This window comes from Devosia epidermidihirudinis, assembly GCF_000971295.1.
Taxonomy (GTDB): domain Bacteria; phylum Pseudomonadota; class Alphaproteobacteria; order Rhizobiales; family Devosiaceae; genus Devosia; species Devosia epidermidihirudinis.
This window is the reverse complement of the sequence record NZ_LANJ01000045.1, coordinates 115,344-171,113: the sequence shown is the minus strand read 5'-3', so window position 1 is coordinate 171,113 and position 55,770 is coordinate 115,344. Positions and strand designations below refer to the sequence as shown.

At 60.2% G+C, this 55,770-nt stretch carries 55 protein-coding genes, 1 other RNA gene and 1 riboswitch (2 of these 57 running past the window's edge); of the genes, 33 read left to right on the top strand and 23 right to left on the bottom strand.

Annotation, left to right across the window (positions count from 1 at the left end):
* From ftsA to WH87_RS16250, 8 genes are all read left to right on the top strand, one after another.
* Positions 1-69: the final stretch of a cell division protein FtsA gene (gene ftsA / locus WH87_RS16285; protein WP_245622451.1), read on the top strand. Its footprint begins 1,230 nt before the window's first position; 69 of the gene's 1,299 nt are visible here — the last part of the coding sequence; its start codon lies off the left edge, out of view; it ends in the stop codon at positions 67-69.
* Positions 70-455: 386 nt separating this feature from the next.
* Entirely contained in the window at positions 456-2,114 is a 1,659-nt protein-coding gene (gene ftsZ / locus WH87_RS16280) for a cell division protein FtsZ (RefSeq protein WP_046140502.1), read from the top strand.
* 113 nt (positions 2,115-2,227) lie between these two features.
* Positions 2,228-3,184, top strand: coding sequence for a UDP-3-O-acyl-N-acetylglucosamine deacetylase (gene lpxC, locus WH87_RS16275; RefSeq protein WP_046140503.1), 957 nt, complete (start codon positions 2,228-2,230; stop codon positions 3,182-3,184).
* Between the two features lie 89 nt (positions 3,185-3,273).
* On the top strand, positions 3,274-4,110 hold the full coding sequence (locus WH87_RS16270) for an outer membrane protein assembly factor BamD (protein ID WP_210165695.1): 837 nt from the start codon (positions 3,274-3,276) through the stop codon (positions 4,108-4,110).
* A gap of 218 nt (positions 4,111-4,328) precedes the next feature.
* A complete protein-coding gene (recN, locus tag WH87_RS16265) occupies positions 4,329-5,999 on the top strand; it encodes a DNA repair protein RecN (protein WP_046140505.1) in 1,671 nt (556 codons plus the stop codon).
* Between the two features lie 165 nt (positions 6,000-6,164).
* Positions 6,165-8,315, top strand: a complete 2,151-nt coding sequence (ligA, locus tag WH87_RS16260; RefSeq protein ID WP_046140646.1) for an NAD-dependent DNA ligase LigA — start codon at positions 6,165-6,167, stop codon at positions 8,313-8,315.
* An 18-nt stretch (positions 8,316-8,333) separates the two neighbouring features.
* Entirely contained in the window at positions 8,334-9,608 is a 1,275-nt protein-coding gene (locus tag WH87_RS16255; protein WP_046140506.1) for a hypothetical protein, read from the top strand.
* Between the two features lie 39 nt (positions 9,609-9,647).
* Entirely contained in the window at positions 9,648-10,106 is a 459-nt protein-coding gene (locus tag WH87_RS16250; protein ID WP_046140507.1) for a DUF3828 domain-containing protein, read from the top strand.
* A 303-nt stretch (positions 10,107-10,409) separates the two neighbouring features.
* Here WH87_RS16250 and WH87_RS16245 read toward each other — a convergent pair whose 3' ends face one another.
* The gene (locus WH87_RS16245; protein ID WP_046140508.1) at positions 10,410-12,230 is read right to left on the bottom strand and encodes an aminopeptidase P family protein; all 1,821 of its coding nucleotides are present in this window, start codon (positions 12,228-12,230) and stop codon (positions 10,410-10,412) included.
* A 110-nt stretch (positions 12,231-12,340) separates the two neighbouring features.
* On the opposite strand from WH87_RS16245, the gene WH87_RS20270 reads away from it, so the two are divergent.
* Both WH87_RS20270 and WH87_RS20265 read left to right on the top strand, forming a co-directional pair.
* Entirely contained in the window at positions 12,341-12,475 is a 135-nt protein-coding gene (locus WH87_RS20270; protein ID WP_281175325.1) for a hypothetical protein, read from the top strand.
* Between the two features lie 121 nt (positions 12,476-12,596).
* On the top strand, positions 12,597-12,728 hold the full coding sequence (locus WH87_RS20265; RefSeq protein WP_263574796.1) for a hypothetical protein: 132 nt from the start codon (positions 12,597-12,599) through the stop codon (positions 12,726-12,728).
* A gap of 191 nt (positions 12,729-12,919) precedes the next feature.
* Here the strand turns inward: WH87_RS20265 and WH87_RS16240 are convergent, their stop codons facing one another.
* The 3 genes from WH87_RS16240 to WH87_RS16230 form a co-directional block, all read right to left on the bottom strand.
* Complete coding sequence (locus tag WH87_RS16240) at positions 12,920-13,789, bottom strand: 50S ribosomal protein L11 methyltransferase (RefSeq protein ID WP_046140509.1); 870 nt, start codon at positions 13,787-13,789, stop codon at positions 12,920-12,922.
* Between the two features lie 90 nt (positions 13,790-13,879).
* Positions 13,880-15,634, bottom strand: coding sequence for a GGDEF domain-containing protein (locus WH87_RS16235; protein WP_082092747.1), 1,755 nt, complete (start codon positions 15,632-15,634; stop codon positions 13,880-13,882).
* 102 nt (positions 15,635-15,736) lie between these two features.
* Positions 15,737-16,054: a heavy metal-binding domain-containing protein gene (locus WH87_RS16230; protein ID WP_046140511.1), complete on the bottom strand. Its 318-nt coding sequence runs from the start codon at positions 16,052-16,054 to the stop codon at positions 15,737-15,739.
* Positions 16,055-16,166: 112 nt separating this feature from the next.
* On the opposite strand from WH87_RS16230, the gene WH87_RS16225 reads away from it, so the two are divergent.
* A complete protein-coding gene (locus WH87_RS16225; protein WP_046140512.1) occupies positions 16,167-16,589 on the top strand; it encodes a hypothetical protein in 423 nt (140 codons plus the stop codon).
* A 6-nt stretch (positions 16,590-16,595) separates the two neighbouring features.
* Here the strand turns inward: WH87_RS16225 and WH87_RS16220 are convergent, their stop codons facing one another.
* Positions 16,596-17,108, bottom strand: a complete 513-nt coding sequence (locus WH87_RS16220; protein ID WP_046140513.1) for a ClbS/DfsB family four-helix bundle protein — start codon at positions 17,106-17,108, stop codon at positions 16,596-16,598.
* Positions 17,109-17,115: 7 nt separating this feature from the next.
* Positions 17,116-19,461, bottom strand: a complete 2,346-nt coding sequence (locus WH87_RS16215) for an ATP-dependent helicase (protein WP_245622449.1) — start codon at positions 19,459-19,461, stop codon at positions 17,116-17,118.
* 281 nt (positions 19,462-19,742) lie between these two features.
* Here WH87_RS16215 and WH87_RS16210 point away from each other — a divergent pair, with 281 nt between their 5' ends.
* Positions 19,743-23,351, top strand: a complete 3,609-nt coding sequence (locus tag WH87_RS16210; protein ID WP_046140514.1) for an AsmA family protein — start codon at positions 19,743-19,745, stop codon at positions 23,349-23,351.
* Here WH87_RS16210 and WH87_RS16205 read toward each other — a convergent pair.
* The 5 genes from WH87_RS16205 to WH87_RS16190 form a co-directional block, all read right to left on the bottom strand.
* Entirely contained in the window at positions 23,344-23,565 is a 222-nt protein-coding gene (locus tag WH87_RS16205) for a ribbon-helix-helix domain-containing protein (RefSeq protein ID WP_046140515.1), read from the bottom strand. The two genes, WH87_RS16210 and WH87_RS16205, sit on opposite strands and share 8 nt — an antisense overlap.
* A 10-nt stretch (positions 23,566-23,575) precedes the next feature.
* A complete protein-coding gene (locus WH87_RS16200; RefSeq protein WP_046140516.1) occupies positions 23,576-24,064 on the bottom strand; it encodes an SspB family protein in 489 nt (162 codons plus the stop codon).
* 102 nt (positions 24,065-24,166) lie between these two features.
* Positions 24,167-24,502, bottom strand: a transfer-messenger RNA (tmRNA) gene (gene ssrA / locus WH87_RS19440).
* A gap of 4 nt (positions 24,503-24,506) precedes the next feature.
* Entirely contained in the window at positions 24,507-24,695 is a 189-nt protein-coding gene (locus tag WH87_RS16195) for a YdeI/OmpD-associated family protein (RefSeq protein WP_245622448.1), read from the bottom strand.
* A gap of 44 nt (positions 24,696-24,739) precedes the next feature.
* Positions 24,740-25,138, bottom strand: coding sequence for a RidA family protein (locus WH87_RS16190; RefSeq protein WP_046140518.1), 399 nt, complete (start codon positions 25,136-25,138; stop codon positions 24,740-24,742).
* 117 nt (positions 25,139-25,255) lie between these two features.
* Here WH87_RS16190 and WH87_RS16185 point away from each other — a divergent pair, with 117 nt between their 5' ends.
* From WH87_RS16185 to hflC, 7 genes are all read left to right on the top strand, one after another.
* A complete protein-coding gene (locus WH87_RS16185; RefSeq protein ID WP_046140519.1) occupies positions 25,256-25,840 on the top strand; it encodes a DUF1003 domain-containing protein in 585 nt (194 codons plus the stop codon).
* 9 nt (positions 25,841-25,849) lie between these two features.
* Positions 25,850-26,644 carry a thymidylate synthase gene (locus WH87_RS16180; RefSeq protein WP_046140520.1) on the top strand — a complete coding sequence of 265 codons (795 nt, stop codon included), beginning with the start codon at positions 25,850-25,852 and terminating at the stop codon, positions 26,642-26,644.
* Positions 26,641-26,955: a nucleoside triphosphate pyrophosphohydrolase family protein gene (locus WH87_RS16175; RefSeq protein ID WP_046140521.1), complete on the top strand. Its 315-nt coding sequence runs from the start codon at positions 26,641-26,643 to the stop codon at positions 26,953-26,955. Before WH87_RS16180 ends, WH87_RS16175 begins: the two co-directional genes overlap by 4 nt.
* Before the next feature lie 96 nt (positions 26,956-27,051).
* Entirely contained in the window at positions 27,052-28,062 is a 1,011-nt protein-coding gene (locus tag WH87_RS16170; RefSeq protein ID WP_046140522.1) for a DUF4424 family protein, read from the top strand.
* A 3-nt stretch (positions 28,063-28,065) separates the two neighbouring features.
* Complete coding sequence (locus WH87_RS16165) at positions 28,066-28,575, top strand: dihydrofolate reductase (protein WP_046140523.1); 510 nt, start codon at positions 28,066-28,068, stop codon at positions 28,573-28,575.
* A 76-nt stretch (positions 28,576-28,651) separates the two neighbouring features.
* Positions 28,652-29,761 carry an FtsH protease activity modulator HflK gene (hflK, locus tag WH87_RS16160; RefSeq protein WP_046140524.1) on the top strand — a complete coding sequence of 370 codons (1,110 nt, stop codon included), beginning with the start codon at positions 28,652-28,654 and terminating at the stop codon, positions 29,759-29,761.
* A gap of 3 nt (positions 29,762-29,764) precedes the next feature.
* Positions 29,765-30,853 (top strand): protease modulator HflC, encoded by a 1,089-nt coding sequence (gene hflC, locus WH87_RS16155; protein WP_046140525.1) that lies wholly within the window; start codon positions 29,765-29,767, stop codon positions 30,851-30,853.
* Positions 30,854-31,046: 193 nt separating this feature from the next.
* On the opposite strand, the gene serB is transcribed toward hflC, so the two are convergent.
* Positions 31,047-31,919 carry a phosphoserine phosphatase SerB gene (gene serB, locus WH87_RS16150; RefSeq protein WP_046140526.1) on the bottom strand — a complete coding sequence of 291 codons (873 nt, stop codon included), beginning with the start codon at positions 31,917-31,919 and terminating at the stop codon, positions 31,047-31,049.
* A gap of 27 nt (positions 31,920-31,946) precedes the next feature.
* On the opposite strand from serB, the gene miaA reads away from it, so the two are divergent.
* Positions 31,947-32,831: a tRNA (adenosine(37)-N6)-dimethylallyltransferase MiaA gene (gene miaA, locus WH87_RS16145; protein WP_046140648.1), complete on the top strand. Its 885-nt coding sequence runs from the start codon at positions 31,947-31,949 to the stop codon at positions 32,829-32,831.
* Here the strand turns inward: miaA and WH87_RS16140 are convergent.
* On the bottom strand, positions 32,828-34,240 hold the full coding sequence (locus tag WH87_RS16140) for an MATE family efflux transporter (RefSeq protein WP_046140527.1): 1,413 nt from the start codon (positions 34,238-34,240) through the stop codon (positions 32,828-32,830). The two genes, miaA and WH87_RS16140, sit on opposite strands and share 4 nt — an antisense overlap.
* A 78-nt stretch (positions 34,241-34,318) precedes the next feature.
* Between WH87_RS16140 and WH87_RS16135 the strand changes: the two genes are divergently transcribed.
* From WH87_RS16135 to WH87_RS16120, 4 genes are all read left to right on the top strand, one after another.
* Complete coding sequence (locus WH87_RS16135; RefSeq protein ID WP_046140528.1) at positions 34,319-34,693, top strand: DUF423 domain-containing protein; 375 nt, start codon at positions 34,319-34,321, stop codon at positions 34,691-34,693.
* Positions 34,694-34,774: 81 nt separating this feature from the next.
* Entirely contained in the window at positions 34,775-35,047 is a 273-nt protein-coding gene (locus tag WH87_RS16130; RefSeq protein WP_046140529.1) for a glycine zipper domain-containing protein, read from the top strand.
* A gap of 298 nt (positions 35,048-35,345) precedes the next feature.
* Positions 35,346-35,561, top strand: coding sequence for a cold-shock protein (locus WH87_RS16125; protein ID WP_046140530.1), 216 nt, complete (start codon positions 35,346-35,348; stop codon positions 35,559-35,561).
* Between the two features lie 138 nt (positions 35,562-35,699).
* A complete protein-coding gene (locus WH87_RS16120; RefSeq protein WP_046140531.1) occupies positions 35,700-36,158 on the top strand; it encodes an NUDIX hydrolase in 459 nt (152 codons plus the stop codon).
* Positions 36,159-36,174: 16 nt separating this feature from the next.
* On the opposite strand, the gene WH87_RS16115 is transcribed toward WH87_RS16120, so the two are convergent.
* On the bottom strand, positions 36,175-37,680 hold the full coding sequence (locus tag WH87_RS16115; RefSeq protein WP_342667187.1) for an inorganic phosphate transporter: 1,506 nt from the start codon (positions 37,678-37,680) through the stop codon (positions 36,175-36,177).
* A gap of 405 nt (positions 37,681-38,085) precedes the next feature.
* On the opposite strand from WH87_RS16115, the gene WH87_RS16110 reads away from it, so the two are divergent.
* The 3 genes from WH87_RS16110 (at position 38,086) to WH87_RS16100 (ending at position 41,253) form a co-directional block, all read left to right on the top strand.
* Positions 38,086-39,855: an acetolactate synthase 3 large subunit gene (locus WH87_RS16110; protein WP_046140532.1), complete on the top strand. Its 1,770-nt coding sequence runs from the start codon at positions 38,086-38,088 to the stop codon at positions 39,853-39,855.
* A gap of 21 nt (positions 39,856-39,876) precedes the next feature.
* Entirely contained in the window at positions 39,877-40,431 is a 555-nt protein-coding gene (gene ilvN, locus WH87_RS16105) for an acetolactate synthase small subunit (protein WP_046140533.1), read from the top strand.
* A 78-nt stretch (positions 40,432-40,509) separates the two neighbouring features.
* Positions 40,510-41,253: a pyridoxine 5'-phosphate synthase gene (locus WH87_RS16100; RefSeq protein WP_046140534.1), complete on the top strand. Its 744-nt coding sequence runs from the start codon at positions 40,510-40,512 to the stop codon at positions 41,251-41,253.
* 35 nt (positions 41,254-41,288) lie between these two features.
* Here the strand turns inward: WH87_RS16100 and WH87_RS16095 are convergent, their stop codons facing one another.
* Positions 41,289-41,591 carry a hypothetical protein gene (locus WH87_RS16095; protein WP_197410831.1) on the bottom strand — a complete coding sequence of 101 codons (303 nt, stop codon included), beginning with the start codon at positions 41,589-41,591 and terminating at the stop codon, positions 41,289-41,291.
* A 345-nt stretch (positions 41,592-41,936) separates the two neighbouring features.
* Between WH87_RS16095 and WH87_RS16090 the strand changes: the two genes are divergently transcribed.
* Complete coding sequence (locus tag WH87_RS16090; RefSeq protein WP_046140536.1) at positions 41,937-42,551, top strand: NADPH-dependent FMN reductase; 615 nt, start codon at positions 41,937-41,939, stop codon at positions 42,549-42,551.
* A gap of 155 nt (positions 42,552-42,706) precedes the next feature.
* A complete protein-coding gene (locus tag WH87_RS16085) occupies positions 42,707-44,635 on the top strand; it encodes a potassium transporter Kup (protein WP_407060052.1) in 1,929 nt (642 codons plus the stop codon).
* 75 nt (positions 44,636-44,710) lie between these two features.
* Here WH87_RS16085 and WH87_RS16080 read toward each other — a convergent pair whose 3' ends face one another.
* The 3 genes from WH87_RS16080 to WH87_RS16070 form a co-directional block, all read right to left on the bottom strand.
* Positions 44,711-45,139 carry a hypothetical protein gene (locus WH87_RS16080; RefSeq protein ID WP_046140537.1) on the bottom strand — a complete coding sequence of 143 codons (429 nt, stop codon included), beginning with the start codon at positions 45,137-45,139 and terminating at the stop codon, positions 44,711-44,713.
* An 89-nt stretch (positions 45,140-45,228) separates the two neighbouring features.
* The gene (locus tag WH87_RS16075; protein ID WP_197410830.1) at positions 45,229-46,011 is read right to left on the bottom strand and encodes a phosphatase PAP2 family protein; all 783 of its coding nucleotides are present in this window, start codon (positions 46,009-46,011) and stop codon (positions 45,229-45,231) included.
* A gap of 372 nt (positions 46,012-46,383) precedes the next feature.
* A complete protein-coding gene (locus WH87_RS16070; protein ID WP_046140538.1) occupies positions 46,384-47,514 on the bottom strand; it encodes an NADH:flavin oxidoreductase/NADH oxidase in 1,131 nt (376 codons plus the stop codon).
* A 500-nt stretch (positions 47,515-48,014) separates the two neighbouring features.
* Positions 48,015-48,231, top strand: a riboswitch (cobalamin riboswitch).
* Positions 48,232-48,331: 100 nt separating this feature from the next.
* Here WH87_RS16070 and nrdH point away from each other — a divergent pair.
* From nrdH to nrdF, 4 genes are read left to right on the top strand one after another with little or no spacing between them, the layout of a single operon-like run.
* Positions 48,332-48,553: a glutaredoxin-like protein NrdH gene (gene nrdH, locus WH87_RS16065; RefSeq protein ID WP_046140652.1), complete on the top strand. Its 222-nt coding sequence runs from the start codon at positions 48,332-48,334 to the stop codon at positions 48,551-48,553.
* Positions 48,554-48,607: 54 nt separating this feature from the next.
* Complete coding sequence (nrdI, locus tag WH87_RS16060) at positions 48,608-49,012, top strand: class Ib ribonucleoside-diphosphate reductase assembly flavoprotein NrdI (RefSeq protein ID WP_046140539.1); 405 nt, start codon at positions 48,608-48,610, stop codon at positions 49,010-49,012.
* Positions 48,994-51,168: a class 1b ribonucleoside-diphosphate reductase subunit alpha gene (gene nrdE, locus WH87_RS16055; RefSeq protein WP_046140540.1), complete on the top strand. Its 2,175-nt coding sequence runs from the start codon at positions 48,994-48,996 to the stop codon at positions 51,166-51,168. The genes nrdI and nrdE overlap by 19 nt, the downstream gene beginning before the upstream one ends.
* Before the next feature lie 19 nt (positions 51,169-51,187).
* On the top strand, positions 51,188-52,162 hold the full coding sequence (nrdF, locus tag WH87_RS16050) for a class 1b ribonucleoside-diphosphate reductase subunit beta (protein ID WP_046140653.1): 975 nt from the start codon (positions 51,188-51,190) through the stop codon (positions 52,160-52,162).
* Between the two features lie 154 nt (positions 52,163-52,316).
* Here nrdF and WH87_RS16045 read toward each other — a convergent pair whose 3' ends face one another.
* The 5 genes in view from WH87_RS16045 to WH87_RS16025 are tightly spaced (at most 9 nt apart) and all read right to left on the bottom strand, a layout consistent with a single transcriptional unit that may run on beyond the window.
* A complete protein-coding gene (locus tag WH87_RS16045) occupies positions 52,317-53,192 on the bottom strand; it encodes a DMT family transporter (protein ID WP_046140541.1) in 876 nt (291 codons plus the stop codon).
* Positions 53,192-53,614 (bottom strand): GNAT family N-acetyltransferase, encoded by a 423-nt coding sequence (locus WH87_RS16040; protein ID WP_046140542.1) that lies wholly within the window; start codon positions 53,612-53,614, stop codon positions 53,192-53,194. Before WH87_RS16040 ends, WH87_RS16045 begins: the two co-directional genes overlap by 1 nt.
* Complete coding sequence (locus tag WH87_RS16035) at positions 53,607-54,728, bottom strand: anhydro-N-acetylmuramic acid kinase (RefSeq protein ID WP_046140654.1); 1,122 nt, start codon at positions 54,726-54,728, stop codon at positions 53,607-53,609. The genes WH87_RS16040 and WH87_RS16035 overlap by 8 nt, the downstream gene beginning before the upstream one ends.
* A 9-nt stretch (positions 54,729-54,737) precedes the next feature.
* The gene (locus tag WH87_RS16030) at positions 54,738-55,730 is read right to left on the bottom strand and encodes a serine hydrolase domain-containing protein (RefSeq protein WP_046140543.1); all 993 of its coding nucleotides are present in this window, start codon (positions 55,728-55,730) and stop codon (positions 54,738-54,740) included.
* Positions 55,727-55,770: the 3' end of an ABC transporter ATP-binding protein gene (locus WH87_RS16025; RefSeq protein ID WP_046140544.1), read on the bottom strand. 1,687 nt of this gene lie beyond the right edge of the window; only the last 44 of its 1,731 coding nucleotides appear in the window; the start codon falls outside the window, past its right edge; its stop codon occupies positions 55,727-55,729. The genes WH87_RS16030 and WH87_RS16025 overlap by 4 nt, the downstream gene beginning before the upstream one ends.

Sequence of the window (55,770 nt, the reverse complement as noted above, 5' to 3'; positions counted from 1 at the left end):
AGCCGCCGCCTCACCGGCACCGACGGCTACTTCGCCCGCGTCGGCAACTGGCTCAAGACGAGCTTTTAGGGGGCTGCTGAGGCCTCCTCCCCACAATGTCATTCCGGCGCAGGCCGGAATTCATTCTGTGTTCCCTCATCCTACTCAATGGTGCTGATGGCCTTCAGCATGGATCCCGGCCTGCGCCGGGATGACTCTGCGTTTGACCGAAGACCTACCACTCCACCTCAACCTCACCCCCGCATCGTCCCGCCGCCGAGTCACACGGCCACATATTCACTGCGTCCGGCCCTCTCAATTCCACGATCCCAGCGGGTGTGGTTAACAATGGGACAATACGTAACGCCACGGTGTCGCAAATTGCGTTCACGTTAACGTCCGAATGACAATTGTTAGGGGCCGGTTAACGTTTGGGAGGGTAAATCTTTACCAACACCGCCACTACGAGGCCACACATGACCATCAACCTCACGATTCCGGACATCCAAGAGCTCAAGCCTCGCATCACCGTGTTTGGTGTCGGCGGTGGTGGCGGCAACGCCGTTAACAACATGATCGAGTCCGGTCTTGATGGCGTCGATTTCGTTGTTGCCAACACCGATGCGCAGGCGCTTGCCCTGAGCAAGGCACAGCGCATTATCCAGCTCGGCGTCGGGGTTACCGAAGGCCTTGGTGCTGGCTCTCACCCAGAAGTTGGTCGTGCGGCGGCCGAGGAAAGCTGGGACGAGATCAATGATCACCTCAGCGGTTCGCACATGGTGTTCATCACCTGCGGCATGGGTGGTGGCACTGGTACTGGCGCAGCGCCCGTCGTGGCTCGTGCTGCGCGCGAGCAGGGCATCCTGACCGTTGGTGTTGTGACCAAGCCATTCAATTTCGAAGGCAATCGCCGTACCCGTCTGGCCGACGATGGTATCGATGAGTTGCATCGCCATGTCGATACGCTGATCGTTATCCCGAATCAGAACCTGTTCCGGGTTGCCAACGAGAAGACCACCTTTGCTGACGCCTTCTCGATGGCCGATCAGGTGCTGTTCTCTGGCGTTGCCTGCATCACCGACCTGATGGTCAAAGAAGGCCTGATCAACCTCGACTTCGCCGACGTGCGCGCTGTCATGCGCGGCATGGGCAAGGCGATGATGGGCACCGGTGAAGCCTCGGGCGAAGACCGTGCACGTCACGCTGCCGAAGCTGCCATTGCCAACCCACTGCTCGACGATGTGTCGATGCAGGGTGCCCGTGGCCTGCTGATCTCCATCACCGGCGGTCCAGATCTGACCCTGTACGAAGTCGATGAAGCGGCCAGCCGTATTCGCGAAGAAGTCGATCCCGATTGCAACATCATCCTGGGCGCAACCTATGATCCGAGCCTGACCGGCACGATCCGCGTCTCCGTGGTTGCCACCGGCACCGATGCAACGATGGTGCAGGCTCTTGAGCCAGCAAAGCCACATGCGTCGCGTACCCCTTTAGAAGTCCGCCGTCACGTTCCGGTTGAACCGACGCGTGCGGCGATTGAGCGTGCAGCCGTGGTCACCGCCACGCAGGAAATCGAGCAGCAGGTGGAAACCGCTGTTGCCGAAGCCATCACCTTTCACACGCCGACCCCGAGCTATGCTCACGAAGACGACGGCGTGTTTGTAGAGCCCTACATTCCAGCCGCTGACAGCGTGCATGAAGCTGACGAACCGACCATGGTCGAAGAGCAGCCAGTGCCAAGCGTCTATGTGCCGTCCCATGCCGCTCGCCCAGACGCGCAGCGCCGCATGCCGCGCACCGAGGAGCTACCAGTTGTGGCGCGCCGGACACAGGAAGTGCAGGATCGCCACGATCCTGAGCCACGCAATGCCCGTGCACTGTTCAAGCGCCTTGCTTCCAATGTTGGTCTCAACCTCGGCCAGCAGCCGGCAGCAGAGCGCGAGCCTGCGGCATATTCGCCAGCCGACGATGCGGCTGCGCGCAGTGCAATTGAAGCAGGCGGGCCAAGGGCTTCGCGCGCTTCGCACCCTGTTGAAGGTGCTCGCGGCAACCTCGATAACCATGGTCGTCAGCCCGCTGCTGCACCGACCAAGGACAGCCTGGAAATCCCGGCTTTCCTGCGTAAGCACGGTTAAGCCGGCTTTATTGAACTTCTGACAGATTGCTCGGCGCGACTTTCGCGCCGAGTTTTTTTTCGCTATGGGTTGCCGCGACCGCTTCGGGGGCCGGGGTCGGAGTACTTTCTTGCATGCATAAAACAGCAACACGTCAGCGCACATTAGCCGCTGCGATCAGTTTTTCTGGCTATGGCGTCCATAGCGCCCTCCCGGTAACCCTCACTCTCAGTCCAGCAGCACCAGACAGCGGTTTTCTGATTTGCCGCGACCTTGGTGATGGACGCATCTCGCCACCGGCGAAGGTGCATTTCTCGCGCATCACCCGCACCACGCTGTGCACCACGCTCGATCTCGGCGACAGCCTGAGCGTCGCGACCATCGAGCATGTCACCTCTGCGCTTTCGGGCATGGGTGTCGACAATGTTCTGATCACGCTGGATGGCGCCGAATGCCCGATCCTGGATGGCAGCGCGCGTCCCTTCGCCGACGCTATCCTGCAGGTCGGCCTCGTCATTCAGCCGGCTGAACGCAAGTTCCTCAAGATCATGCGCGCCGTGACCGTGCGCAACAACGACGCCTTTGCCGCGCTTGAGCCTTACAACGGCCGCGCGCTCGATCTCGAGATCGACTTCGACAACAAGGTCATCGGTCGCCAGCGGATGATTCTCGATTGGACGCCGCGCCGTTACTACGATGACGTGTCGCGCGCCCGTACCTTTGGCTTCATGCGCGATGCCAAGATTCTGCGTCAGGCCGGTTACGCGCTTGGCTCCAGCCTCGACAATTCCATCACGCTGGAAGACGACAAGGTCCTTAATCCCGGCGGTTTGCGCTACGAAGACGAGTTCGTGCGCCATAAACTGCTCGACGCGATTGGCGATCTTTCGCTGGGCGGTCTGCCGATCTGGGGGCGTTTCCGCTCGTATAAGGGCGGTCATGCGCTCAATGCTCAGGTTTTGGCTGGTCTCTTTTCGAGCGAAGCCAATTATGAGATAGTGGGCGCTGAAGACTTGCCGCTCGAGTTCGAGGCGTTCGAAGATCAGCCTGAGGGCTTGGCGGTCAATCACTACCTGCGGGCCGTGCGCTAACCCTTTGGGGCGCCGTGTGCGGCCACAGTTTTGATCCATTTTCTAACTACCCCGCGTTGCAGCGGTATTCGTTAAAGGACGGGCAGTTCGTGACAGTTGATGTTTTTGGTGGATTCACCAGCCGAACCGTTCGGTTCCTCGCAGTTGGTTTCATGGCTGTCGCTCTTGCTGGCTGCTCCATGTTCGGCCCATCCAAGATCAAGGAAGCGCCAGTCGTTCCGGCTGCGACCCTGTATCAGAAGGCGCTGGACGATATGGATCGCCAGTATTTCCAGGCGGCCATCAAGTCGCTGGAACAGCTTGAGCGCCAGCACCCACGCGATCCGCTGACCGAAAAGGGCAAGCTGATGCAGGTGTTTGCCAACTACCGTCAGGGCAAGTTCAACGACGCCATTCTGGCTGCAGACCGCTACATGGCGCTCTATGCCAACTCCAAGGATGTGCCTTATGTGCTCTATTTGAAGGGCACGTCCTACTTCAACCAGATCAAGGACACCACGCGCGATCAGCAATTGTCGCGTGATGCCATCGACACCTACACGTTGCTGATTTCGAACTATCCGAAGTCTGACTACGCCAAGGATGCCAAGGAAAAGCTGCTGGTCGCGTTCGATCAGCTGGCGGGCAAGGAAATGTCGGTCGGCCGTTACTATCTCGGCCAGGGCCAGTACACCGCCGCCATCAACCGCTTCCGCGTCGTGGTGGAAACCTGGCAGACGTCGACCCACATCGAAGAAGCGCTCTACCGTCTGACAGAAAGCTATCTGTCGCTCGGCCTCATCAACGAGGCGACGACAGCGGCCGCAGTGTTGGGTCACAACTACCCATCAAGCTCCTGGTACAAGCAGGCGTTCGAGCTGCTCGGCAAGCAGGGCCTCGCTCCCGCTGTCAACACCGGTAGCTGGATGGCCTCGCTGCGCAAATAAGCGCCGCAAGAATTTGTTGCTAGTTTGTTCCGGGGCGCTAAGATGCGCCCCGGTTCGTTTGTTTAGGCCGGTGAGCCAAACGCGGCGTCATTCCCGCGAAAGCGGGAATCTCCCTTCTTGTGCGAAAGGGGATTCCCGCTTTCGCGGGAATGACGCAGTGATGATAAGGCTGAGGCAATGACAGCGCCTCACGGCTCGAAGTTTGGGAAGTCCCGCGCATGCTGAACGCGCTTTCGGTTCGCAATATCGTCCTCATCGACCAGCTCGATCTGGCGCTTGATGCCGGCATGACGGTTCTCACGGGTGAGACCGGCGCCGGTAAATCCATTCTTCTCGATGCCCTGACGCTGGCCCTGGGTGGTCGTGGCGACGCCTCGTTGGTCCGCACGGGGCAGGAGAGCGGGCAGGTGGTTGCCGTGCTCCAGCTCGCTGCCGATCACCCCGCGCGCGCCGCCCTGCGCGACAATGCCATTCCCGACGATGAAGACGTCATTCTGCGCCGCGTGCAGTTCGCCGATGGCCGCACCCGCGCCTTCATCAATGATCAGCCTGTCTCTGCCGCGCTGCTGCAAAAGGTCGGCAGCCAGATCGTGGAAATCCACGGTCAGCACGATGATCGCGCACTGGTCGATGTCGTCACCCACCGCGCCGCGCTCGATGCCTTCGGGGAACTCGAAGCCTCGGTCTCCAAGACGCGCGATCTCTGGCAGAACCTTGCCGACGCGCAGGAAGCCGTTGCCGCCCAGAAGGCGCTGGTTGCCGAAGCGCTCGCTGCCGAAGACTATGCCCGCCACACGGTGGAAGAGCTGGGCAAGCTCAAGCCACAGCCCGGCGAAGAAACTGAGCTTGCCGAGCGCCGCCAGCAGCTCCAGCAGATCGAACGCTCGGCCTCTGACGTCACCGAGATCGACGATATTCTCAACGGCCCCTCGGCCCCATCACCGGCCATTGCCAGCCTGATGCGTCGCCTGATGCGCAAGATCGATGGGGGCGCAACACTGTTCCAGCCCATCGTCGATACGCTCGACGGTTCGCTTGCCGCGCTTGATCGCACCTCCGACGCCCTCGAAGACCTCAAGCGCGAAATGGCCTATGACCCATCCGAGCTGGAAGGTGTTGAAGAACGCCTGTTTGCCCTGCGCGCCGCGGCCCGCAAGCACCAGACGACGCCCGATGGCCTGTCCGAAGTCCTCGCCAAATACAGTGCTGACCTTGAAACCCTGCAGGGTGGAGAGACCCGTCTTGTGGCGCTCGAAGCTGCTGAGGCCAAGGCCATGGAGGCCTATCGCAAAGCCGCCGAAACGCTGAGTGCTGGCCGGACTAAAGCCGCTGGCGCCTTAAGCAAGGCCGTTGGTGCCGAGCTGCCCGATCTCAAGCTGGGTTCGGCCAAGTTCATCGTTGATCATCAGGTCGACAAGTCCCGCATCGCGGCCTCGGGCTTCGATCAGATTGCCTTTCACGTCCAGACCAATCCCGGCACGGCGGCTGGCCCCTTGCTCAAGGTCGCCTCGGGCGGTGAGCTCAGCCGGTTCCTGCTGGCGCTCAAGGTGGTGCTGGCCGACCGTGGTTCCGCGCCCGTGCTGATCTTTGACGAAATCGACACCGGTGTCGGTGGTGCCGTGGCTGATGCCATTGGCCGTCGCCTAGCGCGGCTGGCCGGCAAGGTGCAGGTGCTGGCCGTTACCCATGCCCCGCAGGTCGCTGCCCGCGCACAGCGTCACCTGTTGATTGAGAAGCAGGCCGTCAAGGAAGGCGCTTTCATGCGCACCCATGTAAAGCCGCTTGATACTGGGGCCCGTCAGGAAGAAGTCGCCCGCATGCTGGCCGGTGCCTCGATCACCGACGAAGCCCGCGCAGCGGCGAGTAAATTGCTGAGTGAAGTGGGGTAGAGTACCCCCACCTAACCTCCCCCTGAAAAGGGGGAGGGACTTGACGGTGAGTGTGGCTCTATCGTGCCCAATACTCGATCTGTTCCTCCCCCTATCAGGGGGAGGCTAGGAGGGGGTATCCCCTCGAAAAAACTACCGCACGCGTGAGTGATCCCGATGACCGAGCTGTCCACCAAACCCGTCGATGCCCTCACCGCTGACGAGGCTGCCCTTGAGCTTGCCCGGCTCGCCGAGCTGATCGCAGCCGCCGACATCGCCTATCACCAGAACGACGCGCCGGACCTAACGGACGCCGACTACGACGCGCTGCGCCGCCGCAACCTCGCCATCGAGGAGCGCTTCCCGGCGCTGGTGCTGGCCGATGGTCCCTCGAGCGTGGTGGGTGCCCCGGTGGCCGATGGCTTTGCAAAAGTCCGCCACGGCATTCCCATGCTCAGTCTGGGCAATGCCTTTGCCGATGAGGACGTGACCGATTTCGTCAATCGCGGGCGCAAGTTCTTCGAGAAGGATCTGGCGCGCGATCCCAATCTCAAGCTGGAATTCACCGCCGAACCCAAGATCGATGGCCTTTCGGCTTCGCTGCGCTACGAGAACGGCGTGTTCGTCAAAGGGGCCACGCGCGGCGACGGATCGGTAGGCGAGGATATCACCGCTAATCTGCGCACGATTGCCGATATCCCGCAAAAGCTCAAAGGCTCGGGCTGGCCGGCCGTGATCGAAATTCGCGGCGAGGTCTATATGTCCCATGCCGATTTCAAGGCGCTGAAGGAACGTTCGGCCACCTATGGCGGGCAGGACTACGTCAATCCGCGCAATACCGCCGCGGGCTCGCTGCGCCAGAAGGACGCCAAGATCACCGCCGGCAGGAACCTGAAATTCTTCGCCTATGCCTGGGGCGAGGCCAGCGAACCGCCCGCGCCCAGCCAGCATGAGGCGGTGCAGAAGTTCAAAGAATGGGGTTTTGTCACCAATCCGCTGATGATCCGCACCGATGATCCGGCGGAGCTGCTCAAGCATTACCGCGCCATCGAGGCGCAGCGTGCCACGCTCGGCTACGACATTGATGGCGTGGTCTATAAGCTCGACCGGCTCGATCTTCAGCAGCGCTGGGGCTTTGTTGCCCGCGCGCCGCGCTGGGCCATTGCCCACAAATTCCCAGCCGAGCAAGCGACGACTATCCTTACCGGCATCGACATCCAGGTTGGCCGCACGGGCGCGCTGACGCCCGTGGCCCGCCTTGCCCCTGTCACCGTGGGTGGCGTCGTGGTCGAGAACGCTACGCTGCACAATGAGGACTATATCAGGGGCTTCGGCAATAATGGCGAGCCGATCCGCGATGGCGTTGACCTGCGCATTGGCGACACCGTCACCGTGCAGCGGGCAGGGGACGTCATCCCCCAGATCGTCAATGTGGTCGACGATGGCAAGCATGAGACGCGCGAGCGCTTCGTGTTCCCCCATATCTGCCCGGCCTGCGGCTCGGAAGCCGTGCGTGAGATCAACGAGAAAACCGGCAAGCTCGACGCGGTGCGCCGTTGCACTGGCGAGTTGATCTGCCCGGCGCAGGCGGTCGAAAACCTTCGGCACTTCGTTGCCCGCGACGCTATGGACATCGATGGGCTGGGCGAAAAGCAGATCAGCCAGTTTTACGCCGAGGGCCGCATTGCGCGCCCCGCCGATATTTTCACCCTGCGCGCCCGCGACGAACGCGCGCTCAAAAAGCTCAAGGATGCCGACGGCTTCGGCGCCACCTCGGTCAAGAAGTTGTTCGACGCCATTGATGACCGGCGCGAGCCCGAGCTCGATCGCTTCATCTATGCGCTGGGCATTCGCCACGTCGGCGAAACCACCGGGGCGCTGCTGGCCAAGACGTTCTCGACCATCGAAGCCTTCCGGGACACCGCCGTTGCCGCCACCCATCATGAGGGCGACAAGCACGCCGTTTTCCCCTCGATCAACGGCATTGGCGACGCCGTCCGCTCCTCGATCATGGCGTTCTTTGCCAATGACCGAAACATTCAGGCGCTCGATGATCTGCTCGCCGAGGTCCACCCGAAGCCCTATGTGGTCACGGTTTCAGCCGACAGCGTCGTGGCGGGAAAGACGGTGGTGTTCACCGGCTCCCTCGAAAAAATGACAAGATCTGAGGCCAAGGCTATGGCTGAACGGTTGGGTGCGAAGGTGGCGGGCTCGATTTCGGCGCAGACCGATATTCTGGTCGCCGGACCGGGCGCGGGCTCCAAGCTCAAAAAGGCCGAGGAACTGGGTATTGAGGTGATCAGCGAGGACGAGTGGTTCGAGCGCGTCGCCAAATAATCATTTGAGGGAAGCGATATGAAACGACTGGCCGGACTGGCGCTCGCCGCCACCATGCTGCCTTTGGGCGCACAGGCGGGTGAGGCTGGCGACGCCGTCGTCGCTCACCTTTATGCCGGCACGGCCAGCGCGGGGCTCAGCGCCGCCAACGAAGCCTGTTCGACAGCGGATAGCGAAGCTTGCTACGGGCTGGGCCTTTTGACGCTGGTCACGACCTATGAGGGCCTGTCGCAGGATCTCTATCGCTATGGCGCAACGGTGCCGAGCAATGCGGCGTTTGAGCTGCTGATGGGCGGCGGTGGGGGCTCCGGCCCCGCGCCGGCTAACCTGCAGCCTGAAAAACTCACCTATGACGCGCTCCGCGGGGTGTTTGACCGGTTCCTGTCCGGACTCGACGACGCGCGCGATGCGTTCGAGCGCGCTGGCGAGGCCGGTGACTATGTCATCACCATCGACCCGCTCAAGGTCCGCATCGACTTCAACGGTGACGGCAAGGTGGATGAGGGCGAAACCCTGGCGGCATTGCTCAGCCAGTTCGATGACAATACCTTCCCGCCGCCAGCGCCAACCGGCAAGACCAAGAGCAAGACGCCGGACGAGCCGCTGCTGACCACAGTCGGCTTTGATCGTGCCGATGCGCTCTGGTTCGCCGGCTACACCCAGATCGTCGCAGCGCCCATCGATCTGCTACTGGCGCACGATTTTTCTAATTTCTACAATGCGTATCTGCACCGGGTCTTCCCATTGTCCGGCCTGCCGATGGGCGAGTTCAACACGGCCGGAGACCTGTTTCTGGGCGCCGAGACAGATGCCAGTATTGCCGATCTGATCGCCGGCATTCATACGCTGAGCTTCCCCGTCACCGACCAGGCGCGCCTCGCAGGTGTTCTGGATCGTCTCAAAGCCATCACCGATCTGTCGCGCCAGAATTGGGACGCCATTCTGGCCGAGACCGATGATAATAGGGAACTGGTGCCATCGCCGCGCCAGACCTCGATCCTGCCGGGCCACAGCGTCAGCCAGCAGACTGTCGATGCATGGATGGCCACGCTGGACACGATTGACGAGGTGCTCGACGGCAAGCTCCTCGTGCCGCATTGGCGCTTTGCCAAGGGCGTTGATCTCAAAGCCTATTTCGACACGGCCAAGCAGACCGATCTGGTTTTACTCATCTCCGGTTCAGCTATATTGCCCTATCTCAAGGATGGGCCGATCGCTGACGCGCAGAGCTTTGCCAAAGCCAATGAGGCTTTCGGGGCGGACTGGCTGAATTACGTATTCTGGTTCAACTAGGGCAGGGAGCACCCGCCCGCAGATATTTCGGAGACTGCAATGCGTCTAGCAACAATCGCGACCGGCCTATTCTTCGCCTGCACCAGCTTTGCCGCAGCAGAGTCCTATCAAACGCCCCAGGCGCTGCTGGAGGCTTTTTACGAGCCCTATTTCAGCGGCGACTTCGCCGACGACGAGAGCCAGTTCCGCTCCGAGGCGCTGCAGTCGCTTTATGACAATGACGCGCAGAATACGCCAGAAGGCGAAATGGGCGCGCTGGGCTTCGACCCCTATATTGACGGTCAGGACTTCGACATCACCGATCTTGAAATCCACACCCCAGACATTTCCGGCGAGGAAGCCACGGTCGAAGTGACCTTCAAGAATTTCGACCAGCCGCGCACGCTGGTCTATGATCTGGTCAACGAAAATGGCTGGAAGATTGACGACGTCGCATCCACCAGCCCCGATAATGTCTACCGCCTGAGCGAAATTTTTGCCGAGGCTGCGGGCGAGTAAGGGCGTATTCTTCCGGGGTCATGTAGTCCCCATACATATCATATCCTCTGCGCTGCCCTCGGACTTGATCCGAGGGCCACTATCCCGCGGCACAAGCGGCCAAAGGCCCTTGGATCAAGTCCGAGGGCAGCGCAGTGGGTTTTGAGTTATCGATGGCTACAGGTCGAAGGAACATACCCCCTCCCAACCTCCCCCTGAACAGGGGGAGGAGCTAGTCTTGTGCGTAGGTTCTCGTACCACCCACCAGCTGAATTCCTCCCCCTGTTCAGGGGGAGGCTAGGTGGGGGTATCCTTTCGCTGAGCCTAGATCGCCGCCGTCGCGCCCTTCAGCCATTCCCGCGTCGATCCCGATACCAGCGGCCCGATTTCGTCCCAGACGCGCTGGTGATAGCTGTTCAGCCACACCCGCTCTGCTTCGGTCAGCAGCGTTTTGTCCACCAGTCGCGTATCGATTGGCGCCAGCGTAATCGTCTCGAATTCGAGGAAGCCCGGCGAGGCGCTTTCCACGACGACGATCAGGTTTTCGATGCGGATGCCGTATTCGCCAGCCTTGTAGTAGCCGGGCTCGTTCGAGATCACGTTGCCTAATTCGAGCGGCATGGTGTAGCGCGAAGAGATGCCGATGGGGCCCTCGTGCACGCCCAGATACGCGCCCACGCCGTGACCGGTGCCGTGGTTGTAGGTCACGCCATCCTGCCAAAGGAACTGGCGGGCCAGCACGTCGATCTGCGCGCCGCTGGTGCCCTTGGGGAACTTGGCCATGGAGATGGCGATCATGCCCTTGAGCACGCGGGTGAAGCGGTCGCGCTGTTCGGGCGTTGAGCTGCCGGTCGACATGGTGCGGGTGATGTCGGTGGTCCCGGCCAGGTACTGCGCGCCGCTATCGAGCAGCATCAGTTCGCCTGGCTGCAGTGTACGATCGGTCTTGGTGGTGACGCGATAGTGCACGATGGCGCCATTGGGGCCCGCGCCAGAGATCGTGTCAAAGCTGGCGTCAACGCAGGTCTCTTCTTCGCGGCGGAAGGCTTCGAGAGCGGTGACGAGGCCAATTTCGGTCTGGTCGCCCTTGGGCGCGGCGCTGTCGAACCAGCTGAGAAACTTGGCGAGCGCAATGCCATCGAGACGATGGGCCTCGCGCATGCCACCCAGCTCGGCGTCGTTCTTGCGCGACTTGGGCAGCAGCACGGGATCGCGCTTTTCGATCAGCTTGGCACCGGCGTTCTTGAGCGATGCCGCAATGGCTTCGGGCGCGCTGGCCGGATCGATCAGTACGGCTTTGCCGTCCTTGCCCAGGCTGGCGAGGGCAGCGGGCAGGGTGTCGCTGCTGGCGACATGGGCGATGCCGTCAAGCGACTGGCTGAGCTCGGCGGTGATCTTGGCGGCATCGAGATAAAGCGTTGGCAGGCCGGTCTGCGGCACAATGGCAAAACCAAGCACGAACGGCGTGTTGGGCACATCGCGGCCGCGCATGTTGAGCAGCCAGCAGATCGACTCTGGCAGGGTCAGCACGGTTGCGTCGGCATGGTCAGTGGCCAGCGCCGCCTGCAATTCGGCGATCTTGTCGCTGGCGTTCTTGCCCGACCGGTTGTGGCCGAGGAATTCGATTGGCGTCACTGGTGCGCCCGGGCGGTCGGCCCAGATGGTGTCGACCAGATTGGCGCTTGGCTTGAGCGTGGCGCGGCCCGCCAGCTTTTCGGCAAGGTCACGGATTTCGCCGGGCGTATGCAGCCATGGGTCATAGGCAATGATGCCGCCTTCAGGCACGTAATCGCCGATCTCGACGGAGAGGCCGCCCTGCAGCCATTCGTGGATGGTCACCGCCTTGGTGTCGGTCTGGGCGGGCGCCTGCAGCGTGTAGCGACTGTCCACAAACAGGCCTGCCTTGTCGGCCCCGACCACGGCAAACCCGGCGGAGCCGGTAAACCCGGTCATATAGGCAAGGCGCGCTTCGCCGGGCGGTACGGATTCGCCACGGTGCGCATCGGCGCGCGGCACCAGAAAGGCATCGACACCGGCCTTGGCCAGTGCGCCCCGCAGCGCGGCGAGGCGAGGGGCGACATCGCTTGGGTCCGACTTCTCATCAAAGCTCTGGAACACGGCGGGCGGAAAGGTCTGGGTGGTCATTGTTCGATCCTGTGCCGGAATGCGCTCCGGTCATGGGTGGTTTGTCCAGGTGAGCATGGCCATGCCAGTCACGGTTGACCATATAGACCACAAGAATTCGGAGAACAAAAATGAAGACGACCAGGAACTTGTTCCGGCTTACCCTTGACGCCCTCGTCGAAGGTCGTGCGCGCCAGGCCAAGCGCTTCCTTGAGCAGTATGAGCGTGACCATCCCTCGCTGGACTATAAGTTTAAGGGTCGGTAACGCGCCCTGCGAAACCAGCATGGCTGGTCTGACTCAACGGGCCTAACCAAGCGTGCCGGAATAGCCTAGATACGCTCACGACGGTGGCAATAGATCATCGTCCACGTGCATGGAGACTGAGATGACTGAGAGCAAGAACGATTTCCGCAAGGCACTGGGGTCCGTTATCGACGCCCGTGGTCGCGAATCGAGCCGCCAGGTCAGCTATCGCATGCAGCATCAGCTGATCGGCGCGTTCACCAAGCGCCCGTAAGGCCGCTGCAGTTTACTGCTGACGATCTGACGATCCCCGGAGCTCGCTTCGGGGATTTTGCTTTTTGGGCGTTCAAATGAAAAACCCTCGGGGTTGGCCCGAGGGTGTGACGCGTGTCTTGCGACACTGTCTGTTTGCGCCGCTATGCGACGCCAGATGCTAACAGTGTGCTAGCCGAACGAAGCGCTGAGCTACTTCATTTCCAGCATCAAAGTGGTCCAGTCCTTGCGCTGCAGCTTCTGTGTCAGCGTCATGCCCTGGCGGGCATAAGCGTTGATCACGCCACGCGCCTGATGCTCCAGAATGCCGGACAGGATGATGGTCGCACCCTTCTGCGCCGCCTTGCCGACTGCTGGCGCCAGCGCCATCAGTGGACCGGCCAGAATGTTGGCGACGATCAGGTCATAGGGCGCATGCTGGGCAATCGTCGGGTGGGTCAGGCCAGTCGCTTCCAGCGCGATGATCTGATTGCCAACGCCATTAAACTCAGCATTTTCAATGGTTGTCGTCACTGAAATCGGGTCGATATCGCTGGCGATCACGGGGGTGCGGGTGCGCTTGGCCAGGGCAATGGCGAGAAGGCCAGTACCTGTGCCGACGTCAATCATGCGGGTCGGCTTCTTGCGCTTGAGCAGCTTGTCGATGGCTTCAAGGCACCCTGTAGTGGTCTCGTGATGGCCGGTGCCGAAGGCCTGCGCCGCATCAATACGGATAGCGGTCACGCCATGGGGGATAGGGCCGGTTTCATGGCTGCCATAAACGTAGAACCCGCCTGCCACCACCGGCGCCAGGCCCTCCAGCGACTTGGCGACCCAATTGACCTCAGGGTCTAAGGTCGAAACGGTGAATTCTACATCCATGCCAAGGGTTTGGCGTGCCAGTTCAGAAAATGATTCAACATTGGCCGGGCTCTCGCAGGAGGCCTCGAAGTACCATTGTTCGATATCTTCGTTCTCGTGCGCGGTTGCCGTCAGCGCCAGATCGTCCCGCTCCATAACCGCATCGACCAGGGCATAAGCCTGTTCCTTGGTGAGGGGCGCGGAGAGCTGGTCGACTTGCATGGCAGGGCTTTCAGTTGGTTTCGCCCTAGTTGCGGCAGCGCCTGCAACAAGTCAATCCGCCAGCTGCCTGTGGGTCGGCGATGGGGCGAATTAGCCCACTGCTGCGATGGGGATGTCGCTATCGTGCATGCAGACCTGATTGCGTCCGCCGCGCTTGGCTGCATAGAGGCGACGGTCGGCGACAGCGACCACGGTGTCCCAGTTTTCCGGTGAGTTGGGCAAGCGCAGCGCGACGCCGAAACTGGCCGTTACGGTGAGCCCAATCTTGCGGCTGACCTGGGTTCGGCTGAGGGTGAGCCGCAGGCGCTCTGCAATGGCGAAGGCGCGCGAAGCATCTGTGTCCCTTAGCAAAATCACGAACTCCTCCCCGCCATAGCGCGCCATGATATCGTTGGAGCGCAATAGGGGCGGGAGGATCTTGCCGATTTTCTGAAGGACCATGTCACCCATGGAATGGCCGAGGGTGTCGTTGACAGACTTGAAGTGGTCCACGTCGAAAATGATAACGCCAATCGTATGCGCGTCGGTGTCGGCCTGTTCGAAGACGCTGTGGGCGAAGTCTCGCAGCGCGCGGCGGTTGGGCAGGCCGGTCAGTGTGTCGGTTTCCGACAGGGCCTTGAGCCTTTCGGTCATGCGGCGCTGCTCGGTTTCCAGGCGCAGTTTTTCGCGCTGCTGGTTACGCAGCACGGCGACGCCTTCGAGCATTTCGCGGATTTCCCGACCGATCGGGTGCCGCGGCGGCGGCTCGGACAGATCGCCGTGGGCCACGGCGGTGAGCTGGTCGTGCACGACGGCGAGCGGACGGAAGAGGATGCGCCGGAACACGACTGCCAGCGCCAGCAAGGCGAGGACGATCAGGCCGGTTAGTATTGCTGAGCGCAGCACCGAGGTGCCAGATTCCTCGCGCATACGCTGCAGCTGGGCCAGGGACTGGTTGACCAGCAGTTCGGTCACCTGCTCAGTGGAAGCGACACCCAGCAGGTATTTATTGGTGAACTCAACCGAGCCGATGGGCCCATCGCTCTCATGCAGGCGAGCCGTCATCCGGGCATAGGTCAACGAACGGCCGAAATAATCGGCATCGATCCAGGTCAGCAGTTCGGACACCTTTCCACTGTCAAAATAGGCCGTGGTGTAATTGTGCAGAATGTTGCGCATCAGGCGGAGCCTGATCTCGGTCTCGTTGACCTTGATGAGATAGCGGCGGTCCTGCTGCACGTTTGAGGCCAGCATCATCACCACATAGGCGCTCAGGCGACCCTGTTGTTCGCGCATTTCACTGGCGGCGGCCCACAGCATGATTTCGGTGGTGATCTGGGGCACGCTCAGCATGGTTTGGCGACCGATGCGGGCGCGCAGCACCGTGGCGGCATCGGTGACGGAGAACATGGCCTCGATGGCCCTTGTCACATCGGGCGCGGAGCGCCGCTCCAGGGGCTTGCTGAGGATGGTGTCGACGGCTTGGCGCGATACAGTCAGAACGAAATCGAGGCCATCAAAGCTGCGGCGCAGCTCGGCATTGGCTGCCATTTCGGCGGCATAGCTTTCTTTGACGGCCACAAGTGCCTCATCCACTGCCTGGCGCGTTGTTCTTATGTCGCCCCGGACTCCGGTCAGCTCATCGCCCTCCGCACCCATGGCGGCGGCGGCGGGGTCGCGCTCTTTGGAGAGCGCATTGGTGAGCGACAGGATTGTTTCGAAATGCGTCAGGGCCGCGACGCCAGAGCTGGCGCGCGCATAATCTGTGATGTTTGCGTACAAAGCCGAGCCGCCGAGCAACACGGCGCAGGCCGCGCAGATCACCACACCAAGCCACTGCAAGTTCTGTATTCGGATGGACGCCATCACACTTATCGACGAAACAGGTTATGCTGTTATTGCACCGATAAAGGTAAATAAATATGAAGGCGCATCTGTATTTCTACCGAGGCGTTGACTTGCTCTGTTCTAGAAGGTGACCGCGGTTCCCGAAATCGATACCATCAACATGCTTCCACCCGAGCCGACGACTTCATAATCGATGTCCACACCCACCACAGCGTCCGCTCCGCGGCTGCGAGCTTCTTCTTCAAGTTCTCGGAAGGCCGCCTGTCGCGCATCACGCAAGGTGGATTCGTAGGCGCCGGCGCGGCCACCGACGATGTCCCGCACGCTGGCAAACAGGTCCTTGAAAACGTTTGCCCCAACAATGACTTCGCCGGTGACGATGCCCAAATAGTCGACGATCTGGCGGCCTTCTACACTCGGCGTCGTGGTGATGATCATGGCGTGGTCCCTTGTTGATTGGCACTAGATATGGTGAGGCTGTATCCAAAATGAAGCTGGTCGCACTGCTGTTTCGCAGCGCAATTCCAGCACAGTTCGAGGATGATCAACAATGCTTGCAGTGACCAGTTATCCTGAAGTCCATGTCCAGTTGGCTGCCGCCAAAGTTGACGAGCAGCTTGCGGCCTTCGCCGCTCTTGCAGCAGCAGCTAAGGGAAACGCAAAGGCTGAAGCGGCGCTGGCGGCTTTTGCGCCGGGCTATTTCAACTCGATGTTGCTGGCGCTCGATCACCACTTCATGCACCGCATGCGTGGGGCAGAGGGCAAGGATGGCAACCCGCTGAACGAAGTCCGCATGCTCTCGGATTCCATCATGGAACATGACGGGGTTTTGCAGGCCAACAAGACCATCAAGTACAACGCCGAAAAGGCCGTGTCGGGGATCGCGATTGGCCAGACGATTGCCCTGGACGCGAATAATTTTGGGCGCTTAGCAGCGGCCTACATCGCCGAAATCGGCAAGCGGTTTCCCTAAGGGCCGTCAGTCCAGATCGTTGGCCTTCTTCCATGCCCGGAGCCTGCCGCGCGCATTGGCATAGGGCGAGGAAGTGTTGAACTGGATCATCCGACCCATGGTGTGCTTTTCGTACCAGGAGACGCCATAGAGCGCGATATCGCTCTGGCTCTCGACCAGATCTACAAGCTTGGTCTTGGCCGTTTCCAGACGAACCAGTAGTTCCGGCCAGGCCAGGCCTTTGTAATCGGCGTAGAATTTCTGGGCGAGCTGTCCCAGTTGGTTCCACTGGAAGCCGGTTTCGGGAAAGTCGACCACTTTGCCCGCGCGCTGCTGGGCATGCCATTTGAGCACCAGCTCATTCCAGCCGACCAGGTAGGCCACCAGGTCATGGACACTCATCGTGGTGTTTTTCATGTGGCCTTCAAGCGTTTTGGCGCGGGTCAAAGGCTCGGGAATGCTGGCCAGATCCTTGGCCAGCTTGGCGTAGTTGATGTCGATGGCAGAGAGCAGCTCTGCCTTGCTTTGCGGGACGGCCATAGTTCAATCAGCTCTTCTGTACGAAGCTTTCCAGCACCTTCTTGCGGCCGGCCTTTTCGAATTCGATGGTTAGCTTATTGCCTTCAATCGCGACGATTTCGCCGTAGCCGAATTTGAGGTGGAACACACGTTCGCCCATGGCAAAGGCCGAACGATCGTTGCCCAGATCGACCGAGCGGGCAACCAGATCACCCTCAATGGTCAGTGGACCGCCACCCCTGCGACTGGCTTGCTGGGCACGCGCGCGCTGCCAACCGGGCGTTTCATAGACGCTTTCGAACGGGTCGGCCTTGTTGAAGCGCGAAGCTGCCCCACCGCCGCCGCCATAGCCATAGCCGCCATAGGACGAGCCAGTGTCCTTGACCTCGACAGCGTCCGCGGGCAGCTCATCGAGAAAGCGGCTGGGGATCGCGGACTGCCAGAGGCCGTGAATACGGCGGTTCTGGGCGGCTGATATGCGCACGCGCTTGCGGCCACGGGTGATGCCGACATAGGCGAGGCGGCGCTCTTCCTCGAGACCCGCACGGCCGCTCTCATCCATCGAGCGCTGGCTGGGGAAAGTGCCTTCCTCCCAACCGGGCAGGAAGACCGTGTTGAATTCCAGTCCCTTGGCGCCATGCAGGGTCATGATGGTGACGGCGTCGGATGCTTCGGCGCTGTCGCGATCCATCACCAGCGCGATGTGCTCAAGGAAACCACCGAGGGTGTCGAACTCCTCCATGGAGCGGCTGAGTTCCTTGAGGTTTTCCTTGCGGCCCTCTGACTCAACCGATTTGTCGGCAGTGAGCATATCGGTATAGCCGCTCTCCTCGAGGATGCGCTCGACGAGTTCGAACGGCCGCATGGTCTGGGCGTGGAACGCCCAGTCATCAAACTGGGACACCAGACCGCGCAGGGTGGTGCGTTGCTTGGGTTTGAGCTCTTCGGTTTCCACCAGCATGCGGATGGCCGAGAGCAGGGGGACATTGGCGGCGCGAGCTGCGCTATGCAGCAGCTGCACCGTGGAGTCACCAAGGCCACGTTTTGGCGTGTTGATGATGCGGTCGAGCGCCAGATCGTCAGCCGGTTGGGCAACCAGGCGCAGATAGGCGATGGCGTCGCGGATTTCCTTGCGCTCATAAAAGCGCGGACCACCAATGACGCGGTAGTTGAGGCCAAGCGTGATGAAGCGCTCTTCGAACTCGCGCATCTGGAACGACGCGCGCACGAGTATCGCCATGGAGTTGAGCTGTTCCCCGGCAAGCTGATATTGCTCGATCTCTTCACCGACCGTGCGCGCTTCTTCCTCGCTGTCCCAAAGCTGGGTGACAGAAACGAGTTCGCCTTTTTCGCCAACATCGGTCTGCAAGGTCTTACCGAGGCGGCTTTCATTGAAAGCGATGATGTTGGAGGCGGCCTTGAGGATATTGGAGGTGGAGCGGTAATTGCGCTCGAGCTTGATCACCTTGGCGCCCGGAAAGTCTTTTTCGAAGCGCAGGATGTTGTCGACCTCGGCCCCGCGCCAGCCATAGATAGACTGGTCATCATCGCCGACGACGCAGATATTGGCTTCGCTGGCGGGCTTGCCCTGCGCCAAAAGGCGCAGCCAGAGATATTGGGCGACGTTGCTGTCCTGATATTCATCCACCAGCATGTATTTGAACTTGCGATGGAATTCGGCCAGCACGTCCGGATTTTCCTTGAACAGCCGGATGCACTCCAGCAGCAGATCGCCGAAATCGGCGGCGTTCAGGGACTTCAGCCGTGCCTGATAGTCGGCGTAAAGCTTGCCGCCCAGGCCATTGGCATAGCTGCCACTATCGGCCGGCGAGACATCTTTGGGCAGCAGGCCCTTGTTCTTCCAGCCATCCATCATCGAGGCGAACAGCTTGGCGGGCCAGCGCTTCTCGTCGATGTTTTCGGCATCGAGCAATTGCTTGATCAGGCGGATCTGATCGTCGGTATCGAGAATGGTGAAGGTGCTGGTCAGCCCCACCAGCCCGGCGTGCTGCCGCAGAATGCGTGCGCCGATGGAGTGGAACGTGCCCATCCAGGGCATGGCGTCGAGCCGCGGGACGAGCTTCTCGATACGCTCCTTCATTTCCCGGGCGGCCTTGTTGGTGAAGGTCACCGACAGAATTTGGGAGGGCCAGGCGCGGTTGGTATTGATGATGTGGGCGATGCGGGTGGTCAGCACGCGCGTCTTGCCGGTGCCCGCGCCAGCCAGCACGAGCAGAGGACCATCAATGGTCTCCACGGCATCGCGCTGTTCCTCGTTCAGACCACTCAGATAGTCCGGCGTCTGGTTGCGCTTGAACTGGCTGGTGATCGACCCGGCGGCGGGGCGGTCGAGTGGGTGGGGTTCACCGGGCATAAAGGGCCTTTCCATCGCGGCATCCGGGGCAGGGACGCTCTGCGCGGGCATTGACGAATCTTATTTTGTTCTCGTTGGCAATATAGGGATCGACAGGCCCAATGTATAGAACACGGGGCATCATGGCTTCGCGTTGGGTCGATGCCGGGCCTTCACTTTCGCGCAATCGGGCATGAGCCGTCGTATTCCCGCCCACTAAGCTGCGTACAAGGCTTGCGCGGGGTTGCGCATGGACCGCGCATGCCTACACTCTCCCCGCGAAACCGGGGCCCATACGCAATTTGCTGAATCGCATTTACATCATCGTCGGCTTGATCGCGATCCTCGCGCTGGGCAGTGCTTTTATCGTGCCGCGTTTCATCCAATGGGGTGACTATCGCGAGCGCATGGAAGAGCTGGCGAGCGGCGTTTTGGGCGCAGAGGTTACCATTCGTGGCGATATCGAGTTTTCGCTCCTCCCGCAGCCGCGCCTGACGTTTACCGACGTTCTGGTTGGGTCTCCCGATGAGCCTGCGGCGACGGTCGATGCGGTGGAAGCAGACTTCTCGCTGATGGATTTCCTGCGCGACAATTATCACGTCACCAAACTGGTGCTGCGCGAGCCGGTGGTGGACTTCACCATTGATGACAGCGGTTTCCTGACCTCGGGCATCAATGTCACGGGCGAGGGCGGTGGCGTTGCGCTGATGCAGGCCAACATAATCGACGCGACGTTCCGCATTATCGATGAGCGGTCCGGCGCCAATTATGTCGCCTCTGCCGTCGATGGCGACCTAAAGCTGGCCAGCTTCTCCGGGCCATTCCAGTTTCAGGGTTCGGGCACTTATGGCGGGGAACGCTATGGCGTCCGGTTCAACTCCGCCGCAGCCAATATCACCGGCAATGCGCGCGTAACGCTGGGGCTTCGGCCCGAAAGCGGCGCATATTCGCTCACGGCCGAGGGCCAGCTCGAAGCCGGCATGGCGCCGAAGTTTGATGGCACGCTGACCTACCGCCAGACGCCGCCCGTTGCCGCCAGCGCCAGCGATGTGCGCGGTGATCTGGTGTTTACAAGCAAGGTGACCAGCTCGACCGACCGCGTCCTGCTGTCGGGCTACACGCTCCAGCCAGATGAAAACCGCAGCGGCGCACGGCTGACGGGTTCGGCCAGCATTCAGATTGGCGCGGCGCCGAGTTTTGACGCTGTCATTTCGGGCGGGGTGATTGCCCTGCCGCCGCGCGATGCGCAGGAAGACACGTCAACGCAACCCTATGAGGTTTTGCGCTTGTTGGCCGAGTTGCCCGCGCCGCCTGTTCCGCCCATTCCCGGCAAGGTCAGTATCGACCTTGCCGAAGTGGGGCTCCGTGCTTTCTCCATCCGTAACGTGGTGGTGTCCGCGACCACCGATGCCGAGAGCTGGCAGGTCGACACATTGCAGGGTCAATTGCCCGGCAATACCCAGGTCCGCGCGACCGGCTCCCTAGACAATGAAGCAGGACGCCCGGCGTTTCGTGGCTCGGTATCGTTGAACAGTGAACGCCTCGATAGTCTGGCTGCGCTGTGGCGCAAACCGAGCGAAGACAATCCGCTGTTCAATATGCCCGGCGGTCTCGACGGCAAGGTCATGCTGGTCGGCGACGCGCTGGGGCTGACAGCGGGCCGGTTGACGCTTGATGGCAAGTCGCATGCTGTCGAACTGCGGCTGGGCTTTGGCGATGAGACACGGCTCGATGTGGTGGGTCATTTCGATGTGCTCTCGACGATCGAAAGCGCTGCCCTTGGCGCCTTGCTACCCAATATCAGCAATGATCCGGCTTTTGGCCGCAGCTTCCCGACGGGCAGTTTTTCGCTGACGGCCAATCGCGCGCGGGCCTTTGGCCAAGACGGCACGGAGCTTGTGGCCGAGGGGCGCTGGACCCAGGACAAGATCGCCTTCTCGCGTCTGTCTGCCGCGCAATGGGGCGGGGCGCGCATTAACGGTGCGCTTGAGCTCGGTGGCACACTGGCGGAGCCAGAGCTTTCGGGCACGGGGCGCGTTGCGGTATCGTCCGCCTCAGCGCCAGCGCTCGCGCTGCTCTATGGGGTTTTACAGACGCCTGAATCCTGGCGCGGTGCCTTGGCGCCGTCATTGCCCGCCGACCTCTCGATTGATCTTGAAGCGCCCAATGATCAGGGTGGGCAGATCTTGAGCGTGGGCGGCACCCTGGGTGTTTCTGACTTTAATCTACGGGCTGAACTCAGCGCCGGCATTGGCGGGCTTTTGACCGAGCCGCTGCGCCTCAATGGCGCGCTTGAATCCATGGATGTCGCCGGGCTGACGCAACAGGTTGGACTGGGTAATGCCGAACTGTTCAGCGGCGATGGCTCCATGCTGGTGAGCTTTGCGGTCGAGGGCTCGCCAACCAATAGCCTCGACAGTCACCTGAATGCCAGCCTTGGCACTGAACGCGTCGGCTTTACCGGCAACTTGCTGATGACCGCTACGGGCGAAATTCAAGGCACTGGCACGCTGGATGTGTCGTTGGGCGATGCCGGCACGATGGCCGAAGTCGTCGGCTCGCAAGGCCTCAGCCTGCCGCTGGCGGTGGGTAGTGGAACCCTGCATTTCGAGGGCGAACGTCTGGCGCGCCTGACTGATATCAAGGGCAAATCCGGCGAAGTCGGTTTTGGCGGCGAGCTGGCCCTGTCGCGCACCGGCTCAACCGCCGCTGTGTCAGGTGCCGTAACAATCGACACCGTTTCGGTTGAAGGTCTGGCCGCCACACTGTTTGGTCGCGCGGCGCTGGTCGGGGCGATCGACGTTTGGCCCGAGGGGCCAATCGATGCGGCCTCTGAGCCGCGCGTCACACGGGGCACTGTGAGTGTCACTGCGCCTGTCGTCACCGCGGGTGGTGTCGAGCGCATGCAGAACGCAACGTTCGATCTGGCGTGGGATGAGACCCGTCTACGCTTGTCGCGGTTTGAGGCAAGCGTTGGAGGTGGCAAGGCGACGTTCGACGTGGCGGTGTGCTGCGAGGGCCCGCTGGCCCAGAAGAATATTAGCGGCCGCATGAGCCTTGTTGGCGTGCCGGTCGACGCTGTCGCGACGCCCGCTGTGGCCAATGCGTTGAGTGGCGCGCTTGATGGCGGCATGCGCTTTGAGGCGTCTGGCGCCAGCATTGCCGAAGCGATGGGGAGCCTTACCGGGGAAGGCAGCTTTACGCTGAAGGACTTTGCGGTCGCAGGGCTGTCGCCGGGTGTTTATCCCACGGTTGCCGGGTTGGGTGACGTGCTCAACATGGACTCTGATGCGCTCAGGGCCATCGTCAGTCTGGCGCTGGGGCAGGGGAGTTTCTCGGCTCCGACGGCGACCGGTACATTCACCATCGCCGGTGGCGTTGCGCGTCTCGCCAACTTCATCGTTGAAGGCAATGGCGGGCGTTTGGCGGGCAATCTCAATCTGGCGCTCAAGTCGCTCGGGCTTGATGGCAGTTTCGTGCTGACGCCGCTTGGCTTCACCGATGAACGTGGCCTTGTTGGCGAAGATACCGCGCGCATTCTGACCCGTATCAAGGGCACGCTGACGGCCCCGGCCATCACGCCTGATCTGGAAGAACTGGTGGGTGCTGTGCAGGTGCGGGCCAATGAACTTGAGGTCGATCGGCTTGAGGTATTGCGCGCGGAGGATGCCGAGCGCCAGCGCGCGGCGGCTGAAGAGCGCAATAAGCTGATCGAAGAGCAGCGCCGGAAGGCCGCCGCCGAAGAGGCTGCTCGTCTGGCCATTGAAGAGGCGGCCCGCAAGGCGGCTGAGGAAGAGGCGCTGCGTCAGCAACAACAGCAGCCTGTCGCGCCACCGCAAGTGGCGCCCCCTGTGCAGCCGCTGCAACTGAACCTGGGTTATCAACCCATGGTGAACCAGCCGGTCAACTAGCGGGCGTTTCGGCTTTCTGCTGATACCATTTCAATACGGCAACGCGCGCCGCAGACGACAGGTTTGTCGTCTGGCGGGTTTCATCAATGGTGCGGATGAGGCCTGCCATTGGCTGGCCTGCTTCTGCGGCCATGCGTTCGAGTGCAGCCCAGAACTCGGGCTCCAGGGCAATCGACGTGCGATGACCGGCAATGGACAGGGATCGCTTGTCCATCAGGGCAATGTCAGGGCTTTTTGCGGAAGGCGTCGAGGCTCACGACCTTTTCGCCGCTGCTTTCGCCTTCTTCAGGTACTGCGCTGGCAACGCTTTCGACGGCTTCGTCTGCGTCCGCCTCGACAGCATCGGAGCCCGGTGCAGTGGCCGGATCAAACTGCAGGCCGAACTGGACCGACGGATCAAAGAAACCTTTGACTGCGGAGAAGGGGATGACAAGCAGCTCGGGCTGGCCGTCGAAGGACAGGCCGACTTCAAAACCGGTTTCGGTGACCTTGAGGTCCCAATACTGGTTCTGGATAACGATGGTCATTTCCTTGTCGTACTGGCCCAGCAGTTTTTCGCTGAGGCGCACGCCCGGGGCGCGTGTCACGAAGGAAATGAAGAAGTGGTGGTCGCCAGGAAGGCCGGTTTTGGCAACTTCAGCCAGCACCTTGCGCACGACGCCGCGCAGGGCTTCCTGAGCGAGAATATCGTAGCGCATGTGGTCTTCGGCCATAGTCAACCTTCCGGCAGTTTAATCGAATCCTGAACGGCTCATATCAGCCCCACGTTCCATTAGAATTCAAGGATAAAGGGAAATCTATTGGCAATTAGGGAAGGTGCAGGCTTCTGTTGCCAGGTGCCTGCGGACCCCGCCTGTCACCCGGCTAGGGGTGGAGGACTTAATTTCCCAATGCTAGCACTGCTTACGCAGCGAGAGCGACTGGAGCCTTATTGTTGTCATTTGCAACTATAAGTTTCGGACCGATAACGGTGGTACCTCACCGAGCAAAAGCACACCCTTTACGCCCTCGTCGATCCTGTTTCGCCCCCATAATGGTGGAGGCGCCGGGTACTGCCCCCGGGTCCGAAAGGTTTATTACGATGACAGTTTATCGCCATAGCTCTTGCGAGCCCCTCACATATAGGACGGTCGGGCGCGGGATGCAATATTGGGGTCAGCCGTTCCACGCCATGTTCATGTAAACACCACCATTTTCGAGCTCGTCCAGCATTTGCGCGAGGCGTTTTTGCTTGGTGTCGTCGAGCTTGGCCTTATTGATCCACAGCAGGTAATCGTTGCGCTGATAGGGCGGCCTGGCGTCGTATTGGGCACGCACACCGCGCTGTTCCAAAGCTTCGGCCACAAAGGGCTCCATGGTCTCGCGAGCGCGCAAAGGTCGCAGCGCACTCACGGCAGCACAGCTTGGGCTTCGATCTCGATCAGGAAATCGGGATTGGCTAGGCCGGCGACGCGGAAGCCGGTGACGGTGGGTGGATTGGTGCGGTCGCCCCACACGGCCATCCACGCGCCAAACGCGAACCGCAGGTCAGCGTCCTGATCGATAATGACGGTCACTTTGACGAGATCTTCCAGCCGCCCGCCGGCAGCTTCCAGCACAAGCTGGAGATTGCTGAGCGCCTTGGCGCTCTGGGCAGCGACGTCGCCCTTGCCGATGATGGATCCGTCGGCGTCGACAGCGTTCTGTCCACCGATCAGCAACAGGCGGGCGCCAGCGGGTAGAACGATACCCTGTGAAAAGACAGGGCTTTTGTACATGCCCTCGGGGTTGAGATGTTCAATGGCCATTTGCGCTCTCCTCAATGCCTGCGCTCACACCTACAATTGCTAGGCTGACAGTGTGTGTCAGCAGCATCGCTCGTCAATTCGGTGTAGGTTTGGTTCAACAAGCCAAGAGAGCCAGCCATGACTGACATCCCGACTGATAAGCTGATTTCCGCTGCCGAGCGGTTTCTGGGTAAAGGTGAGAAAGCGCTGACAAAGCACGAGCGTCTCGTGTTGGAGCAATCGATTGGCCGCAGGGCGCTCTCCCAGGATGCCAGCGTAATTTTTGATGATAAATCCACCTTTGGGCAGCGGCTGGCCGATGGCGTGGCCTCGTTCGGCGGCTCATGGACCTTTCTGATCATCTTTGGTGTCGTGCTGCTTATCTGGGTGGGGTTGAATCTTGGATTGAGCCAGTCGGCACCGGATCCCTATCCGTTCATCTTCCTCAACCTGCTGCTGTCGATGCTGGCGGCGGTGCAGGCGCCGGTCATCATGATGAGCCAGAACCGGCAGGCGGCGAAGGATCGCATGGTCACCAGTCACGACTACGAATGCAATCTCAAGGCCGAGATCGAGATCATGGCGCTGCACGACAAGGTGGACCGGATGCGTGATGGCGATCTCAAGGCATTGCTGGAAAAACAGCAGGAGCAGATCGACCTTTTGACACGGCTTTTGAAAAGCCATCTGGGAGAAGCGCCAGCGCCGGGCGAATCGTCTTAGGATGGAACCATGCAGCCCTATCTGAAGCTTTTATCCGACATCCTTGAGCATGGCGCCGACAAGGCCGACCGTACCGGTACTGGCACGCGCAGCCTGTTCGGCTACCAGATGCGTTTTGATCTGTCGCAGGGCTTTCCCCTGCTGACGACCAAGAAGCTGCATCTCAAATCCATCGTCTATGAACTGCTGTGGTTCATTCGTGGCGAGACCAATGTGCGCTGGCTTCAAGAGCGCGGCGTGAAGATCTGGGACGAATGGGCCGACGAAAATGGCGACCTTGGACCAGTCTACGGTTCGCAGTGGCGCAGCTGGCCTGCGCCGGATGGCCGCAAGATTGACCAGATCGCCAATGTGATCGAATCCATTCGCACCAAGCCGGATTCTCGCCGCCATATCGTGTCGGCCTGGAACCCGGCAGAAGTCGATGAAATGGCGCTGCCGCCATGTCATTGCCTGTTCCAGTTTTATGTGGCGAACGGCAAGCTCAGCTGCCAGCTCTATCAGCGCTCTGCCGACACGTTCCTCGGCGTGCCGTTCAACATCGCTTCATACGCGCTGCTGACTCATATGGTGGCGCAGGTGACGGGGCTGGAGGTGGGTGACTTCGTCCATACCTTTGGCGATGCGCATCTGTACTCGAACCACTTCGAGCAGGCGCAGCTGCAGCTGACGCGCGAACCGCGCCCGCTGCCGTCGCTCAAGATCAATCCTGCGGTCAAAAACCTTGAGGACTTCGTGTTCGAGGACTTTGAGTTCGTTGGTTATGATCCGCACCCACACATCAAGGCTGCGGTGTCCGTATGACCGGCCTGTCCGAACTGGCGGATAAACTCGCGCTGGTTTCGGACATTTACGCCGAACGCTTCGAGATTGAGCGCAGTGCCGACTGGTATCTGCTCAAGCTGCAGGAGGAGCTCGGCGAGCTGACTGCCGAGCATCTGAAGGGAACGGGCAGGGGGCGGCTCAAAGGTGCTGACGCAGCAGAGATTCGGGTCGCGCTTGAAGATGAGGCGGCGGACGTATTGGCCATGCTGCTGCTGTTCGCGCGGCACAACAAAATCGACCTTGATGCAGCACTCGCCCGCAAGTGGCTGAGGTATCTTCCGCAAAGCTAGGCGATGCGGCTACATAGCGTCCTGAACATGACGTGACGGCAGAGAGTCCGAGCTTCGCCCCAAGCGTCTGAGACGACAAGTTTTTTGGAGGATGCGATGAAGTTCCTGACCGCCACGGCCATGGTGCTTGCTGCCGGTGTGCCGGTATTGGCTAATGACACCACCGCTGTGCTGACCACGGGTGGCCTTGAGTTCATCAGCAATTCCGACATCGTGATGCAGAGCGAAGAGCTGTTCATCTCTCGTGATGAAATCCGCGTTGTCTATGAGTTCCGCAACGACACCGATGTGGACCAGAACATCCTTGTGGCGTTCCCAATGCCCGAGATTGTGCCGGACATGTATTCTCCAGTGTCCTATCCCAATGGACCTGACGACAATCTCTTTGAGTTCCAGACGACGTTTGACGGCAAGCCGGTCGATGCGACCCTAAACGAATATGCCTATTCGTTCGGGGTTGATCGTACGGAACTGCTCAGGTCGCTGAAGCTACCGCTGGTGCCGATCAACGAGGCAGCGGGCGAGGCCACTGACCACCTCGACGAGGCAACGCGCGACAAGCTGCTGCATCTGGGCATGATCACTCCGGACGAATTCGACGCCGGGAAAGGTTGGGAAAAGCATTATTGGCCAGCCTGGACCTATAAGGCGACCTACACTTGGGAAGCGACCTTCCCTGCCGGCAAAACGGTGACGGTCGAACATCGGTACAAGCCCAGTGTTGGTGGCACCGTTGGGGTAAACTTCCTCGGCGAGGCCTATGAGGGCTATGATCCGGTCAAGGAATACACCGACAAGTATTGCATCGACGACGCGCTGATCACTGCGGTGCGCGCCACCATTCCCAAGGGTGAAGAATACTATGCCGCGCCGTTCTACGAGAACTGGCTTTCTTATATCGTCACCACAGGTGGCAATTGGGGCGGCAACGGTATCGAGAAATTCCGTCTCGTCGTCGATAAAGGTGACACCAAGAACCTCGTGTCGTTCTGCGGCGACGGCGTCAAAAAGATCGGCCCGACGACCTTCGAAATGGTCAAAGAAAACTATTGGCCAGAGCGGGAACTCGATGTGCTGATCCTTCAGCGCCATGACACGGCCGAGTAGGTCATGAGCATTAAGATCGCCATGATCGCTGGTGTCGCCGAAAACGGCGTCATCGGCAGCTCGCAGACCATCCCCTGGCGGATTCCGTCCGATTTTGGTTTTTTCAAGCGCACTACCATGGGCAAGCCCATGATTATGGGGCGCAAACAGTATGAAACCGTGGGCAAGCCGCTGCCGGGTCGCACCAATATCGTGGTGACTCGCCAGCCGGGTTACCAGCCCGAGGGTGTTTTGGTGTTTTCCACAATCGAGGCAGCACTGGAGAAAGCGCGCGCGATTGCGGTGGCCGATGGCGTTGATGAGGTCATGATTATCGGAGGGGGCGATATTTATGCTCAACTGATGAACGTGGCCGATCGCCTGTATATCTCTCATATTGAACTCAATCCGGAAGGCGATGTACTGTTTCCAGTCATCTCGCCCGAGCAGTGGATTGTGGTTGATAGCCCTGAGATTGAGCCTTCGCCAAAGGATGAAGCGCGCTACCGCGTCAATGTGTACGAACGTCGATAGCCCAGCGTGCATTGATCGCGCGAGGACCTTGCCTATATAAGTCCGTAACGTAGTAGATTTATCCGAAAGGGACGCGATGCCGTGGGAGAGTAATGGAGGCGGGGGTGGCCGCAATAATAATGGCGGTCCGTGGGGACAGGCCCCCGGTGGCGGTGGAAACGGTCCACGCCGTCCAGGTGGCGGCAACACGCCCAACCTCGAAGACATCCTCAACCGCGGTCGCGATCAGTTCAAGGGCGGCGTCCCAGGTGGGCGCTGGGCCATTGTTGGTGGCATTCTCGCGCTGATCGCCTTCTGGGGCGTCAATTCGGTTTACACCGTTGCACCGCAGGAAGTTGGCGTCGAGCTGCGCTTTGGTAAGCCAAAGCCTGAGCTTTCCAATCCGGGTCTGCATTTCCATCTGTGGCCCATCGAGACGGTTGAGCGCGTCACCGTCACCGAAAATCAGACCACTATCGGTTCGGCTTCGGCGGCTGGCTCGCGTGCCAATGCATCCGGCAGCAATGGCCTGATGCTCTCGGGCGACCAGAACATCGTCAATGTGCAGTTCTCTGCGCTTTGGTCGGTCAGCGATCCTATCGCTTACCTGTTCAACGTGCGTGACCCTGAGGAAATGGTCCGGAATGCCGCTGAAAGCGCGATGCGCGAAGTGGCTGGCCGTCGTCCCGCACAGGACATCTACAGTGATGACCGTCGCGGTATCGAGCTGGAAGTCCAGCAGATCACCCAGTCCATTCTCGACAGCTATCAGCTCGGCGTTCGCGTCGGTCAGGTGCTTATCGAAAACGCCGGTCCGCCAGCTGAAGTCGTTGATGCGTTCAACGAAGTGCAGCGCGCCCGTCAGGACGAGACGCGCCTTCAGGAAGAGGCCCGCTCCTATGCCAACACCCTTCTGGGTGATGCGCGTGGTCGTGCTGCAGCCCTGCGCGAAGATTCTGCCGCTTACACCAACCGCGTGGTGCAGGAAGCAACCGGTGAGGCTCAGCGCTTCAATGCCATCTACGCTGAGTATGTGAACTCCCCCGAAGTGACGCGCAAGCGTCTGTTCCTGGAAACCATGGAAGAGGTGCTTGGCGGCTCTGAAAAGGTTCTCCTTGAGTCCAGCCCGAACGGAAATGGCGTCGTGCCATACCTGCCGCTGCCTGAACTGCGCCCCGGCGCGACAACTCGTTCGACGGGGAACTAAGCCATGAACAATCGTCTGATCATCATTGGCGCCGTCGTGCTTGCCGCCCTCTATGTGTTCTTTTCCTCGATCTACATCGTGAACGAACGCGACCAGGCCATTGTCATGCGCTTTGGCCAGATTACAGATATCCGCACCGAGCCGGGCCTCTACTTCAAGGTCCCGACCGATATCGTCGACACCGTGCAGATCATCGAAAACCGGCTGCTGCGCTATGACATTGCCAACATGACCGTGCAGGTTTCGGGCAACGCCTTCTATCAGGTGGACGCTTTCCTCACCTACCGCATCTCCGATCCACGCTTGTTCCGTGAACGTGCTCTGGGTCAGTTGTCGGTGGTTGAATCCCGTCTCGGCACCCGTTTCGACTCGGCTCTCCGCCAAGTCTACGGTCTGCGTGAATTCAACGCGGCTCTTTCCGAGCAGCGCCCGCAGATGATGCGCGAAGCCCGTGACCTGATCCGTCCGGACATGGCTGAGCTGGGCATCGAAGTCGTCGACGTGCGTATCCTGCGTACCGATCTCGACCAGGAAGTTTCGGCGACCACGTTCGAGCGTATGCGTGCTGAACGTCTTGCTGAAGCCGCCCTGCTGCGTGCCCGTGGTCAGGAACAGGCCCAGAGCCTGCGCGCTATCGCTGATCGTCAGGCCGTGGAAATCGTGGCCGCTGCGACCCGCGATGCCGAGATCATCCGTGGTACGGGTGACGCTGAGCGGAACCGTATCTTTGCGGCCGCCTATGGGCAGGACACGGAATTCTTCGAGTTCTATCGCTCGATGGAATCCTACCGCAAGGCGCTTGCCGGCACCGGCACCACCATGGTGCTGTCGCCTGATAGCGAGTTCTTCCGCTACTTCGGCTCGAACGGTTCGCTGCCCGCTGCCAATACCAATCTGGCGACACCGATCCAGCCAACAGCTGCACCGATCACCGCGCCAAATGGCAATGAGCAGGCGCTCGACGGCTTGGGCATTGAGGACGCAACCATCCCGAGCATCACGCTCGACGATGGCTCCGAACTCTCGCCAACCGTTGGCACTGATGTTCCAGAGCCAGTGGAAACTGCACCGGCCGCAGCGCCAGCGCAGTAAGCCGACCGATCAAATCAAAAGGCCGGTGCGAGCAATCGCACCGGCCCTTTTTGTTTCGCGGGGTGAAAACTGGGCTCCCTAGACCTTATGGTGAGCCTGTCGAACCAGGAGGTCGCGCGAGCGAATGGCGCGTCGACACGACCTCGTCCTTCGACAAGCTCAGGATGAGGTCCACTCAACGAACGGTGGGGAACTACCGAACGATGTCTTCGTCCGTGTATCCCTGCAGGTAGAGCAGGGCCGTGAGATCGCCGTGGTCGATGCGGATGCCTGCTTCTGCGGCGACTGCTGGCTTGGCATGCAGCGCCACGCCGTAACCAGCGATGCGGATCATATCGAGATCGTTGGCGCCATCACCCACAGCAATGGTCTTGCTCAACGGCACATTGCGCTCCGCGGCCAAAGCCTCAAGACGCTCGCGCTTGGTGTTCTTGTCGACAATGGGCTTTGCCACCGTGCCGGTGAGGGCGTCGCCATCAAACTCAAGCACGTTGGCGATGGCTTCGTCGAAGCCGATGCGCTTGCCGAAATAGTCGGCGAAGAAGGTGAAGCCACCCGATACCAGCGAGGTGTAGGCGCCATAGGCCTTCATGGTCTGGATCAGCGCGCGACCGCCACTGGCCAGCGTGATCTGCTCCCGGCGGATTTCTTCGATGACCTTGCGCTCAAGGCCCCTCAGCAGCGCAACGCGGGTATCTAGCGCTTCGCCAAAGTCCAGTTCGCCGCGCATGGCGCGTTCGGTGATTTCAGCAACCTTGTCCTTGATGCCGAGGGCGGCAGCCAGCTCGTCGATGCATTCCTCATTGATCATGGTTGAGTCCATGTCAGCAACGAGGATGGATTTGCGGCGGCCTTCGGTAGGGACGATATTGGCGTCGACGGCGCGATTGCCCACAATGGCTCTGGCAATTTCAAGCGCATCGGTTGACTTCGGCTCAGCGATCTCGCAGGCAATGCCGTGATCGAGCCAATTGAGCTCACCGCCGATTTCCTTCACCACAGCGCTGGTAAGCGCCGGGTCGAGTTCGGAATCAATCGGATTGGCAATAAGGCAAAGAACCGGCATGGCTGGTTGATCTCGGAAGGAAAAAGCGTGGCAGGCCGCAGACGTGCCGTCCTGATAGCGGGTCCGACTGCCAGCGGCAAGTCGGCGCTGGCGCTCGATATGGCAGGGGCCGAAAATGGTGTCATCGTCAATGCCGATGCCATGCAGGTCTATGACACATTGCGCGTGGTCACTGCGCGTCCGGATGAGGCCGATATGGCGCGCGCTGAGCACCGGCTCTACGGGACGGTGCCCGCATCAACGCGGTTTTCTACCGGGCAGTGGTTGAATGCCGCACAATCCATAATCGATGCGACCGGCGATCATCCGCTGATCTTTGTGGGTGGGACAGGGCTTTATTTCGATGCGCTGCTCAATGGCTTTGCTGATGTACCCGAAATTGCACCGGAACTGACACTGCAGGTTCAGCAGGATATTCAGCATCTCGACGGGGAAGGGCGCCTCGCGCTTTTGCAACAGGAGGATCCTGTTGCGGCCGATCGGTTGAAGGTGGTTGATCCGCAGCGGCTCATTCGCGCCTTGGCGGTGAAGCGGGCGACCGGGCGCACGCTATCGAGTTATCAAGACGCCCCACAGGCTGGATTGCTGGGCGAGTTCGATGTTGAGCGGATGGTGCTCGATCCCGACCGTGATGTGCTGCGAAAACGCATCTCGCGACGGTTTGAGGCGATGTTCAGTGGCGGTGCAGTTGATGAGGTCAAGGCGTTGCTCGCGCTTGATCTGGACGCTGGCCTGCCTGTGATGAAAGCGATCGGCGTGCGCGAAATCGGCGATTGGCTGGATGGCAGGTTGGGGCGCGATGAGGCGATCAAGCTCGCCGCCACCGCCACCCATCAATATGCCAAGCGCCAACGCACCTGGTTTCGCAATCGCTTCGCCGATTGGCCGCGCCGAGGGCTTGGGGGCGCTTAAGCACGACTGCGCATCAGTCCAAGACGCTCTCGCATGGCGAAACGCGCCACCAGCACCACGGCGACGGCGGCAAGGCCCGCTGCCAGGCCCAGCCAGATGCCGACACCGCGCCAGTTGAAGACGAAGCCCAGCACGTAGGAGATGGGCAGGCCCACCGCCCAGTAGCCGACGATGGCGACCAGCATGGGCACCTTGGTGTCGCTCAAGCCACGCAATGAGTGCGCAGCCACGACCTGTGCGCCATCCACCAGCTGGAAGATGCCAGCGACCATCAGGAACGTGATGGCCAGGCCAATGGCGTTGGCATTGGTTGGCTCGTTCATGTCGAGGAACAGTGACACCAGGAATGTACCAGCCGTCAGGAACAGAGTGCAGGATACGGCCATGAAGCCGAGGCCGAGCACGAACGCAGTCCAGCCCGCATTGCCAACACCGTCGATATCGCCGCGTCCAAAGGCGATGCCAACACGAACTGTTGCTGCAACGCCAAGCCCTAGCGGCACCATGAACGCCATTGAGGCGAGTTGCAGTGCAACGGCGTGCGCCGCGACCTCATCGGTGCCCAGGCGCCCCATGAGGAGGGCGGCTGCCGTGAACAAGCCAACCTCCGCCAACACCGTCAAACCAATGGGCAGGCCGATGCGGAATATTTCGCGTAGGCGCGGCCAGTCGGGCTTCCAGAACCGGACCAGCACGTTGAAGCGTTTGAGGCGGCGATGGCGCAAGACATAGGCCACCATCATGCCCAGCATGATGAAATTGGTCGTCAGCGTCGCGATGGCGGCGCCGCGCAATTCAAGGCGTGGGAAGCCGAAATGGCCGAAAATAAGCGTATAGGCGATCAGCGCATTGATGAGCACGCCGAGGACGGTGATCACCAAAATGGCGCGCGTCGCGTCATAGGCCGAGAGGAATGAACGGAAGGCAATGATGCCCAGCGCCGGGAACATCGACCACGCGGCGATCTGGATGAACTGCTCAGCCATGTCGGTGGCAAGCGGGTCCTGTCCAAGGGCTAGATAGATCGGTTTAATCTGTAGCAGGAGGGGGATCATCACAACGGAAATGATGATGGCGGCCCAACAGCCCTGGCGAACAACACGGCGAACGGCCTTGATGTCGCGAGCCCCGCGCGCCTGCGCCACAAGCGGAGCGACAGCACCGACGACGCCGATGCTGCCCAACAGGAACGCGTTCAGGAAGGTCGTCGCGAGGGTGCCCGCTGCGAGATAAGCGGGGCCGAGGCGGCCAAGCATGATGACGTCGGTGGTGTGCAGTGCGTTCTGCGCCAGCTGAGCGATGACCAGCGGCCAGGCGAGTGCAAAGGTGGCGCGTAATTCTGCACCCCAACCAGCGCGGGAAATGGTATCGACGGCCGCATTGGATGCAGCCGAAACTTGCTCGGTCATTTGATTTCGTCCTACTCGCGGGTCCTGCTTAGACCAAACCCGTGACGGGCGGAAGAGCGCGGCACATGGGAGATAGAGATGGCGACGGGCAGTATAGTGGTGACCAGACTGACGCTGGTTGCGGCAGGAATTATCGGCGCTGCAGGCGTGATGGCTGCGGCGGGGGCGTCTCATGGTGAGGCATCGCGCAACCTTTCCGCGGTTGCCACGATTTGTCTGGCTCATGGCCCGGCGCTGCTGGCGCTAGGGCTGGCTGGGCGCGGCCGCATCCTGCGGTTCGCCGCAGTTTCGCTTGGGCTGGGGACTTTGGTGTTCGCCGGCGATCTTGGCGTACGCGAGTGGCTTGGCCATGGCCTGTTCCCCGGTGCAGCGCCGCTGGGCGGTGGTGGCATGATTTTGGGCTGGGCGGCGATTGTCGCGGCGGGGGCGTTTGCGCGAACCGTTAGGATTTGATTTAAAATAGTTAAGATGTCGATGGGAACCAATCAACACTCGTGGCATTAATCTGGAGTTAGTTTCCTCGGAGGGTCTCCCATGCATAAGATTTTGATCATCGCCGCAACCTGCCTGTCGCTTGCAGCGTGCACCACCACGCAGCAGGGCGCTACTGCTGGCGCCGTCGTTGGTGGCGTTGCAGGCGGTGTGCTGAGCGGTAACGCTGCTGGCGCTATCGTTGGTGCCGGTATTGGTGGTGTCGTTGGCGCTGCCGCTGGCAACGTCTATGGCCGCGTCGATGGCAGCAACAATCTCTGCTGGTACAAGAATTCGCGTGGCACCCTCTACAAGGACACTTGCCCACGCGGCTAATGGTCGTGGCGGTGCGGCACACTGTTCTGCCGACCTGATACACGCACCAAACGCCCGGTCTGGAGCTTTTCTCGACCGGGCGTTTGTTCATCGACCAGTGAATTGCCTTGAATTTTCGACGGATTGCGACCATATTATCGAGCGTACGTTACACTCGTCTTGCGCTATCTGAACGACCGGCTTGACCGGGAACTTGGCTACCTCCTGATCTGTGAATCGTTTAGGCCGGACCTAAACTGGGTCCGTTTTCAACCCTTAGCCGCTTATGCGGCGACCACTAACTCGAGGACCTAGATCCATGTCTACCATCACCGGTACCGTTAAATTCTTCAACACCACCAAGGGCTTCGGCTTCATTTCGCCAGAAAATGGCGAAAAGGACGCGTTCGTTCACATTTCCGCTGTTCAGCGTTCGGGCCTGCAGGGCCTGTATGAAGGCGACAAGGTGACCTACGAGCTCGAGACCGGCCGTGACGGCAAGGTTTCGGCAACGAACCTGACGCTCCTGAGCTAAGCTGCTTGCGCTAGCGCGACGAGAAGGGCCCTTTGGGGCCCTTTTTTGTTGGCTTGAGCACAAGTGCCCTGGTCTCTGTCGACTCCCCGCCGCGGGCATGGCAGAAGGCGCGCATTCTAGTGATTGAACGGACGCCAAATGGTGCGTGATTTTCTCCGCAATTGGAGCACGAAGGTCGAGACGGTTCCCGGTTTGCGGCAGTCGGGCGCTTTGCCCTATTCCGTGGTCGATGGCCGCGTCGCGTTCCTATTGATCACGTCGCGCCGTACGGGTCGTTGGATTTTCCCGAAGGGTGCGATCGAGCCTGATATGACCCCATGGGACAGCGCTGCGCTGGAAGCCATGGAAGAGGCTGGCGTCCGCGGCGAGATCGCAACGACGCCCGTTGGCAGCTATCGTTCCGGCGCGGGCACCGACGGTTCGGAGCTGGTCGACATCGATCTCTATCCGTTGAGAGTCGAGGCTCAGCTCGATATCTGGAAGGAAATGGGCGAGCGCATGCGCCATTGGGCCATTCTGCCCGAGGCCAAGCGTCTGCTGTCAGACCCGGCGCTGTATCGCATTGCCGAGACGTTGCATCGTCAATTGGTTCGCTGATCCTTGCCTATCTAGGCTAGTGCATGAACAGGTTCATGATCGCGTAGACCACTGCCGACAGCGTGGCTGTTGCGGGGACGGTCACGACCCAGGCCGCCGCAATTCCCAACACATGCTGACGGCGGACAAGCCGACGCCGATCCTGCTTGCGGGCGCGGGTCAGCGCCAATTCCGGAGTAGCGTTGAGCATATCGGGGTGGACGTGGCGGGCGTGGCGAGGAACGGCCACCGTATCCATAGCGCGGCGCTGCCAGTATTCACGCAGGAAGCCGACGCCAAAGATACCACCAATGGCGATGTGGGTGGACGACACCGGCAGCCCAAATGCCGAGGCGGCCAGCACAGTCACAGCCGCTGACAGCGCCACGCAGAAGGCGCGGATTTCGTTAAGCTTGGTGATCTGGGCGCCCACCGTGCGGATCAGGCGCGGCCCAAACAGGGCAAGGCCGAGCGCGATGCCCGATGCGCCGATGAACATCACCCAGAAAGGAATACCCACTTCGAGGCCGTGTTCGGATGGCTGCAGGCGGTCGACGATAGCGGCCAGCGGACCGACGGCGTTTGAGACGTCGTTGGCGCCATGAGCGAAGCTCATGAGTGCTGCCGCGACGATCAGCGGAATACGGAACAGGCTCGCGACGTGCTTGGTACGGTTCTCGATGGTCAGCGATTGCTTGCGGATCAGCGGCATAGAGAGAATCCAGGCCAGAACGCCAATGGAGATGGCCAGTGTCCAGGTCAGCCATGGCGCAGGCTTCCAGATGCGGCTGAGGCCTTTGGTGGCCAGATAGAGCGTGAAGGTGGCCGCTGTGACTGCGATGAAGATGGGCACCCAACGTCGGGCCGCCGCGACCTTGTCGACGCGTCCAGTGATGCTGAGCTGGATCAGGATCAGGAAGAGCGCAGCAAACATGCCGCCGAGGACTGGGGAGATGACCCAGCTGCTGGCGATGGTGGCAATGTTTGCCCAGGCCACAACATGGAATCCGGCGGCAGCGATCGCCGCCCCGACGATGCCACCGACGACGGCATGGGTGGTTGAGACCGGTGCGCCGACATAGGTTGCAATATTGAGCCACAGCGCCGAAGCGAGTAGGGCCGACATCATGACCAACACAAAGGTCATGTCGTCCATATGGGTTTCGGCTGTCACCAGATCTCTAGCTAGGGTGTTGACCACGTCGCCGCCGGCGAGCAGGGCGCCTGCCGCTTCAAAAATGGCGGCGATAACCAGGGCACCCAACATAGTGAGCGCATTTGCACCCACGGCGGGGCCCATATTGTTAGCGACGTCGTTGGCGCCAACGTTGAGAGCCATATAGCCCGCAATCACCGCAGCGATGATGACAAGGTAGCTGCCGGGGCCGTCCGTGACGATGTGGCTGGCCCACAGCATGGCCAGCACGAGGAACACCAGCGCTAAGCCAGGTGCCGCAAGCGAGCGTGACAGATCGTTGGTTGCAGTCTCGAGCCCAGATACCCGCTGCAGGTCCTTGTCGAGCGCGCTTTTCGGCATGTTCATCAATCCGTCACAAATGCTTTGAACGGGCCAATAGCATTGTCAGCGGAAATGAACACTGTTTTGAGCGTGAGAGCCGCTCCGTCCCCGGTTTTCCGCTACCTTGGGCACCACTGTGTTGCTGGGATACAAGTTACGATGACATGGTCCGTCGCACCTCTTGACACCTTCAAGACAATGACCCTATCAATGCCACCGTAATTTTTGTTTGGAGAGGTCCCGTGCGGGCACTCATTCTCGTAGTACGCAGGCGCATCGGCAACGTGGGGTAACTCCCCGCGCGTTAGCTGGTGCGCCGAAAACAAGGTCCCGAACGGGGCCTTTTTTATTGCCCAGTTTTCGCCGCTGCGTTTCTGGGATGGTTCAAGAGACTGGCCCAGTGGGCAATGGACTAGGAAGGAATACAAGATGGCCGACAAGATGACCGGCGCGGAGATGGTGATACAGGCGCTGACCGATCAGGGGGTCGAACATATTTTCGGTTACCCAGGCGGCGCCGCCTTGCCGATCTATGATGCGATGTTCCAGCAGGACAAGGTGCAGCACATCCTGGTTCGCCATGAGCAGGGTGCCACCCATATGGCCGAAGGCTATGCGCGCTCCACTGGCAAGCCCGGCGTTGTGCTGGTGACCTCGGGTCCCGGCGCAACCAACGCGGTGACCGGTCTCGCCGACGCCCTCATGGATTCCATTCCGCTGGTCTGCATCACCGCACAGGTGCCCACCAATCTCATCGGCTCTGACGCGTTCCAGGAATGTGACACCGTCGGCATCACCCGCAGCTGCACCAAGTACAACTACTTGGTGAAGCGCGTGGAAGACCTGCCGCGCATCATGCACGAAGCTTTCCTCATCGCCACGACTGGCCGTCCCGGCCCAGTGGTCATCGACATTCCAAAGGACGTGCAGTTCGCGCTGGGCGACTATTACAAGCCGGACCTCGATACCCTGCGCCACCAGAGCTACCGTCCGCAGATGGATGGCGATCTCGACGCTATCACGGCTGCTGTCGACCTGATGATGAAGGCCGAACGCCCGATCTTTTATACCGGCGGCGGCGTGATCAATGCTGGTCCCGAGGCATCCGAGCACCTGCGCGAGCTGGCCGAACTGACCGGCTTCCCCGTGACCTCGACCCTGATGGGCCTTGGCGCTTTCCCCGCGTCCAATCCACAGTGGATGGGCATGCTGGGCATGCACGGCACCTACGAAGCAAACTGGGCCATGCATGACTGTGACGTCATGATCAATATCGGCGCGCGTTTTGACGACCGGATCACCGGCCGCATCGACGCTTTCTCGCCCAATAGCCGCAAGATCCACGTCGATATCGATCCATCTTCGATCAACAAGGTCGTGCGCGTTGACGTGCCGATCATCGGCGACTGCGCCCGCGTGCTGGCTGAAATGGTGCGCATCTGGCGCAGCAAGACCAACCAGCCACGCACCGAGGCTATCGCGCCATGGTGGAAGCAGATCGAAAAGTGGCGTGCGGTGGATTCGCTCGGTTACAAGAACTCCGAAACCACCATCAAGCCGCAATACGCCATTGAGCGCCTCTACGAGGCTACCAAGAAGCAGGGCAAAGAGGTGTTCATCACCACCGAAGTTGGCCAGCACCAGATGTGGGCTGCCCAGCATTTCCACTTCGACAAGCCGAACCACTGGATGACCTCCGGCGGCTTGGGCACGATGGGTTATGGTCTGCCGGCCGCTGTTGGTGTGCAGGTGGCCCATCCCGATGCGCTGGTGATCGACATTGCCGGCGAAGCCTCGGTTCAAATGACGATGCAGGAGCTCTCAACGGCGGTGCAATATCGACTGCCGATCAAGATCTTCATCCTCAATAACGAACGCATGGGCATGGTTCGCCAGTGGCAGGATCTGCTGCATGGCTCGCGCTATGCGCATTCCTATTCGGAATCGCTGCCTGACTTCGTCAAGCTGGCCGAGGCCTATGGCGGCAAGGGCATCCGTTGCGACAACCCAGCCGAGCTCGACGCGGCGATTGCCGAAATGCTCGACTATGACGGCCCGGTGCTGTTCGACGTGCTGGTCGAGAAGGATGAAAACTGCCTGCCCATGATCCCATCGGGCAAGCCCCACAACGAGATCATCCTGCCCGACACGGCAAACATTGGCGACATCATCGACGAGAAGGGACGGGCGCTCGTCTAGGGCGCTGCAGAGGAGAACATCATGAACGCACATCTGCAGCCAACTGGCTCCGCCTACTTCCTGACTAAGGAAACCCAGGAAACCGAGCGCCACACTCTCTCGGTTCTCGTCGATAACGAACCGGGTATCCTCGCCCGCGTCGTCGGCCTGTTCTCGGCGCGCGGCTACAACATCGAAAGCCTCACCGTCAGTGAGACCGAACACGGACGTCGACTTAGTCGCATCACCGTTGTTGTGATCGCCACGCCAAAGGTACTGGTACAGATCAAGCTGCAGCTCGAGCGCCTTGTGCCCGTGCACAAAGTGCATGACCTGACCGCGGAAGGCGCGTCGATCGAGCGTGAGTTGGCCCTGATCAAGGTTGCGGGTTCCGGTGAGCACCGTGCCGAAACACTGCGTCTGGCCGATGCCTTCCGCGCGCATATCGTTGACGCGACGGTCGAGAGCTTCGTTTTTGAGGTGACCGGCAAGCCCGACAAGATCGATAGCTTCATCTCGCTGATGCAGCCGCTTGGTCTGGTGGAAGTGGTGCGCACCGGCCTCGCGGCAATTTCGCGTGGTCCCAAGGGCATGTGATCTAGCAGTTACAATGATCAATTGAGCATGGGCGCGCCGGTAGTATATGGCTCTGGCGATATATCGAACGGTGCGCCCATGACCCTCCTGTCCGTCAATCTCAATGCCGTCGCGCAGTTGCGCAATCGCCGCGATCTGCCATGGCCAAGTGTGACCGGGCTGGCGCGCGTGGTGCTGGATGCCGGCGCAAGCGGCATCACCATTCATCCTCGTCCTGACGAGCGCCACATTCGACGCACCGATGTGTTCGAACTCGCTGCGCTGCTGCGCGATGAATACCCCAAAGCCGAGTTCAACATTGAAGGCTATCCCAGCGAGGACTTCTTCGTGCTGGTGGATGCCGTTAATCCGCAGCAGGTGACGCTTGTTCCCGATGACCCGGCACAGGCGACGTCGGACCATGGATGGGACTTCCTGAGGGACGGGGCGCTCCTGACCAATGTTATCCAACGTCTGAAGGCCAAGGGACGTCGGATTTCGCTGTTCTGCGATCCCGATGCTGGGGCAGAGGGCGTCGCGATAGCCAAGGCGACCGGCGCTGATCGGGTCGAGCTTTATACCGGCCCCTATGGCGGGTGTTATGCCGACGCAGCAAGAGGCGAACGCGAGCTTGCGCTGCTTGCCGACACAACCGCAGCGGCGCGCGCAATTGGCCTGGGCGTTAATGCCGGCCACGACCTGACCTTGGCCAATCTCCCCGCATTCCAGGCGGCGGTGCCCGGGGTGGACGAAGTGTCTATCGGCCACGGCATTACCGCAGATGCGCTTTTGCTCGGATTTGCTGAGGCCGTTCGCCGGTATCGTTCAGTTCTGGAAACGTAAGGAAAAGACGTCGGACGGGCCGACGCCTACACATTCTAGTCGTTGTAGTTGAACTCGCTGAGTTCGCAGACATTGTTGTCATACTTCACCAACTCATCCCCGTCGGCGAATATGGCGCGGAAATCGTATTTGCAGTAGCCGGACCCGTCGTCGATGTTGATCACCACGCTATTGCCGGCCGGCAAGATGTTGCGCCCAAGAATGTCCTCCTGCCACGAATTCTCGCCCTTGTTGGACGCATAGAATTCCACAATGTCGAAGGACGTGTTGTTGTTGATGACGATGCGGCGGTCGAGCGCCCAGGCGGACGTGGCAGATACAGAGACGCAAGCAGTCATAGCGACTGCTACAATTGCATTCCATTTCATTTGAAAGCCCTCAGGAGTGCGCCCCCGCGCACTTCAATAATCTAGCGCCGGCGCCAGAATTTTCTCAAGTGGGATTCAAAAGCGCCAAAATGATTGTTGCTGCTCAGCGAACACTGCGTCGTCATCGTGCAGACACTTTGTGTTTGAAGGCCGTTCTTGGGGCAAAAACAGCAAAAAAGCCAATTTCTATCTATGCTTACATCTTTGTGCCTTAGTGCACACTTCGACCCCGGCAACAATAAGGTGCCTCCTTGCTGGTTTCCGTGAAGGGCACATATACAGCCTCAGTTACGATTTGTTACCAACGAGGCTGCCATGTCTAAGCTCAAGATTGCCGTCATTATCTCGTCCACCCGCCCAACCCGTTTCGGTCACCTGCCAGCGCAGTGGATCGCCGACAAGGTGAACGAGCGCCCAGAACTTCAGGCCGAAATCGTCGACCTGCGCGACTTCGACCTGCCGTTCTTTGATGAAATGGCTTCGAACGCGTGGATGCCGTCGGCCAACCAGAATGCCGTTAAGTGGCAGAACAAGATCAGCGAATTCGATGGCTACATCTTCGTCGCCGCTGAGTACAACCGTTCGATCACCGGCGCTCTGAAGAACGCGCTCGATCAGGCCTATGTGAACTGGAACAAGAAGCCATTTGGCGCTGTTGGTTACGGCACTGTCGGCGGCGCGCGCGCTGTTGAGCACCTGCGCACGATCGGCGTCGAGCTGCAGATGGTTCCGACCCGTTCGGCTGTCCATATCGGCGGCGCTGACTTCGCAGCCGTTCACCCAGGTTTCGGCGGCACCAAGGCTATTGCCGACCTCGAAGCATCGATCGGCAACTCCGCCAAGGACATGCTGGACCAGCTGACCTGGTGGGGTAAGGCAACCAAGGCTGCGCGTGATGAAGACGCTGCGCTGGCTCAGGCTGCCGAATAAACCTTACGAAGACCTCCAAATCTTCGTTTACCGGCAGGGGTCGCTCCGCAAGGAGTGGCCCCTTCTGTTTGAAACCATTGTTGGCGCTGACCATTGTGTGTGATGGTGGGCGGGTGTATAGCGGCGCCGCCTTCGACCAAGAGAGCACAAGGTTCATGACGCAGACGAACACTGCCGGGATGTCTCCCGGTGTCGATGCGAGCGACCATTCCAGCCACTCACATTCCCGCAAAGATTTGCCCATGCTGATGCTGGGCGCACTGGGCGTCGTTTATGGCGACATCGGTACCAGCCCGATCTACGCCTTTCGCGAGGCCATGCATATTCGCCCGGGCGCGTCGTCCACGGACAGCGAAATCCTGGGCCTGCTTTCGCTCATCATTTGGGCGCTGACGCTCACGGTGACGCTGAAGTACGTGTTCTTTGTGACTCGCGCCGATAACAATGGCGAAGGCGGTACGCTGTCGCTGATGGCGCTGGCGCGCAAGACTTTCACCAATCCACCTGTCTGGATCACAGTTATGGGTGTGATGGGGGCGGCCATGTTCTTTGGCGACGCCATCATTACCCCGGCAATGTCGGTGCTGTCGGCTGTCGAGGGCGTCAAGCTCGTCGCGCCGGATATGGCCCGCTGGGTGGTGCCCATCACCCTCGTGATCATTTTCGGCATATTCTTCGTCCAGCGCTTTGGCACCGCCAAGGTATCGATCGTCTTCGGGCCGATCACCGGACTGTGGTTCCTCGTGCTGGGCTTTTCCGGCCTCGTGCACATCATTCAATATCCAGCTGTGTTGATGGCGGTTAACCCGCTGCTCGGCGCCGAGTTCATCGCCACCCATTTCGGCATGGCGTTCATTGTCATTGGCGCGATCTTTCTGGCCGTGACGGGTGCTGAGGCGCTGTATGTCGACCTCGGCCACTTCGGCCGCAAGCCAATCGTCATCGTCTGGTTCGCGTTGGTGTTTCCATGCCTGCTGCTGAACTACTTCGGGCAGGGGGCTTTCGTGCTTTCGGTCGGTATCGAGAATGTCGATAGCCCGTTCTTCGAGATGCAGCCCGATTGGGCGCTGGGACCGTTTGTGGCGCTGGCGACCGCCGCCACGATTATTGCCAGCCAGGCGGTGATCTCGGGCACATTCAGCCTCGCCCAGCAGGCCATCGCGCTCAACATGCTGCCGCGCATGATGGTGTTGCACACCTCGGCGACCCAGAGCGGGCAGATTTACATGCCGCAGATCAACACCATGCTGATGATCGGTGTGCTGCTGCTGGTGCTGGCTTTTGGCAGCTCCAGCGCCTTGTCGCATGCTTACGGCATCGCCGTGTCCGGCGTGATGATCATGACGCTCGCGCTTTTGGTCGTGGTCATGTGGCGCAACTGGAAGTGGCACCCAATCGCGGTGATTTCCTTCGGCGTCGTGTTCGCTGTGATCGACGGCGCGTTCTTCACTGCCAACGCTACCAAGCTGCTCCAAGGCGGTTGGGTGCCAGCGGTTGTGGCGCTGGGCGTTGGCATGACCATGTGGAGCTGGATGGCCGGTCGTCGTCGTCTGTCCGAGAAGACGCGCCGCGATGAGGTGCCGCTGCAGTTTCTCGTCGATAATCTTTCCAAGAAGAAACCCGCGCTTGTGCCCGGTACGGCGGTGTTCCTCACCAGCGACATTGAAGGCGCGCCCACGGCGCTGCTGCACAGCCTGAAGCACTACAAGGTGCTGCACGAAAAGAACGTCATTTTGACGGTCCGCACGTCGCCCTCTCCGCGTGTGCCGGACGATGAAAAGGTGACGATCGACGCCTATAACGAGCTGTTCAGTCGTGTGGTGGTGACGTTCGGCTTTATGGAAAGCCCCAATATCCCCAAGGCGCTGGCGCTGGGCCGCAAGCTCGGTTGGAAGTTCGACATTATGTCGACGTCGTTCTTCCTCTCCCGCCGCTCGCTCAAACTGGGGCCAAAAACCAACTTCCTGCAATATTGGCAGGATCGCACCTTCACGCGACTGGCGCGAAACGCCAGCGACGCCACGGAGTACTTTCATATTCCCACTGGCCGCGTGGTTGAGATCGGCACGCAGGTGGTTCTCTAGGCGAACAAAATGGCCGGCCTTGTCTTATCTGACGAGGCCGGCCGTTCAGTCATTGTTTTGCGAATAGCGGGGTGTTTAGCCCTTGATCATGTCCGGGCAAACATAGGGCACGGTGGCAACGACATAGCGCTGTTCCTGAACGTCCTTGCCGAGCTTGAGGTTCAGCACGAGTTCGTCGGCACTGAGGCTGGCGATGTCGGCACTAATGGTCATGCCGTCCTCGTCCCAGCTGATTTCGGTCTCTGACACCTGCTGCCACTTGGACAGGCGATAGGTTTCCCAGCAGCTGTCGGTCACCAAGGTGCCATCCTGAAGAAAAATCTGCATAGGACCGGGGCGAGACTCATCTTTGTCCGCCAGCACCCAAACCTTGTTCAGCAGTGGGTTATCGGTGCCCTCGTCATCGGTAGCGTCCTCGGTTTCCTGCGCGGTTGCGGGCACCGTTGCGGTGGCTCCAACGCCCCAAACGCTCAACAGCGCAATTACTGCCGCCTTAGTATCCATCGAGACTCTCCTCGGTCGCTATTGATCCGGTACGTTGACGCTACAGTGCCCGCCCAATAGCGGCGATTTTGCGTTTCCCGATGGCGGTGTCAGGAATTCTGTACGACGCCTTCCGCTGCTTGTCCGGACGCCCTCCAGCGCAGCCGGGCGAATTCGGGCATGAGTTTACGAAGCGCCCAATAGATGGCCGTGACGGTGATAACCGAGACATAGCCGTCAATTGCATAGTGCCAGCCCAGATAGACGGAGCTCATCATCGTGAAGGCTAAATATACCCACACATAGGGTGCCAATCGACGCGACATTTCGCTGATGAACAGCGCATTGACCGTAACGACGCCCACATGCATTGAGGGGAAGGCGGAAATGCCTGAGCCAATGCCAGTCTGGCCGCTGTCGTAAAGGTGCCAGAGATAGGCTTGGAAGTTGAAAGCCGAGTTTGGCTCACCGGCAGTGCTGGCCAAAAACGCCATCTGCTCGCCAAAGCGCGCGGTGTCTCCCGTCACAAAACCATAGAAGGCAGGGCCGGCCGAAAGCCATGTGCTCGCCATAACGCTGCCAATGATGATCCAGCTGAGGAACCAAGTCAGCACATACCGGACGCGCAAGGGCGAAGTGCGGGGGGACGTGACGACCCAGTAAAGGGTGAAGTAGGTGAAGATGAACCAGAACACGTTGTAGTTCAGCTCGATCAGCCGCAACACCCAGACGTTCTCTGCGAACGCATAGAGATACCGCCAAGGATCGACGCCAAAATGGATGGCCTTGTCGATGTTGGCCTGGGCAACATCGAACTGGAAGCCGTCGCCGAGGGGAAAGCCGGTCTTGATGGTGGAGAACATGCTGCTGAACAGCAGGCTAGCGGTCACCATCAGGACGGTTCCCGCCAGAAAACGCCCCACACGCTTGGGTTTGATTAGTGCACGGAAGACAAGGTTACGTCGTTTGTCGATGCGTATGACGGTGCGCGTCAAAGCGAAAACACCGAAGCAGAAGGGAACGACAAGCAGAAAATTGATTGCCCATACTCTGGAGTAGTCGGCGAGGATGGCAAACAGGGATTGATCGACGCCTGCTACGAAGAGGTAACCTACGGCTGCGTAGAACGCGACTAACGCATAGATTGAAAGATCATCGCGCAACGCCGTCAAAAAGGCCCGCACATAGTTCAATATTGTTGAAGGGGAATGATCCATCATCTCTCCTGACGGATCATTCCGTAGCTTACTTGACTTAAAATCTTCTTAGCTGACGTTGAAGCTATGTTGGCCCAGTGAACGATGGCGTTCGCGGACGCGGTTGGTTTGTTGGGGCCATAGGCTGTAGTCGGCGTCGCCGAGTGCTAGCTTGGCGTGGAGCGGCCAATTGGGGTCGTCTAGTGCGCCCCGGGCGAGGGCTATGAAGTCGGCCTCGCCATTGGTGACGATCGCTTCGGCCTCAGCAGCGTCGCCGAGCAAGCCGACGGCCATGGTGGGGATGTCGGCGCCTTCGCGCACGGCGCGGGCAAAGGGAACCTGGTAATTCGGGCCTACCTGCACTGCGGCTTCGTCAAAACCGCCGCTGGACGCATCGATTGCGTCTGCACCAAGCGCCTTGAGTTCACGGGACAGCACCACACTGTCTTCGACCTGCCAGCCGTCAGCATTCCAGTCGCTCACCGACAGGCGGACCAGCAGGGGCTTTTCCTCTGGCCAGACCGCGCGCACGGCCTTGGTTACTTCCAGCACCAGGCGCATGCGGTTTTCGCGGCTGCCGCCATATTCGTCTGTGCGCTTGTTCGCCAGCGGGGAGAGGAACTGGTTCAGCAGGTAGCCATGCGCCGCATGGATTTCGACAGTGTCGAACCCGGCTTTGTTGGCGCGAACCGCTGCGGCAACAAACGCGTCAATGATACCCTGGATTCCAGCTGCATCGAGTGCCGTAGGTGTCTGGAAATTGGGATTGTTAGAGTGGGCGATCGCGCTCGGCGCGACTGGCACCCAGTGTTCGAACGCCAGCTCGGCCTTCTCGACCTCGGTCTCGTCAAAGCCCTTGCGCCATGGCACGGGGGTCGATGCTTTGCGGCCGGCGTGTGCAAGCTGAATGCCGGCTGCCGCCCCCTGGCTGTGGAGGAAATCGACGATGCGGGCGAGGGGGGCGATCTGCTCATCCTTCCATATTCCCAGATCACCATAGGATATGCGGCCTTCTGCCGTGACGCCTGTTGCCTCCACGATCACCAAGCCAAAGCCGCCCAGTGCGAACCGTCCCAGATGGACATAGTGCCAATCATTGGCAAAGCCGTCTTTGGCCGAGTACTGGCACATTGGGGCAACAACTGTGCGGTTGCGCAGCGTCAGGCCGCGCAGGGCGATAGGCGAGAACAATACAGACATGGGCGTCTCGAGTGGTTGGTGGGCCATATGGCTCCGCAAACATGCACACTCACAACTCCATCGGCAAGTGCCGATGAAAGGAAACCTGCGTGAGGTCCCATGGCCGGGTCGATGCGGCCTACTTGGCTTAGTCCAACGGCGCTTATCCTGGCGATACTGAGTCGTCTGCGACACAACATGCGGTAGGTCTGTTCCGAGTACGGCGACAAACGTCGCCACTTAAGCGGATAATCTGGCCCTAGTGGTTGAGCTCGACTCACCGCTCCAACCAGTTGAATTTTTCGTGTCGTAAGGTGAACGATTTCGGCGCTGACGGATGTGCAATTTGAGCAATGCCGCGACATCTTCGGACAGGCCCGGCGCGGCGGGGCTTTGCGGCTGAACTGTGACGAATCGAAGGCGATGGATTGTCCCAATTGATGGTCACGATCAAGAACGAAAACTCACGCTGCACGCATTAGCGCATGTGACAGGACGTTGACGGCCAAGCGCATTGGCGTACTATATATAGCGTTCTAGGTTCTTCCGATGCGCAAGCGCTGGGAGCTAAGAGGGAATACGGTGCGCTGGGTCTTTTGGCCAGAGCAACGCCGGAGCTGCCCCCGCAACTGTAAGCGGCGAGCTTTTGTTCAACATGCCACTGGGCCCAAAAGCCCGGGAAGGAGAACAGAAGCCTCGACCCGTGAGCCAGGAGACCTGCCAGAACGAAACGTCCACCGGCGGGGTGACCGGCTAGGCGAACGAGAGGCTGGGTTTTGTCCTGTGCTGACGTTCACCTTCAACATCCCGCGCCATGCTACTCCGCGAGGATATGTCGATGACCATTACAGTTTACAGCAAGCCAGCCTGCGTTCAGTGCACCGCTACCACCCGCGCACTTGACCGCAAGGGGATTGATTACACCATCATCGACATCTCCGAAGACGCAGACGCTTTCGCTCGCGTGCAGGATATGGGTTATCGCCAGGTTCCAGTTGTGGTTGCCGGTGAGCAGCACTGGGCCGGTTTCCGCCCCGACATGATTGGCGCTCTTGCCTGATTGGCATTGAGGGCAGGGGCGCATGGCCCGTGCCCCCTCGATGGACCGGGGGATATGAGCAGCCTCGTTTATTACTCCAGCACCTCGGAAAACACCCATCGCTTTGTAGAAAAGTTGGGAGTGCCGAGCGTGCGCCTGCCGGTGGATGCCGGTGGCGAACCACCGGTGGTGGATGCGCCCTATGTATTGGTCTTGCCAACCTATGCGGGCAATGGCGGCAAGGGCGCGGTGCCCAAGCCGGTCATCAAGTTTCTGAATAACGAACATAACCGCAGCCTGATCCGTGGGGTCATCGCGGCGGGAAATACGAATTTCGGTTCGGCCTTTGGTCTGGCGGGCAAGATTGTCTCGCAGAAATGTGCCGTGCCTCTCCTCTACCGGTTCGAGTTGCTCGGCACGGCTGAGGACGTTGAAAATGTCAAAGAAGGACTCGAACGGTTTTGGACACGCTCACACTAGACCGCACGGAAGATCGCCCGGCCTCCAAAGGTCAGACCCAGGACCAGGCGCTAGATTTCCACGCGCTGAATGCGATGCTGAACCTCTATGACGAGGCCGGCAGCATTCAGTTCGACAAGGACCGTCAGGCTGCCAAGCAGTATTTCCTGCAGCATGTGAACCAGAACACCGTGTTCTTCCACAACCTGCGCGAAAAGCTCGATTACCTTGTTACCGAAGGGTACTACGAGCGCGCGGTGCTGGATCAGTACTCGTTCAATTTTGTGCGCGACCTGTTCGACCACGCCTTCGACAAGAAGTTCCGCTTCCCCACATTTTTGGGCGCGTTCAAGTATTACACCAGCTACACGCTGAAGACCTTTGACGGGAAGCGCTACCTTGAGCGCTACGAGGATCGCGTGTGCATGGTTGCGCTAGCCCTGGCGCGCGGCGACGAAACTCTGGCCCGCAATCTCGTCGACGAGATCATTGCCGGTCGTTTCCAGCCTGCGACCCCGACCTTCCTCAACGCAGGCAAGCAGCAGCGTGGCGAGCTCGTCTCGTGCTTCCTGCTGCGCGTCGAAGACAACATGGAATCGATCGGTCGCTCGATCAATTCGGCGCTGCAGCTGTCCAAGCGCGGCGGCGGTGTGGCGCTGAGCCTCACCAACATTCGCGAGATGGGTGCCCCGATCAAGCAGATCGAGAACCAGTCTTCGGGTGTGCTGCCTGTGATGAAGCTGCTGGAGGATTCGTTCTCCTACGCCAACCAGCTTGGCGCGCGTCAGGGTGCCGGTGCGGTCTATCTGAACGCCCACCACCCAGACATTATGCGGTTCCTCGATACCAAGCGCGAAAACGCTGATGAGAAGATCCGCATCAAGACGCTGTCGCTGGGCGTGGTCATTCCAGACATCACCTTCGAACTCGCCAAAAACAACGAGGATATGTACCTCTTCTCGCCCTATGACGTGGAGAAGGTCTACGGCGTGCCGTTCACCGAGATTTCGGTGACCGAGAAATACCGCGAGATGGTCGAGGACAAGCGCATCAAGAAGAAGAAGATCAAGGCGCGCGAATTCTTCCAGATCATCGCCGAGATCCAGTTCGAGAGCGGCTATCCGTACATCATGTTCGAAGACACGGTGAACAAGGCGAACCCGATCGCGGGCCGCATCACCATGTCCAACCTCTGCTCGGAAATCCTGCAGGTTAGCGACGCCAGCGTGTTTAACGAGGATCTGTCCTACGAGCACATGGGCAAGGACATTTCGTGCAACCTCGGCTCGCTTAACATCGCAGCGGCCATGGATTCGGCCGACTTTGGCAAGACCATCGAGACGTCGATCCGTGCCCTGACCGCTGTGTCGGACATGAGCAATATCGGCTCGGTGCCATCGATCGCCAAGGGCAATGCCGAAAGCCACGCCATCGGCCTCGGCCAGATGAACCTGCACGGCTACCTCGCTCGTGAGCGTATCTATTACGGCTCCGAAGAGGGTGTGGATTTCACCAATATCTACTTCTACACGGTGACCTATCACGCGTTGCGTGCGTCCAACCTCATCGCCACCGAGCTTGGCGAGACGTTCAAGGGCTTCGGCGACTCCAAGTATGCCAGCGGCGAGTACTTCGATAAGTACACCGAGCAGGAATGGGTGCCAGCCACTGAGAAGGTTGCAGGTCTGTTCGAGACGGCCGGGATCCATATCCCGACGCAGGAAGACTGGAAGAACCTCAAGGCCAAGGTCATGATGACCGGTCTTTACAACCAGAACCTGCAGGCCGTGCCACCGACCGGTTCGATCTCCTACATCAACCACTCGACCTCCTCGATCCACCCGATCGTCTCCAAGATCGAGATCCGCAAGGAAGGCAAGATCGGTCGCGTTTACTATCCAGCCGCGTTCATGACCAACGACAACCTGGAATACTACCAGGACGCCTATGAAATTGGTCCCGAGAAGATCATCGACACCTATGCGGCGGCGACTCAGCACGTCGACCAGGGTCTGTCGCTGACGCTGTTCTTCCGTGATACCGCGACCACGCGCGATATCAACAAGGCGCAGATCTACGCCTGGAAGAAGGGCATCAAGACGATCTATTACATCCGCCTGCGTCAGATGGCGCTGGAAGGTACGGAGGTGCAGGGCTGCGTTTCCTGCGCACTCTGAAGTGAAGGCTGACAAGACAATGAATATGCACACCCGCCCCGTTAGCCGGTTCCGCGCCATCAATTGGAACCGAATTCAGGACGATAAGGATCTTGAGGTCTGGGGCCGTCTCACCAGCAATTTCTGGCTGCCGGAAAAGGTGCCGCTGAGCAATGACATCCCCTCCTGGGCAACGCTGACTCCAGTGGAGCAGCAGCTCACCATCCGGGTGTTCACTGGCTTGACGCTGCTCGACACCATTCAGAATGGTGTCGGTGCCGTCCGCCTGATGGCCGATGCGGCAACCCCGCATGAAGAGGCGGTGCTGTCCAACATCTCCTTCATGGAGGCGGTGCACGCCCGCTCGTATTCGTCGATCTTCTCGACGCTGTGCTCCACGCCAGACGTGGACGATGCCTATCGTTGGTCTGAGGAGAACAACTTCCTGCAGCATAAAGCTGCGCTGATCATGGAGCAGTATGACAGCGGAGACTCGCTTAAGAAGAAGGTCGCTTCGGTCTTCCTTGAGAGCTTCCTGTTCTATTCCGGCTTCTACCTGCCAATGTACTGGTCCAGCCGCGCCAAGCTGACCAACACGGCCGATCTCATTCGTCTCATCATCAAGGATGAGGCCGTGCACGGCTACTACATCGGCTACAAGTTCCAGCGCGAAGTGGAGCTGCTGTCAGAAGCCAAAAAGCAGGAGATCAAGGATTTCGCCTTCGACTTCCTTCTCGAGCTCTATGACAACGAAGCCAAGTACACCGAAGAACTTTATGACGGCGTCGGCCTGAGCGAAGACGTCAAAAAGTTCCTGCACTACAATGCCAACAAGGCTCTGATGAACCTCGGCTACGAAGCCCTGTTCCCACCTGAGGCTTGCAAGGTGAACGCGGCAATCCTGTCCGCTCTTTCGCCCAACGCCGACGAAAACCACGACTTCTTCAGCGGTTCGGGCTCGTCCTATGTCATCGGCAAGGCCATGTCGACGGAAGACGAAGACTGGGATTTCTAAGACTTAGGCCTAAGATCGGTCCAACCGGATGAGTTACAGATCGCGCATGTCCTCCCGGATGTGCGCGATCTACGTTTATGACTGGGACACTACGTCTGCGCCGTGAATGGCGGGCGTTTGAGCCAGTTCACTCCTCATAGTGGATTGCCACCCGTTACGGTGTGGCCGTCTGCTTTGCGGGAGCGCTGGTGATGGCGCAGGCGGCGACGATGAGGGCGCCGCCAATCCAAAGTTGGATGCCCGGGATTTCGTGGAAGAATACGACGCCGAATGTCGCGGCCCAGAGTAGGCCGGTGTAGTCGATCACTGCGAAGACGGAGACGGGGATCTTTTTGAGGCCGTTGATCAGCAGCAGGAAACCCACTGCACCGAGCAGGCCGATCAGTGCAACAAGCCCCATCGTGTGCGTCGACATCTGGGGCACTGCGCCAAAGGCGAAGGGAAGGGCGATGATTGCGGCAATCAGCGATTGCCCCATGGTCATGGTATCCGGTGCTTCGCGGCTGGCATGGTGTTTGAGCACGACCAACAGGACCGCATAGGTGACGGGTGCCAGAAGGGCCGCTGCCCATGCCAGCGGATGTCCGAGGCCATTCACGGCGTTGAACGAGGCGCCGGTGAGCACGATGATCGCTGCCCCCGCCGCCCCGAGCGCGAGCGCAATCCAGCCGCGCACATGGATTGGTTCGGCAAAGATCAGTGCGCCCAGCAGGGTGACATAGAGCGGCGCCGTCATGCCCAGGGCCGCGACCATGGCGATTGGCAATTGGCCCACAGCGTAGAAAAACATCGTTGCGGTCAGGAACAGCAAGACAGCGCGGATAGCCTGGCGTGGCAGGTCGGAGCGGCGGGGCCAGGTGCCTTTGGAGATGACGATCCAGAGTGCCAGCCAAAGAGCCGCGCCGAGATAGCGGACAAAGACGATCTGGAAGGTGGAGAGTTCAGCACCCAGTGCTTTGGCGACCGCATCCATGCCGCACATGAAGGCGATGCCGATGGCCGCCATGGCGACCCCGTTGGGTGCTGCCATTAGACTATACTCTTGGAGAGGAAACTGCGGGTGCGGCCCGGTGGGAAGTCAGGCAGAGTGCCGAACACGGTATATCCGGTTTTCTGATAGACATGCAGCGCCTGCGGGCTGAACGTGTCGATATAGGCGCCATGGCACTTGCGGGCCCGTGCCTCGTTTTCGGCGTCGGCCAATAGGCGCGCGGCTAGCTTTTGGCCGCGAAAACGCTCGTCGATCCACAGCCATTGCACATAGAGCCAGCCCCAGGCCGTGTAGCCTGAAAGCCCCGCCACCAACGCACCCTCAGAATGCACCAGAACGGCGATGGGCTCGCGCCCCGATGGTCCGACATCGCTGGTATTAAACGCAGTCAGACTGTCCCCGATCTGCTGCAGATCGTTGGGGGCAGGATTGTTGGTGAGCGTTACGGTGAGCTCAGCCATGGCTGAGCCGGCCGCCAGTCATTGGCTGGGGCGCGCCAGTCGTGGTGGGGAAGCTGATCGGCAATCCGCGCAGCACACGCACGGCAAGAAACGCGAAGCACTCCGCCTCGATAGCGTCACCGCGCCAGCCGAGGCTGTCTGCAGAGACTGCCGTGACGCCGGCGCGGGTCCCGAGCATCGCCATGATGGCTGGGTTATGCCGGCCACCGCCGCAGACCACGAGCTTTTCGGGGCGCGTTGGCAAGAGGTCGAGCGCCTTACCGACTGCACTGGTGGTGAAGGCGGTCAGCGTTGCAGCGCCATCATCGGGCCCGAGGCCATCGGCCATACTGGCCAGGAAGTCGAAGCGATCCAGCGATTTCGGATAGGGGGCGCTGAGATAGGGGTGGGTCAGCAGGCGGGCAAGACGGGGTTCGTCGACCGTGCCGCGCAGCGCCATCTTGCCGTCGCGATCCATATCGCCCAGCCCGAGCGCCCGGATGAAGTCATTGATCGGCGCATTGGCAGGGCCAACGTCAAAAGCGATCAGCTGATCCTTGCCATCCCACCAGGTGATATTGGCCACGCCGCCCAGATTGAGCACGGCGGTCTTGCCATCGGTCGCATCAATGGTCCGCAGCAGAGCCTGATGGTAGAGCGCGGCCAGGGGCGCGCCTTGTCCGCCCGCCTGTACGTCGGCCGAGCGGAAATCATAGGCGACGCGAATGTCCAAAAGGTCTTCCATCAACTGGCCATTACCCAGCTGGCGGGTGGCGCCGATGCGGCCCGGCTGGGGCGCGCGATGCAGCACCGACTGGCCGTGGAAACCGACGATGCCTATGTCGGCTGGGGTAAGGCCCGCGTCTGCGATGAGATTGGCGACGGCGGTCGACTGGGCCCGGGTGATGGCCTCTTCGGCCTCGGCAAAAATCGCGGGCTCGGGACCATCAAAGTTCCACTTGCGGGCCTGATCGAGGGTGTCCTCGAGCAGCGTGCGGATCGATTGTGGATAGGGGGCAAGGGTATATTTGCCGAAACTTGTAATGGTCTCGCCATCGGTGCGCAGCAGCGCCACATCGATATAGCCATCGAGCACGGTTCCCGTCATCAGCCCAACGGCCCAGATCGGCTCCATCATGCACTCCTAGTGTTTGTTGATCAGGTCGCCCACGGCGCGGCGCAGCTGGATGATCCCGCTGTCGAAATGGCGCGTGGGATGAATGCGGTTGGTCAGCAGCGTCCAGGCATGGCCCCGGGCAAAGTCGATCCACAGGCCTGTGCCGGTAAACCCGGTATGGCCGATGGTATCGCTTGAGCAGAACTCGCCGCCCGACCAGCCCTCATAGGGGCGTTCCCAACCGTGGGTGCGCCGCGCCGAGAGCGGCATGCGGATCAGCGCGTCCGCGCCGCTGTCGGCTAGACGCTCGCTGGCAAAGTCGAGGACGGCATCGGCCGTGCCGAACAGACCCGCATGGCCTGCTCCGGCCAGGGCCGAGCAGTTGTCGTCATGGACTTCACCGACGAGGACACGGTGTCGCCAAGTGTCAAGCTCGGTCGCCGCAGAGCGCCCCGGGGCGGCCGACCAGGCAAAACCAGGACCCGCATCGAAGTCGCGGATGGTCTGGCCGTCGAGCCGTTCCAGAGCGAGGCCGAGCAGGATGAAATTGATGTCTGAATAGACCGAAGGGCCAGCTTCCCACTGGTGTTGCAGCACGAAGGCGCGCAGCAGATCGGCATCCCGGCCATAGGTGTAGATGGGAAAGACCGCCGGGAACGGCGTCTGGTGGCCGAGGCACTGGCGGAACGTCACCTTGCGTTCCCAATTGTCCGGGTTGTACTGCCGGAAATCGGGCAGGACGCTGGTCAGTGGATCATCAAGATCGATGTGGCCTGCCTCGGCCAGCGCCAGAATGCGTGGCGTCGTGAACAGAACCTTGGTCAGCGATGCCAGATCGAACCAAGTGTCCTTCTCCATGGGGCGGTGCACCGGAATGATCTGTGCGTGGCCGATAGCGCGCACTGCGCGATTGCCATGTCGATCGATGACGCCCAGCACTCCACCGGGAATGCGACCAGATTCGATGGCCTTGGCCACCGGCTCAAAGGCCCGGTCAAGCTGCGCGTCAACAGTGCTCACGAAACGGCCTCCAGCCTGACGTGATGATCGGGTCCTGCCT

What these genes read in the sequence shown, in the direction of transcription:
- ilvN (WP_046140533.1), top strand. Translation starts at nt 39,877, where the DNA reads ATGAACGCACATCTGCAGCCAACTGGCTCCGCCTACTTCCTGACTAAG.
- WH87_RS16255 (WP_046140506.1), top strand. Translation starts at nt 8,334, where the DNA reads ATGAAACGACTGGCCGGACTGGCGCTCGCCGCCACCATGCTGCCTTTG.
- WH87_RS16180 (WP_046140520.1), top strand. Translation starts at nt 25,850, where the DNA reads ATGCAGCCCTATCTGAAGCTTTTATCCGACATCCTTGAGCATGGCGCC.
- WH87_RS20270 (WP_281175325.1), top strand. Translation starts at nt 12,341, where the DNA reads ATGAAGACGACCAGGAACTTGTTCCGGCTTACCCTTGACGCCCTCGTC.
- lpxC (WP_046140503.1), top strand. Translation starts at nt 2,228, where the DNA reads ATGCATAAAACAGCAACACGTCAGCGCACATTAGCCGCTGCGATCAGT.
- WH87_RS16070 (WP_046140538.1), bottom strand. Translation starts at nt 47,514, where the DNA reads ATGTCTGTATTGTTCTCGCCTATCGCCCTGCGCGGCCTGACGCTGCGC.
- WH87_RS16040 (WP_046140542.1), bottom strand. Translation starts at nt 53,614, where the DNA reads ATGGCTGAGCTCACCGTAACGCTCACCAACAATCCTGCCCCCAACGAT.
- WH87_RS16035 (WP_046140654.1), bottom strand. Translation starts at nt 54,728, where the DNA reads ATGGAGCCGATCTGGGCCGTTGGGCTGATGACGGGAACCGTGCTCGAT.
- hflK (WP_046140524.1), top strand. Translation starts at nt 28,652, where the DNA reads ATGCCGTGGGAGAGTAATGGAGGCGGGGGTGGCCGCAATAATAATGGC.
- ftsZ (WP_046140502.1), top strand. Translation starts at nt 456, where the DNA reads ATGACCATCAACCTCACGATTCCGGACATCCAAGAGCTCAAGCCTCGC.
- nrdH (WP_046140652.1), top strand. Translation starts at nt 48,332, where the DNA reads ATGACCATTACAGTTTACAGCAAGCCAGCCTGCGTTCAGTGCACCGCT.
- WH87_RS16175 (WP_046140521.1), top strand. Translation starts at nt 26,641, where the DNA reads ATGACCGGCCTGTCCGAACTGGCGGATAAACTCGCGCTGGTTTCGGAC.
- WH87_RS16170 (WP_046140522.1), top strand. Translation starts at nt 27,052, where the DNA reads ATGAAGTTCCTGACCGCCACGGCCATGGTGCTTGCTGCCGGTGTGCCG.
- nrdI (WP_046140539.1), top strand. Translation starts at nt 48,608, where the DNA reads ATGAGCAGCCTCGTTTATTACTCCAGCACCTCGGAAAACACCCATCGC.
- WH87_RS16250 (WP_046140507.1), top strand. Translation starts at nt 9,648, where the DNA reads ATGCGTCTAGCAACAATCGCGACCGGCCTATTCTTCGCCTGCACCAGC.
- WH87_RS16235 (WP_082092747.1), bottom strand. Translation starts at nt 15,634, where the DNA reads ATGGCGTCCATCCGAATACAGAACTTGCAGTGGCTTGGTGTGGTGATC.
- hflC (WP_046140525.1), top strand. Translation starts at nt 29,765, where the DNA reads ATGAACAATCGTCTGATCATCATTGGCGCCGTCGTGCTTGCCGCCCTC.
- WH87_RS16220 (WP_046140513.1), bottom strand. Translation starts at nt 17,108, where the DNA reads ATGGCCGTCCCGCAAAGCAAGGCAGAGCTGCTCTCTGCCATCGACATC.
- recN (WP_046140505.1), top strand. Translation starts at nt 4,329, where the DNA reads ATGCTGAACGCGCTTTCGGTTCGCAATATCGTCCTCATCGACCAGCTC.
- WH87_RS16125 (WP_046140530.1), top strand. Translation starts at nt 35,346, where the DNA reads ATGTCTACCATCACCGGTACCGTTAAATTCTTCAACACCACCAAGGGC.
- WH87_RS20265 (WP_263574796.1), top strand. Translation starts at nt 12,597, where the DNA reads ATGACTGAGAGCAAGAACGATTTCCGCAAGGCACTGGGGTCCGTTATC.
- WH87_RS16090 (WP_046140536.1), top strand. Translation starts at nt 41,937, where the DNA reads ATGTCTAAGCTCAAGATTGCCGTCATTATCTCGTCCACCCGCCCAACC.
- WH87_RS16140 (WP_046140527.1), bottom strand. Translation starts at nt 34,240, where the DNA reads ATGACCGAGCAAGTTTCGGCTGCATCCAATGCGGCCGTCGATACCATT.
- WH87_RS16185 (WP_046140519.1), top strand. Translation starts at nt 25,256, where the DNA reads ATGACTGACATCCCGACTGATAAGCTGATTTCCGCTGCCGAGCGGTTT.
- WH87_RS16095 (WP_197410831.1), bottom strand. Translation starts at nt 41,591, where the DNA reads ATGACTGCTTGCGTCTCTGTATCTGCCACGTCCGCCTGGGCGCTCGAC.
- WH87_RS16165 (WP_046140523.1), top strand. Translation starts at nt 28,066, where the DNA reads ATGAGCATTAAGATCGCCATGATCGCTGGTGTCGCCGAAAACGGCGTC.
- WH87_RS16080 (WP_046140537.1), bottom strand. Translation starts at nt 45,139, where the DNA reads ATGGATACTAAGGCGGCAGTAATTGCGCTGTTGAGCGTTTGGGGCGTT.
- WH87_RS16045 (WP_046140541.1), bottom strand. Translation starts at nt 53,192, where the DNA reads ATGGCAGCACCCAACGGGGTCGCCATGGCGGCCATCGGCATCGCCTTC.
- WH87_RS16200 (WP_046140516.1), bottom strand. Translation starts at nt 24,064, where the DNA reads ATGGCCGAAGACCACATGCGCTACGATATTCTCGCTCAGGAAGCCCTG.
- WH87_RS16190 (WP_046140518.1), bottom strand. Translation starts at nt 25,138, where the DNA reads ATGGCCATTGAACATCTCAACCCCGAGGGCATGTACAAAAGCCCTGTC.
- WH87_RS16215 (WP_245622449.1), bottom strand. Translation starts at nt 19,461, where the DNA reads ATGCCCGGTGAACCCCACCCACTCGACCGCCCCGCCGCCGGGTCGATC.
- serB (WP_046140526.1), bottom strand. Translation starts at nt 31,919, where the DNA reads ATGCCGGTTCTTTGCCTTATTGCCAATCCGATTGATTCCGAACTCGAC.
- WH87_RS16085 (WP_407060052.1), top strand. Translation starts at nt 42,707, where the DNA reads ATGACGCAGACGAACACTGCCGGGATGTCTCCCGGTGTCGATGCGAGC.
- WH87_RS16240 (WP_046140509.1), bottom strand. Translation starts at nt 13,789, where the DNA reads ATGCAAGTCGACCAGCTCTCCGCGCCCCTCACCAAGGAACAGGCTTAT.
- nrdF (WP_046140653.1), top strand. Translation starts at nt 51,188, where the DNA reads ATGAATATGCACACCCGCCCCGTTAGCCGGTTCCGCGCCATCAATTGG.
- WH87_RS16135 (WP_046140528.1), top strand. Translation starts at nt 34,319, where the DNA reads ATGGCGACGGGCAGTATAGTGGTGACCAGACTGACGCTGGTTGCGGCA.
- WH87_RS16115 (WP_342667187.1), bottom strand. Translation starts at nt 37,680, where the DNA reads ATGAACATGCCGAAAAGCGCGCTCGACAAGGACCTGCAGCGGGTATCT.
- WH87_RS16120 (WP_046140531.1), top strand. Translation starts at nt 35,700, where the DNA reads ATGGTGCGTGATTTTCTCCGCAATTGGAGCACGAAGGTCGAGACGGTT.
- WH87_RS16110 (WP_046140532.1), top strand. Translation starts at nt 38,086, where the DNA reads ATGGCCGACAAGATGACCGGCGCGGAGATGGTGATACAGGCGCTGACC.
- WH87_RS16230 (WP_046140511.1), bottom strand. Translation starts at nt 16,054, where the DNA reads ATGATCATCACCACGACGCCGAGTGTAGAAGGCCGCCAGATCGTCGAC.
- WH87_RS16130 (WP_046140529.1), top strand. Translation starts at nt 34,775, where the DNA reads ATGCATAAGATTTTGATCATCGCCGCAACCTGCCTGTCGCTTGCAGCG.
- WH87_RS16225 (WP_046140512.1), top strand. Translation starts at nt 16,167, where the DNA reads ATGCTTGCAGTGACCAGTTATCCTGAAGTCCATGTCCAGTTGGCTGCC.
- WH87_RS16100 (WP_046140534.1), top strand. Translation starts at nt 40,510, where the DNA reads ATGACCCTCCTGTCCGTCAATCTCAATGCCGTCGCGCAGTTGCGCAAT.
- WH87_RS16205 (WP_046140515.1), bottom strand. Translation starts at nt 23,565, where the DNA reads ATGGACAAGCGATCCCTGTCCATTGCCGGTCATCGCACGTCGATTGCC.
- WH87_RS16075 (WP_197410830.1), bottom strand. Translation starts at nt 46,011, where the DNA reads ATGGTGACCGCTAGCCTGCTGTTCAGCAGCATGTTCTCCACCATCAAG.
- WH87_RS16245 (WP_046140508.1), bottom strand. Translation starts at nt 12,230, where the DNA reads ATGACCACCCAGACCTTTCCGCCCGCCGTGTTCCAGAGCTTTGATGAG.